Below are 54,832 nucleotides of genomic sequence, written 5' to 3'. Positions count from 1 at the left end.
GTTCGGCGAGGGCCTCTTCTCCGACGACGTCCGCCAGATCCTCCTCCAGCGGGGGGCTGGCGGCGGTCGCGTTGCCGAAGAAGTCGAAGCCGCCCGTCGCGCGGGACGCGGTGGGGCGGGACGGGGCGATGGCAGCGGCGGTGGCCGGCACCGGGCGGAGCGCGGGTCCGGCGGCGGTGGCCGTACGGGCGGGGCCGGCCTCGCCCGTGCGCGGTGCGGCTGCCGCCGGGGCCTTCCCCCGGCCCTGCTCACCGTCCTGGCCGCCCTGGGCGTCGCGGGCGGCGGGCGGTCCGGAGCGGGCGGCCCCGTCGGCCCCGGCGCCGCTCTTCGACAGCTGCGCGGCCTTCTGGGCGGCGCGCTGCCGGGCGGCGTTGCGCGCCAGCCGGCGCAGCGCCTGGTCGGCCTGCGCGAAGGTGGCGGGGGCCGGGCGGTCCGGGGTCGTGGCGGGCGCGCGCCGGGCCGGGACGGCGGCCGCCCCTGCGCGGGACGCTGCGTCCTGCGCGGGGCCGTCGCCCTTGTCCCGGTGCAGCGGGGAACTGGGGTGCGGGGTCGCGAGCTTGGGGGACGCATGGAGCGCCAGGGAGAGACCGGCGACGGCCGGCAGCGCCTTGGCGGGGGCGGCGGCCTCGATGGCGAGCAGCCGGCGGCCCTCCAGGGCGCTGGCCCGTTCGGTCTCGGCGGTGGCGTACCGGCGGAGCAGATCGGCGTGTTCGCTGCGCAGCCGGGCCAACTCGGCGCGCTTGGCGCGGAGTTTGGCCTCCAGGCCGGCCCTGAGCTCGCGGGATTCCTCGACGTCCGTTTCGAGCTCGGCTATCCGCTCCTCGGTACGCCACTCGTCGCGCACCCGGGCGCGGTGGAGTTCGGCGACCTGCCGGCCGGCCGTACGGTCCCAGGTCCGCAGAAGGACGGCGCCGGTCAGTGCGGCGGCGGCCGCGCCCGCGGCGAGCACCCGTTGCACCAGATCGTCGCCGACAAACCACGCGCCCGCGGCGCAGGCGATTGACGCACCGGCGACCGTCGCGGGAGGAAGCAGCCGGTGGAGGGGTGGTGATTGGCGGTGGCGTCCTCGTGGCATGGCCAGAAACTTACCGTGCGTGCGGGACCTATGGGGCCCCGCACACCGATCCGTTTCCCGCTGGTTACTTCTTGACCAGATTCCTGGACTCCACATAAGCCTGTGCGACATCCGCGGGCTTGAGTCGTTCGGCATCGACCTTGCGGTTCAGGTCGATCAGGTCTGCGGTCGTGAGCGCCCGGGTGAGCTTCCCGAGCGCGCCGGCTATCTCCTTGTCACCGGCGCTCTCGGCATTCACCACCGGCAGCACATTGTCGGCGTTCTGAAGCTTCTTGTCGTCCTTCAGCAGCACCAGACCGAAGGTGTCGAGCGTGGCGTCCGTGGTCGTGGTGAGCACCAGCTGGTCGGTGCCGTCCTTGACCGCCTGCTTGGCCTGCGGGGTCCCGACGCCCTTGGGATCCAGCGCCGTGATGTCGATGCCGTACGTCTTCTCCAGGCCGGGCTTGCAAAACACCCGGGTCTCGCACTCCTCCCCCGCGGCGAGCTTCACCTTCTGCTTCGATTTACCGAGGTCGGAGAGGGTCTTCAGGCTGTTCTCGGCGGCGAATTCCCGGCTCACCGCGAACGCGTTCTGGTCCGTCGCACCGCCCGCCGGCAGGACCTTCAGCCCGCGCGGTGCGGCGAGCTTCTCCAGGGCCTTCACCGTCTTGCCGATGTCACTGGAGGCGACGGGCTTCGCCTTGCTGCCGTTCGCCTTCGCGTTGAGGAATTCGGCGAGGGTGGAGGCATATTCCGGAACGACATCGATCTGGCCCTTCTCCAGGGCCGGTTCATAGAGCTCGCGATTGGCCAGGGTCTGCACCCGGGTGCGGTATCCGGCGTCGGTCAGGACCCTGGAATAGATCTCGGCGAGCACCTTCGACTCGGTGAAACCGGCCGAGCCGATGACGAGCTCGCCCTTGCCACCGCCCTTCCCGCCGCCGCCCTTCTCCTCCAGGCTCTGGCCCCCGCACGCGGCCAGGCCGGCCGCCAGGGTGATCACTGCGCCCGCGGCCACCGCGGTGCGCGCCACACGCGACGTGCTGCTCATGGATGCCACCATTCAGTCCGTTCGGATCAGGTCGGGTCGAGTCGTGCCGGATCGGGTCGGGTCGTCGCCCGGGGGTCGGTCGCCGGGGTCGGTGCACCGGGGGTCAGGGGGCCAGGGGCCGGTGCACCAGGCGTGGGTACGCCGGCACCCCGGGCACCCGGGGCCGCGCCCGTGCCCTTGGTGGGCCGCGACGCCGTACGCGCCGCGCGCCGCCGGCCCCGCATCGGGTCGAGGAGCCGCTCCGCCAGGACGAGGGCGCCTTCCACGGCCAGCGCGAGCACGGCCACCAGCACCGCGCCCGCGACCACTTGCGCGGTGTCGTAGTTGCCGAAGCCGGCGGTGATGATCCGGCCCAGCCCGCCGCCGCCGGCCAGCGCGGCCAGCGTCGCGGTCGCGATCACCTGGACCGTGGCCGACCGCAGACCGGTCATGATCAGCGGATAGGCGAGCGGTATCTCGACCCGCAGCAGCAGCTGCGGCCCCGACATGCCCATCCCGCGCGCCGCCTCGACCACATCGCGGTCCGCCTCCCGCATGCCCAGATAGGCGTTGGTCAGCAGCGGCGGCACCGCGAAGAGCACCAGCGCGATGACCGTGGGCCAGTCGCCCTGCTTGCCCAGCGGACTGAGCGTCAGCAGCACCAGGACCGCGAAGGTCGGTACCGCGCGCCCCACGTTGGACAGATTGACCGCCAGCGCCCCGCCCTTGCCGAGGTGCCCCAGCCAGAGGGCCACCGGCAGGGCGATCAGACAGGAGAGGACCAGGCACAGCCCGCTGAGCCAGAGATGCTCGGCGAGCCGGTGCCACACCCCCTTCTCCCCGGCCCAGTTGGCGGCCGTCGACAGCCACTGCCACGCGCCCGTGATCGCCCCCATCGCTCAGCCCCCCGCCTTCGCCGTACGGGCGCCGCGCCGCGCACCGGCCCTCGCCCGCCCGCGCACCCGCGTCCAGGGCGTCAGCAGCCGCTGGAGCCCCATCAGCAGCAGATCGGCGAGCAGCGCCAGCAGCACGCAGAGCACCGACGCGGTCAGCACCTCCGCCTTGAAGAAGCCCGCCATGCCGTCGGCTATCAGATTGCCCAGGCCCCCGTAGCCGACGACGGAGCCGATGGTCGTCATCGCCACCGTCGAGACCGTGGCGATCCGCAGTCCGGCCACCAACGCGGGCAGGGCCAGTGGGAGTTCGACCTCGTACAGCAGCCGCGCCGGGCCGTAGCCCATCCCCCGGGCGGCTTCCCGCACCTCGGCGGGCACGGCCTGAAGACCGGCGAGGATGTTGCGCACCAGGATCGTCAGCGAATACAGCACCAGGCCCGTCACGACCACGGCCGCCGAGACCCCGAAGACCGGGGTCAGCAGCGCGAACATCGCCAGCGAGGGGACGGTGTAGAGAACCGTCGTCAGCCCCAGGACCGGCCCCGCGGCGCCCCGCCACCGCCGGGCCACCAGCGCCAGCGGAAAAGCGACCAGCAGGCCGAGCACCACGGACACGGCCGTGATGCCGAGATGCTGGACCGTCGCGTCCACCAATTCCTGGCTACGGGTGCGCAGATACTCACCGCAGATCCAGTCGTTCGTCTCCAGGCAGCTCGGCCCGGCAGCACCACCACGCATGGCGCGTCACCTCCCCCGCCCCGGTCGCTCACCGATCCGGTGACTGTCTGCGACCCTAACCCCGACCACTGACAACCGGCCCGCTCCCGCTGCTCACCGGCCGCTTCGCCATGCACCCGCAACACCGCGTTCACGACCGCCCGGCCACAATGGCCGTACACCACTGGGGGGATGCATGATCCGCTTCGAGCACGTCACCAAGAGTTACCCCGACGGCACCACGGCCGTGGACGACCTCTCGTTCGAGGTCGCCGAGGGCGAACTCGTCACGCTCGTCGGGCCGTCGGGCTGCGGCAAGACCACGACGATGAAGATGGTCAACCGGCTGATCGAGCCCACCAGCGGCCGCATCCTCCTCGGCGGCGAGGACATATCCGCCCTGGACCCCGTGCAACTGCGGCGCCGTATCGGCTATGTCATCCAACAGGTCGGCCTGTTCCCCCACAAGACCGTCCTGGACAACACCGCCACCGTCCCGCACCTTCTGGGCCGGCCGCGCAGCGAGGCCCGGGCGCGCGCCGCCGAACTCCTCGACCTGGTCGGCCTGGACCCGTCCACCTACGGCGACCGCTACCCCGAGCAGCTCTCCGGTGGACAGCGCCAGCGCGTCGGAGTGGCCCGCGCGCTCGCCGCCGATCCGCCCGTCCTGCTGATGGACGAGCCGTTCGGCGCGGTCGACCCGGTCGTGCGGGAGCACCTCCAGAACGAGTTCCTGCGGCTTCAGTCCACGCTCCGCAAGACGGTCCTCTTCGTCACCCACGACCTTGAGGAGGCGGTCCGGCTCGGTGACCGGATCGCCGTCTACGGGGCGGGGCGCATCGAGCAGTTCGACACCCCGGCGACGGTGCTGGGCGCCCCCGCGACCCCGTACACCGCCGAGTTCGTCGGCGCCGACCGGAGCCTGAAGCGGCTCTCCGTCACGCCCGTCGAGCCCGGCGACCTGGAACGGCCCCCGGTCGTCCGCCTCGACGACCCCGCGGACCGCGCCGCCGGGCTGCTCGCCGCCGACGGTGCCTCCTGGGCGGTCGTCCTGGACGCCGACGGGGCGCTGCACGGCTGGGTCCCGGCCGCGGCGCTCACCGGCGCCGGTGCGGCACCGGCGGACGGGTCCGGTCCGGACTTCGAGAAGCGCGCCCCACGGGCCACCACCGTCCGCGAGCACGCCCGGCGGATGGATGCCCGGCTCCCGCTCGGCGCGCCGCTCAGGCAGGCGCTGAGCACGATGCTTCAGCACGACGCGGGCTGGGTCGCGGTCCAGGACGGCGACCGATTCCTGGGGGTCCTCACCCCCGCGCGGCTGCACACCGCGCTGCGCCGTGCCACCGCTGCGGACGCCGCGCGGGTCCCGCGCGGCAAGGTGTCACTCGATACGGTCCCGGGCCCCGGCGTCCCGGCCCCGGGATCCGCCGGCTGATCCGCGCGGCGGCCCGCCGCGGCACCCGGCCCGCCCCGGCGCCGCTCCCCGGGCCCGGACCACGCCTCCACTGCCCCGGACCACGCCTCCACGGGCCCCGACCGGCGTCACACCGAAGCGTCGACCCCGCCGTTCCCGTTTCCGTCGTCCTCGGGCAGCTTGCACACCCGCTCCAGGAAGATCGCCGCGGCGACCACCGCCGCTCCGGCGACCACCGACAGCGCGGCGTAGATCGCCTGGTCCCGGCGCGGTGCGACATCGAGCCCGGCGGTCAGCAGAAAGACGCCGACGCCGCCGTACAGCCCCGCGACCAGCGCCGCCACCAGCGCGCTGGCCTGCCCGAAGACCACCGCCCGGGCGGCCATCATCGGCTCGACGCCCTTGGCGCCCGGCCGGCGCTCGCGCTGAGCGCGCAGCCGCGAGCGGAGCGAGAACGCGGTGGCGGCGAGCACCGCGGCGATCAGCGCCAGCACGATCGGGGCGGCCACCGGAACGCTGGGGAGGGTGCCGAACGAGTCCCACAGCCGGGCGCCGCCCCAAGCCAGCACCCCGGCCGCCAGAAACAGCCCGACCAGCACCTTGATGTGTAGCTGCTTCACCGAGCGATCGCCCCTCGCGCCGTCATGACCTTTTCCGCCGTCACGGCCGTCCTTGTCGTCCTGGCCGCCTCGTCCGGTCCGTACGGATGCATCCCGCAGGGAGCCGACCCGCAACCTTAACGACTACTCCGGCAGCCGCAGTTCCAGGTCCGCCCGCGGTTCCACACCGTCGCGGCCCACCGCGGACAGCAGTTCGGCCACCGCGCCGCGCCCGGGGACCACGGCCTCCGGGTCGATGTCGTGCCACGGCACCAGCACGAACGCCCGCTCATGGGCGCGCGGGTGCGGCAGCGTCAGCCGCGGGTCGTCGGAGAGCACGTCCTGATACGCCAGGATGTCGACGTCGATGGTGCGCGGGCCCCAGCGCTCGTCGCGGACCCGCTCGAATGCCTCCTCGATCGCCTGCCCGCGCTCCAGGAGGGAGGACGGCGGCAGCGTCGTCTTGATCAGCACCACGGCGTTGAAGTACGACGGCTGGGAGCCGGGGTCCACGCCCCACGGCACGGTCTCGTAGACCGGGGAGACCGCCTTGACCCGCAGCCCCGGGGTGTCCTCCAGCGCGTCGACGGCACCCTGGAGGGTCTCCAGGCGGTTGCCGAGATTGCTGCCGAGGGAGATCACGGCGCGTTTGGGATTGGAGAGCGTCACATCGGCGGCGTCCACCTGCTCCACTACGGAGGCGGGCACCGGCTGCACGGTCGGATCACCCATACCGGGATGCCCGGCGGCGGCCCCGTGCGAAGTGGTGGTCGGGTGGCGGGTGGGCTTCATACTCGGCTCCGAGTGATGGTGATGGTCACGTCGTCGAAGGGGACGGTGATCGGCGCGTCCGGCTTGTGCACCACCACCTCCACCTCCTGCACGCCCTCGTGCTTGAGGCACTGCTCGGCGATGCGCTCAGCCAGGGTCTCGATGAGGTCGACGGGCTCGCCCTGGACGACGGCCACCACCTCCTCGGCCACGACGCCGTAGTGCACGGTCTTCGCGAGATCGTCGCTCGCCGCGGCCCGGCGGGTGTCCAGACCGAGCACCACGTCGACGATGAAGGTCTGGCCCTCCTCGCGCTCCCGGGGAAACACCCCGTGGTGGCCCCGGGCCTTCAGCCCACGCAGCGCGACACGATCCACGCGAATCACTCCCACTGGTCCACGGCACCTCTGGCGCCACTGTTCGTCGGATTCCGGGCAGCCGCCGGAGCGATCCGGCAACACTGCCCCGCCGTCGAATCTACCTTCGAGTACCGGCAGTCCTCGCCCACGGGGGCTATGGACAAGACCCCGTCCTGCTGCTAAGCGCTACCTGGCGGGGCAGCAGCCAGCGGGCCGGGAGATCGTCCGCGCGGCCCTCTTACCCCCCTGCCCACGCCCCACCCCTACCCGTGCCGCACTTGGCTCGAACGGGTGCGCCCTCCCCCGGATGGCTGACGTCCACCCCGGACAGTCGCGCAGGCCCGCGCCCCGGACGCAAGGGCCGGTGGCCATGGCAAGGCTCACACCGGCCCGCGCCGGGGGCCGCCGGCCGCGCTCTCCGGGAGCCGGCCCCGCTCCCGGCCCCGGCTCCCGGGAACGCGCTCAGAGGGCCTCCTCGCCGCCCTCGCCGGCTCCCCCGCCCTCCTCGTCCTCGTCCTCGTCCTCGCGGTCCGCCAGCACCGGCGAGCCGTGGTGCGACCACACCCGCCAGCCGTCCTCCGTGCGCCGGAAGACATTGGTCGCCACGACCAGCTGGCCGATCAGCGGCCCCACCGAGCCGTCGTCCTCGGCGGGCCCGCCGCTGAGGATGTTCTCGGTGCAGGTCACCAGCGCGGTGTCCCCGACGACGTCGATCTCCACGTCCGTGAGGAAGAACTGGATGTACTCGGTGTTCGCCATGATCAGGGCGTACGAGCGCAGCACCTCGCCGCGCCCCCGCAGCACCGGCCACCCCGGGTGGACCACACTCACCTGGCCGTCCAGCCACAGTTCGGACAGCCCCTCGTGATCACCGCGCTCAATGGTCTCGTACAGGGTGGTGTTCGCCTGCTCGACCAGTTCGATGTCCGTCTGCGGGCCCAAGCCGCTCACACCGTTCCCGTCGTGGTCGCCGTCGTCCCGCTCGCTTCACTGCCGCCGGCCGCTGCCGCGCCCTCCACGGCACGGGCCACCCGTACCGCATCCGCGCTCGCCCTGACCTCGTGCACCCGCACCGCCCAGGCCCCCTCTCGCGCCACGATCGCCGACACCGCCGCCGTCGCGGCATCCCGCTCCCGGGCCGGCGGTGGGGCGGCTCCCTCGCCACCTGCCAGCACCCTGCCCAGGAACCGTTTCCTCGATGCGGCCACCAGCAGCGGGCGGCCCAGCGCCCGCAGCCGCGCCAGCTGGGCGACCAGCGCGAGATCGTGCCCGGCCTCCTTGGCGAAGCCCAGGCCGGGGTCGATCACGATCCGGTCCGGGTCGATCCCGCCGGACACCGCGCGCTCCATGCTCTGGCCCAGCTCGTCGACGACCTCCGCGACCACGTCCCCGTAGACGGCGCGGTTGTTCATGTCGATGGACTGGCCGCGCCAGTGCATCACGACGAACGGGACCTGCTGCGCGGCCACCACCGGCACCATCGCCGGGTCGGCGGCGCCCCCGCTGACGTCGTTCACCAGCCGCGCCCCGGCCGCCACGGCCTGCTCGGCGACCGAGGCCCGCATGGTGTCCACGGAGACCGTGACACCGGCCGCGGCCAGCTCCCGGACGACCGGCACGACCCGGCGCAGCTCCTCGGCCTCGTCCACCCGCGCCGCGCCCGGCCGGGTCGACTCGCCGCCCACGTCCACCATGTCGGCGCCCTGCGCCACCAGGTCGAGACCGTGTTTGACGGCGAGTTCGGTATCGAACCAGTCGCCGCCGTCGGAGAACGAATCGGGCGTCACATTGACGACGCCCATCACCGCGCAGCGGTCCCAGTCCGGCAGTCCGGCCACCCGGCCACGCAAGGTACTCATGGCACCAGCGTAGGCCGTGTGCCGACCGGCCGGATTGCGGCCACCGCATGCGGGGACTTCAGGGGCGCCGGCCCCCGGAGGCCCTACCGGAGGGGCCTGCCGGGGGCCCTTTGGTCAGGCGACCCGCTCGACCGCGCCCGGCACGGCCGACGAGGTGGCCTGCCGCGGCACATGCGCGCACGGCCGCGGCTCCACGGTCTTCCGGCGCCGCAGCACGCGCGGCAGCCCCAGCTCCAGATAGCCCTCGGCCTGGAGCGCCGCCAGGCCGATCCGGGGGATGTCGCGGCTGTTGCGGAAGACCACGAAGCGGGGCTCCCAGCGCGGCCGGAACTTGTCGTTGAACTTGTACAGCGACTCGATCTGGTACCAGCGGGACAGGAAGATCAGCGTCCCGCGCCAGACCCGGATGACCGGCCCCGCGCCGAGCTTCTCGCCGCGCTCCAGAGAGGAGCGGAAGACCGCGAAGTTCAGCGAGACCTGCTTGATCTTCAGGTCCGGGGCGGCCTGGAGCGCGGCGACGATCAGCAGCTCGTTCATCCCGGGGTCGGCGCTGCGGTCGCGCCGCATCAGCTCCAGGGAGATACCGCTGTCGCCCCACGGCACGAAGTGCTGCATCGCCTTGAGGTCGCCGTACGGGCCGGGCTCCTCGCCCTCGGCCGCCGGCAGATGCGCGGTGGCGATCACCGCGTCCCCGTCGGCCACCGCGTCGATCCGGCCCAGCGCCATGGAGAAGCCGCGCTCGGTGTCGGTGTCCCGCCAGGCGTCCGCGGCCTTCTGGAGCTGCGCCAGCTCGTCCGGCGCCAGGTCGCGCACCCGCCGCACCCGAGTCTCGTAGCCGTTGCGCTCGATGCGCTTGACCATCTGCCGTACGTTGCGCATCGCGCGGCCGGTGAGGGTGAAGTCGGCGACGTCCACGATCGCCTCGTCGCCGAGCTCCAGCGCGTCCATGCCGGTCTCCCGGGTCCACACCTGGCCGCCGGTCTCGCTGCAACCGGTGACCGCCGGGGTCCAGGAGTGCGCCTTCGCCTCCTCCATGAAGCGCTCGATGGCACCCGGCCAGGCCTCGACATCGCCGATCGGGTCGCCGCTGGCGAGCATCACCCCGGAGATCACCCGGTAGCAGACCGCGGCCTTGCCGGTCGGGGAGAAGACCGCGCCCTTGTCGCGGCGCAGCGCGAAGTAGCCGAGCGAGTCCCGGGCGCCGTGCCGGTCGAGCAGGGCGCGCAGCTGCTGCTCGTCCTCGTCGGTCAGCCGGGCCGCCGGGTGTTCGGGGCGGAAGGCGAGGTAGGCGGTGGTGGCGACGGTCAGCAGGCCGAGCGCGCCGAGCGAGTAGCCGACGGTGTAGTCGACGTGGTGGGTGTAGGCGACCGGGCCCTCGAAGCCGAACAGGCCCCACAGGACGTGCTCGGCGCGCTCCCAGAGGGAGGGCGAACCGATGGTCTTGTGGGGGTGCGAGCTGACGATGACCAGGCCGATGCCGAAGCTGACCCCGCCGAGGACGACGAGGTTGGCCAACGCCTTCCAGCGGCTGCGCGGGTCGGGCAGGGCCGCGAACTCCCGCCGGTGCCACACCAGGAACACCAGGAGCGCCAGCGAGAGCACCGCCCCGAACACGGAGTGGCGGTAGACCAGCTGGGCGGCGATCCCCACCGGCAGCAGCGCCACGGCCGCTCCCCAGGCCCGCCGCTTACGCCGCTTGAGCCCGTGGGCCAGCAAGAGCAGCAGGATGCCGACGACGATGGAGGCGGCGGCCGCCAGCGGACTCACCGCGCCCGGCAGCACCTCCGCCACGGCGTGCATCCGGCTGTGCCGGAACCGCGGGAACACCCCTGCCGCCAGGTTCAGCAGGCCGACGACCACGCCGGCCGTACCGACGATCCCCGGCACCGCTTCGGGCCGCGGGCCACGGAGCCAGCGTGGTCCACGCCACGCAACCGTCTCCGACTTTTCGCCATCTAGCCTGTCAGACATCACTTTCCCGTCGCCCCGGTCGAGAGAACGTGCGAGCCTTGTCGCAGCATCTGGACTTTTTGCGCCCTGTATGACGGCGTTTCAGGGCTCGGGGTTCCACCAGCGGTACGGATGGCCCGGCCGCCCGGAAGAAAGCACCACATGGGTCTCACCAGTCAGAAAGTGCTGCTTCTTGCCGTCCTCGTAGCGGTGGCACTGTTCGTCCTCACCATTTGGCTCTGGCCGCGCCTGTCCAAGGGGGACTGGCGCGCCGTGCTCGGGCGTATCGGGCTCCTGGTGGCGACGCAGCTCTCCCTTTTCGCCGCCATCGGCCTGTACGCCAACAATTCCTTCGGTTTCTACGCGTCCTGGGCCGACCTCTTCGGCCAGGAGCAGGAGCCGGGCGTGGTGACCGACTACCAGACCGGGCCGGGCGGCACCAAGCTGCGGATGCTGGGCACCGAGCGGGTCAGCGTGCAGAACGGCTCCCGGCCGGCGACCGGCGGCCGGATCGACAAGGTGCTGGTCCGCGGCGAACACTCGCAAATCGCCAGCCCCGCGTACGTCTATCTGCCGCCGCAGTACTTCCAGAAGAAATACGCCGGAAAGAAATTCCCGGCGGCCCTGGTACTCACCGGCTACCCCGGCACTGCCGAGGCGCTCTACAAAAAGCTGCATTTCCCCCAGACCCAGCACGAACTGCTCAAGAACCAGAAAATGCGGCCGACCGTCCTGGTCATGATGCGCCCGACCGTCGCACCGCCGCGCGACACGGAGTGCATGGACATACCGAACGGCCCGCAGACCGAGACCTTCTTCACGAAGGACCTGCGCGCGGATATCTCCGACCACTACCGAATAGGCCGCGAGGCCAAGAGCTGGGGTGTCGTGGGTGACTCCACCGGCGGCTACTGCGCGCTGAAGATGACCATGCGCCACCCCGAGGCGTACTCCAGCGCCGTCGCCCTCTCCGGCGCCTACAAGGCCCCGCGGGACGCCACCACCGGCGACCTCTTCGGCGGCAGCCGGCAGCTGGAGCGCGAGAACAATCTGCTGTGGCGTCAGCGGCATCTGCCCGCGCCCCCGGTGAACCTGCTGGTCACCAGCAGCAAGCAGGGCGAGGGGAATTACCAGGAGACGCTGCGGTTCATCCAGCAGACGAAGTCGCCGAGCCGGGTCTCGTCGATCATCCTCGACAGCGGCGGCCACAACTTCAACACCTGGCGCCGGGAGATCCCCGCCGCTCTGGAGTGGCTGGGCAACCACCTCAAGGCCTGACGGGCCGGCGCACCGGCCCCCGGCGACGGCCGGGTCCCTCACAGGAGGGGCCCGGCCGTCCGGCTGTCTGGGAGGGGCCCGCGACGGGCCGGCCGTACGGGCCCGGGGCCCAGGGCCTCAGCGGGCCAGTATCAGGCTCATCGCCTCGGCGCGCGTGGCGGCGTCCCGCAGCTGGCCGCGCACGGCCGAGGTCGTCGTCTTGGCACCCGGCTTGCGCACCCCGCGCATGGTCATGCACATGTGCTCGCACTCGATGACGACGATCACGCCGCGCGGCTCCAGGATCTCCATCAGCGAGTCCGCGATCTGCGTGGTCAGCCGCTCCTGGACCTGCGGGCGACGGGCGAAGACATCGACCAGCCGGGCCAGCTTGGACAGCCCGGTGATCTTGCCGTCGGTGGACGGGATGTAGCCGACATGGGCCACACCGACGAACGGGACGAGGTGGTGCTCACAGCTGGAGACCAATTCGATGTCCTTGACCAGCACCATTTCGTCGTGGCCCAGGTCGAAGGTGGTCGTCAGCACGTCTTCCGGCTTCTGCCACAGCCCGGCGAAGATCTCGCGGTACGCCCGTGCCACCCGCGCCGGCGTCTCCAGCAGCCCCTCGCGGTCCGGGTCCTCGCCCACCGCGATGAGCAGCTCTCGCACGGCGTTCTCGGCGCGCTTCTCGTCGAACGTGCCGACCGTGCCGTCAACGCCCAGCGTCACAGGGTCCGTCATGTGGTGCCTCGTTCCTTCTGCGCCCGCTCGAATCGCGGTGGAAACACGGAATGCCGCGCCCCCCAAGGCTAAACCTGGGGGGCGCGGCATTTATTCCGGGGCCCCTGAGGGCCATGGGATCAGCTCTCGGGACGCTGCTCCTCGGGTGCTTCCGCCTTCTCCGTGGAAACGGTGGCGGTGGTGGTCACCGCACCATTGGCCGGGGCCAGCTCCTTCGGCGACAGCACCGGCGGACGGCTGGAGGGCGTACGGCGCGACGAGCCGGTCCACGCCGGGCGGGCCGGGCGCTTGACCACGTGCTTGAAGAGATCGGCGATCTCCTCCTTGTTGAGGGTCTCCTTCTCCAGGAGCGTCAGCACGAGGTTGTCGAGCACATCGCGGTTCTCGACCAGGATCTCCCACGCCTCGTTGTGCGCGGTCTCGATGAGCTTCTTGACTTCCTCATCGACCAGCGCGGCGACCTCTTCCGAGTAGTCGCGCTGGTGACCCATCTCACGGCCCAGGAAGGGCTCGGAGTTGTCGGTGCCGAACTTGATCGCGCCGAGCCGCTCGGTCATGCCGTACTGCGTGACCATCGCGCGGGCCGTGGCGGTGGCCTTCTCGATGTCGTTCGCGGCACCCGTGGTCGGGTCGTGGAAGACCAGCTCCTCCGCCGCGCGGCCGCCCAGCATGTACGCCAGCTGGTCGAGCATCTCGTTGCGGGTGGTGGAGTACTTGTCCTCGTCGGGCAGGACCATGGTGTAACCCAGGGCCCGGCCGCGGGACAGGATCGTGATCTTGTGCACCGGGTCGGAGTTCGGGGAAGCCGCCGCGACCAGGGCGTGTCCGCCCTCGTGGTACGCGGTGATCTTCTTCTCCTTCTCGGACATGATCCGGGTCCGCTTCTGCGGGCCGGCCACGACGCGGTCGATCGCCTCGTCCAGGAAGTGGTTGTTGATCAGCTTCTCGTCGCTCCGGGCCGTCAGCAGCGCGGCCTCGTTGAGGACGTTGGACAGATCGGCACCGGTGAAGCCGGGGGTGCGCTTGGCGACGGCCGAGAGGTCGACGTCCGGCGCGACCGGCTTGCCCTTCTGGTGAACCTTGAGGATCTCCAGACGGCCCTGGAGGTCCGGACGGTCGACGGCGATCTGCCGGTCGAAACGGCCGGGACGCAGCAGCGCCGGGTCGAGGATGTCCGGGCGGTTCGTGGCGGCGATCAGGATCACGCCGCCCTTGACGTCAAAGCCGTCCATCTCGACCAGGAGCTGGTTGAGGGTCTGCTCACGCTCGTCGTGGCCACCGCCCAGGCCCGCACCGCGGTGCCGGCCGACGGCGTCGATCTCGTCGACGAAGACGATCGCCGGGGCGTTCGCCTTGGCCTGCTCGAAGAGGTCACGGACCCGGGAGGCACCGACACCGACGAACATCTCGACGAAGTCGGAACCGGAGATCGAGTAGAACGGGACGCCCGCCTCGCCGGCGACGGCGCGCGCGAGCAGCGTCTTGCCCGTTCCGGGCGGGCCGTACAGCAGCACGCCCTTGGGGATCTTGGCGCCGACGGCCTGGAACTTCGCCGGCTCCTGGAGGAACTCCTTGATCTCGTGGAGCTCCTCGACGGCCTCGTCCGACCCCGCGACGTCCGTGAAGGTCGTCTTGGGGGTGTCCTTGGTGATCAGCTTCGCCTTGGACTTCCCGAAGTTCATCACCCGGGAGCCGCCGCCCTGCATCTGATTCATCAGGAACAGGAAGACAACCACGATGAGGACGAACGGGAGCAGCGAGAGCAGCACACCGACGAACGGGTTCTGCTTCGACGGCTCGACGGTGTACCCGTCCTTGATCTCGCCGGTCTGGTACTTGGCCTGCAGGTTCTTGGCCACGTCGACGCCCTGGTCGCCGATGTAGCTCGCCTGGAGCTTGTTGGAGCCGTCGATCTTGTTGGAGCCCGACAGCTCAATCTTGATCTTGTTCTCGTCACCGGTCGTCAGCTCGGCGGACTTCACCTTGTTGTCAGCGATCGCCTTGACGACCTGACCGGTGTCCACCGTCTTGTAGCCGCCGGACGAGCCGACGACCTGCATCAACACGACCACGGCGAGGACGGCCAGCACGATCCACATGACCGGCCCACGGAAGTATCGCTTCACGTCCATCCATACGGAGCCGCTGAGGCCCCGTCCCTCCTGCCACAGTGAGGCACAACGCCCTTGGGAGGGCTGGTCGTGCGTACGGTGTATTACTGGCCCGAAAAAGAACTGCCTTCGGACGGTACCCCAGCATTGTCACCCGGCGCCTGCGCCGAGGGTGAACATGCAGCTGAGGATTCCGCTCTCCCTGCTCCAACGGCGGGCGGCCCCGAAGGGTTCCCGCCGGGCCGCAGCGGACGGTCCGAGGCTCGCCCGGCCACCGCGGCCGGACGAGCGCGGAACGCCCTCAGCCGCCGTAGACGTGCGGCGCGAGAGTACCGACGAACGGCAGATTGCGGTACTTCTCCGCGAAATCGAGGCCGTATCCCACGACGAATTCGTTGGGGATGTCGAAGCCGATCCACTTCACGTCGATGGCGACCTTGGCCGCGTCCGGCTTGCGCAGCAGCGTGCAGACCTCCAGCGAGGCCGGCTCGCGCGAGCCGAGGTTCGACAGCAGCCACGACAGCGTCAGACCGGAGTCGATGATGTCCTCGACGATCAGGACGTGCTTGCCCTTGATGTCGGTGTCGAGGTCCTTGAGGATGCGGACCACGCCGGAGGACTGGGTGCCCGCGCCGTACGACGACACGGCCATCCAGTCCATCGTGACGGGGGTGGACAGCGCGCGCGCCAGGTCCGCCATCACCATCACGGCGCCCTTGAGGACGCCGACGATGAGCAGGTCCTTGCCCGCGTACTCCGCGTCGATCTTCGCGGCCAGCTCCGCCAGCTTCGCGTCGATCTCTTCCTTGCTGATGAGTACCGACTGAAGGTCGGAGCCCATGTCCTTGTCGTCCACCCGTGCCACTCTCGCTCTGTTCGGTGTTCGCGTCAGTCGTGAGACTTCGGTGCGGGGCAGCGTCTGCGGCTCAGCCCTGCCGAATGACCAGTCTGCCACCCTGCCGTCGCACACCTACGCGCCCGGGGAGGTTGATGGCCCCCTGCCCCCGCCAGGCGGTGATCAGCCGGTCCACTTCCTCGATGTGGCGGGCGAAGAGCGAACCGGCCGGTGAACCGGCGCCGATGACCGCCCGGCGCAGCACCCGGCGGCGCACCGCGGGGGGCAGCGCGAACAGGGCGGCGATGTCGAGGGAGCCGCTGTCGTCGAGGACCGAGCCCTCGGCGTCGGCGGCCCACGCGTCCAGGGCGTCGGCGTCGTCACGGGAGAGCTGGGCGGTACGGGCCAGCGCCTCGACGACGCCCTTGCCGAGCGCCTTCTCCAGGGCGGGCAGGCCCTCGTGGCGCAGCCGTGAGCGGGTGTAGGCGGGGTCGGCGTTGTGCGGGTCGTCCCAGACGGGCAGCGCCTGGATCAGACAGGCCTTGCGGGCGGTCTGGCGGTCCACGTCGAGGAAGGGCCGGCGATAGCGCCCGTTCCGGCCGCTGGTCGCGGCCATCCCGGAGAGCGAGCGGGTCCCGGAGCCGCGGGCGAGACCGAGCAGCACCGTCTCGGCCTGATCGTCGCGGGTGTGGCCCAGGAGGACCGCGGTGGCGCCATGGCGCTCGGCGGTGGCGTCCAGGGCGGCGTAGCGGGCATCACGGGCGGCGGCCTCCGGCCCGCCCGACTGCCGGCCGCCGCTCCCGCGGTACCCGGTGCCGTGCGCCACCCTGTTCGGTTCGTCCACGTCGACGGCGACGACCTCTACGGGGTCGAGTCCCAGGGCCCGCAGCCGCAGGGCGACCTCGGCGGCGCGGAGGTCCGAGCCCTCCTGAAGGCCGTGGTCGATGGTCACGCCCCCGGCGCGGACCCCGAGCTTGGGGGCCTCGAAGGCGAGGGCGGAGGCGAGCGCCATCGAATCGGCGCCGCCGGAGCACGCGACGAGCACGAGCGGGGGCTCGCGCCGGTCGTGCGCGGAGTGGTGGGTGAGCACGTCGTGGAGTACGCGGCGGACCGCCAGGCGTATCGCGGCGACCGCTGGATGGGGACCCATGTCCGTTTCCAATCGTTCAGCTGGGGAGCCTCGGGCCGTGGACGGCTTCGTCACACAGAGTGCCTAGATGGTGACAGAGGCGAGCGGTTCCCCGAGCATTGCACGCCTATCCCTCGGTAACGGTCCCTCAGACGGGTGATTGAAGGGGCGCTCTACTGCCACGTGGCGTGCCCAGCTCACATCATTCGCTTACGGTGCCCCGTCCGCCTTGCGGTGCACCCGCGCGATCCAGTCCGCCGGTTTGGCGATCTCTTGTTTGGTCGGGAGGGTGTTCGGCGACGTCCACACCCGGTTGAAGCCCTCCATGCCCACCTCCTCGACGACCGCGCTGACGAACCGTTCGCCGTCGCGGTACTGCCGCAGCTTGGCGTCCAGGCCGAGCAGCTTGCGCAGCGCCTGGTCCAGCCGGCCGGCGCCGCTGGCCCGGCGCTTCTGGAACTTCTCCCGGATCTCGGCGACCGACGGCACGACATCGGGCCCGACACCGTCCATCACATAATCCGCGTGCCCCTCCAGCAGGGACATCACCGCGGTCAGCCGGCCGAGGATCTCGCGCTGCGCGGGCGTCTGGACGAGATCGACGAGGGAGCGGCCCTCGTCCTCGCCCTCCTCGCCCTCGGGCTTGGCGCCGGCCAGCGACTGGGCGGCCTCGCGCAGCCGCTCCAGGAGGGCGCCCGGGTCGATGTCCGTCTCACCGAGGAACGACTGGATCTCGCCCTCGATGTGGTCCCGCAGCCACGGGACGGCGGTGAACTGGGTGCGGTGGGTCTCCTCGTGGAGGCACACCCACAGCCGGAAGTCGTGCGGGGCCACTTCGAGCTCGCGCTCCACGTGCACGATGTTCGGCGCGACGAGCAGCAGCCGGCCGCCCTGCGCCGCGGCCGGCAGATCCCGGGAGGCCGGGGCGAACGTCTCGTACTGGCCGAGGACCCGCGAGGCCAGGAACGACAGCAGCATGCCCAGCTCCACGCCGGTCACCTTGCCGCCGACCGCGCCGAGCACCGCGCCCCCGGGGACCGTCGAGCGGCGGTCCTCCATCTTGGCCAGCAGCGGCTTGAGCACGGCCCGGAACCCCGCGACATTCGCCTTGATCCAGCCGGGCCGGTCCACGACGAGGACCGGCGTGTCATGCGGCGCCTCGCCTGTCGCGTCGGGCTGTGCCATCCGCGTGAACGCCCGGACATGCGCCTCGGAGGACTTGGCGTGCTTGCGCAGCTCGGCGACGATCGCCCGCGCCTCGTCCCGGCTCACCTCTGGCCCCGGCCGCACGAACCGGGTCGCGGTCGCGACCGCAAGGTTCCAGTCGACCATCTCGGTCCCACCGATGCTCGTCATGGGTTCACCGTACGTGGGCATATCGCGTCCGGGTAGCCGGTTCGCTGCGCTTTGCCCTCGCCCCCACGTGGTCGGCTTCCCGCCGTGGGTGTTGCTCGCCGTTACGCCTGCGGCGGGCGTTGCCGCTGCGCGGGGCTGTCGGGTGCGGTGACGGGCCTCCGGGGCAGGGTGTCCTGACTGCTTCGCTTTACGTCCGGACACCCTGCCCCTCCGGCCCCTCCCCTCCCGTTGGTGGGGTGGGGATGAGGCCGGTGGGGGTGCGCGTAACGGAGCGAGTGCATCTCCGGCCTCAGCGGCAGCCGCAGTTGGCCACTGCCGAAGCCAGTTTGTCCAACGCGTTCTGGGCCCCTTGGGGGTCGCTGGTTCCGCTGGTCATGAACGAGAAAGCCAGCAGGCGGCCGTCGGCGTCGACGACGGTGCCGGCGAGGGTGTTCACGCCGGTGAGGGTGCCGGTCTTGGCGCGTACGGCGCCGGCGCCGGCGCTCTGGCCCCGGTAGCGGTTGCTGAGGGTGCCGGTGAAGGCGGCCACCGGGAGGCCGGTGACGACGGGGCGCAGGGCCGGGTGGTCGGGCGACGAGGCGTGCAGCAGGAGGCGGGAGAGCAGGCCGGCGGTGACCTTGTCGTCGCGGTCCAGGCCGCTGCCGTCCGCGAAGACGGCGCCGGACAGCGGGAGGTGCTCCCGCTGGAGGGCGTTGCGCACGGCCTTGCCGGCCCCGGCGAAGCTGGCCGGCTGCCGGGAGGCGAGGGCGGTCTGGCGGGCCAGCGCCTCGGCGATGTCGTTGTCGCTGTAGGTGAGCATCCGCTCGACGAGCGCGGACAGCGGCAGGGAGTGCACGGCGGCGATCCGGGCGGCCTTCTTGGGGGCCTTGGCGCCCTCGGGGTCGCCGTCGACGGTGATGCCGCGGTCGTGGAGCAGACCGGCGAAGGTGCCGGCCGCGGTGCGGGCGGGGTCGGTGTCGCGGGGGGCGGTGCCGTGCTCGGAGTCGTCGAGGCGGGCCTCGTCGGTCATCAGCGGGGTGACGGGGGCGATGTTCTCGTTCGCGCCGATGGGGTGCTGGACGGGGCCCGAGTAGGCGGCGGTGTCATAGCCCAGGCCGATCTTGGTGAGGTGGCGCTTCTTGAGGGCGCGGGCGGTGGCGTCGGCGAGGGTGCGCAGGTTCGCGGGCTGTTCCTCGGCGCCGTGCCGCGGGGCGCGGGCGGTGAGGGTGGGGTCGCCGCCGCCGACCAGGACGAGACGGTCCTTGCCGGTCAGGACGACCGTGGTGTCGATGCGGTGGTCGGGGCCGAGCGAGGAGAGCGCGGCGACGGCGGTGGCGAGCTTGACGGTGGAGGCCGGGGTGGCGGCCTTGCCCTGGCCCTCGCCGAAGACCTCCCGGCCCGCGGCCACGTCCAGGACGGAAGCCGTCCGCAGCGGGCCGAGCGCCGGGTCCTTCAGCAGCGGGGCGAGCGCGTCGGCCAGCCCCGCGTCAGTGGGGACGGGCGCCGCGCCACGGCCCGAGGCACCAGGCACCCGGCCGCCGAGCGCGGGCAGCACGGGCGGTGCGCTGGGCGCCGGCCGGGCCTCCGGAGCGTGATGCTCGCCACTGGCGCCGTCCATCTCGGCCGCCTCCGCCCGCTCGGCCGTACGCTGACCCGAGTCCCACGGCCCGGACGCCGCCACCGCGGCGATCGCGACCGCAAGGCCTGTGGCTGCGGAGACCGCCGTCAGCCGCCAGGTCTGCTGGGTCTGGCGGGGTGTGGCCTGCCAGGTCTGCCGCGTGGCATCGACCGCCGTCTGCGCCCACCGGACCGCCGCGCGCGTCGCCGCCCGCGCGGACCGTTCCGCCGACTGCCATCTGACCTGCCACTTTCCGGTCTCGGGCACCTCGGACCAGCCCCTTTCGCCACCACACACCTGCGTGGGGGACACTTAATCACCAGACGTATGTGTTGATCATGGAGGAGCCACCCGTGGAGTTCGACGTCACCATCGAGATCCCGAAGGGTTCGCGGAACAAGTACGAGGTGGACCACGAGACCGGTCGGATCCGCCTGGACCGTCGACTCTTCACCTCGACCAGCTACCCGGCCGACTACGGCTTTGTCGAGAACACCCTGGGCGAGGACGGTGACCCGCTGGACGCGCTGGTCATCCTGGACGAGCCGACCTTCCCCGGCTGCCTTATCAAGTGCCGCGCCATCGGCATGTTCCGGATGACGGACGAGGCCGGCGGCGACGACAAGCTGCTGTGCGTGCCCGCGTCCGACCCGCGGGTGGAGCACCTGCGGGACATCCACCACGTGTCGGAGTTCGACCGCCTGGAGATCCAGCACTTCTTCGAGGTCTACAAGGACCTGGAGCCCGGTAAGTCCGTCGAGGGCGCCGACTGGGTCGGCCGCACCGAGGCCGAGGCAGAGATCGAGGCTTCGTTCAAGCGCCTTGAGGCGCAGGGCGGCGCGCACTGACGCAGCGTCGTCGGCCCGGCGTCCGGCGGGGTTTCCCTGACCGCGGCGCCCGGGTCCGCGCGCGCTGATTTTCGTACGCGAACGGGCGGCACCCAGTCGGGTTGCCGCCCGTTCGTGCGTGCCGGGACCGGGTCGGCGGCCCCGGCACGTCCGCTCAGAAGCCGCGGGTGCGCTTGGCGGCCCGGCGGACGCCGGCCTCCTCGACCCCGGGAGCGCGCAGGAACAGCCGGGCCACTTCGGCACCGAGGTTGACGCCCACGGCGATGGCGAGCGCCAGCGAGGCGGCCTGCACCAGGGAGGTGAGGCCCTCCGGCAGGTGGCCCTGGGCGAAGTTGAGCAGCCCGAAGTACGTGGCACTACCGGGCAGCAGCGGGCCGATGGCCGCGGTGACGTACGGCAGCGCCGACGCATAGCGGTAACGGGAGAGCAACTGGCCGAAGAGACCGACCAGTCCGGCCGCGATCGCGGTGGCGGGCACCGGGTTTATCTCGGCGACGTAGCGGAGGGCGCCGTAGACGACCCAGGCGACGCCGCCGTTCAGGGTCGCAAACGCCACGGTGTGCCGCTCCTGCTGGAGCAGCACACAGAACGCCAGCGCCAGCAGCATGGACGCGGTGATCTGGACCACCGGCTCGTTGTACGCCCCCAGCGCCTCCTCGGGGTTGAGCCGCCGGAGGCCGGGGTTCAGCTGGAGTCCGATGTAGAGCACGCTGAGGACGCCGACGACGATGCCGACGATGAGGTAGCCGACCTCCAGCAGACGGGCGGCGGCGGTGATGTAGTAGCCGGTCAGCCCGTCGTGGACGCCGGCGACCAGCGCCCGCCCCGGGATCAGCGCGAACAGTCCACCGGTGATCACCGCGGACGCCTGCACATTGAGGTGGGCCAGACCGAAGGCGACACCCACCGCCGCGGGCGGCATCGCCGCGACCACGAACTGGTAGAACTCCGGCAGCCCGCGCCCGGATGCGAGCCAGGCCAGCCGGTCGCCGAGCATGGAGCCCACCGCGGCCGCGAAGAACACCAGCATCGTGCCGCCGACCAGCATGGAGGCGGCGCCGGACAGCAGCCCGGAGGCCACCGTCAGCGCCCAGCTCGGGTACGGGTGGCGGTTACGGCGGATCTCGGCGAGACCGCGGTAGGCCTCCTCGAGGGTGATGCCATCGGAGGTGATGTCGTCGACGAGCCGGAAGACGGCGGACAGCCGGTTGTAGTCGACGCCGCGGCGCCGGACCGTGCGGCTGGCCGTCACCGGGTCGTCGACCAGCGACGGCTGGTAGGAGATCGACAGCAGGGTGAAGGTGACGGTCGGCTCGACCCGCTCCAGTCCGTAGGCGTGCGCGACGCCGAACATCGCGGCCTCGACGTCCTCCGCGCCCTCACCGCCGGCGAGCAGGATCTCGCCGATACGCAGCGTCAGGTCGAGCACGCGGGGAACGGCCGGGCCGGTGTCCTCCTCGCCGCGCTCCAGGCGCTCGGGCACCGGGCGCTCGTGGACCGGCATCCGGAGCATGGTCCGCATCCGGTCCTGCCAAGGGGCTTCCTTGGTGAGGCTGACGGCGGGTATGCCGTGCGGCGGGGTGAAGGCGACGCTCATCGCCGTGGCGCCCACGGGGGCGGGCAGCGGGGTCTGGCCGGTGGTGCTGCTCGGCGGGGTGAAGGCCGAGCCCTCCTGCTCGGCCGGCGCCTCCGGGCGCAGCCCCGCGGGCAGCGCGAACTCGGAGGTGGGGTGCTCGTCCTCGGGAAGCGGCGGGTAGGGCACGCCCAGAGGCGGGGTGAAGGCGCTGTGGGCCTCGTCCGACTGGGGCTTGCGGTCCTCCGGGGAACCGCTCTGGTCCAACGCCACCGTTCCTCGCTCCTCGTTGGCCTCCTGATGGATGTCAAGGACACGATGCCTGATGGCTATGTGCTGCGCTTCCTCGGGGCTGGCGTTTCCGGCGGTGGCGCCGGGCCGTTTTCGGGAGCTCACCTCTCCCCGCCTGCCCGCACCGGAGGGACGCATTCCCCGGGGGCCTCACAGGAGCCCGGCGGTGGCCGGGCGCGCGGTCAGCGCTTGGCGTGCCGGCCGCGGCGCGCGGGCTCCGCGGGGGCGCCGTCCCGGTCCGTGCCCGGCGCGGGCGCCTCGGTCTTCTTCTTGCTGCGGGCACGGAGGTACTCGATGGCGATCGGTACGACCGAGATCAGCACGATCGCGACCAGGATCAGCTCGATGTGCTTGTGGACGAACTCGACCTTGCCCAGGGAGGCGCCGAGCAGCGTGACACCCGCGCCCCACAGGGCGCCGCCGATGAGGTTGAAGGTGATGAAGGAGCGGTAGTTCATCCGGCTCACACCGGCGATGATCGGCGTGAAGGTGCGCACGATCGGGACGAAGCGGGCCAGGATCAGCGACTTGGGGCCGTGCTTCTCGAAGAACTCATGCGCCTTCTCGACGTTCTCCTGCTTGAAGAGGCGGGAGTCGGGGCGCTTGAAGAGCGAGGGGCCGACCTTGCGGCCGAAGAGATAGCCGGCCTGGTCGCCGAGGACGGCGGCCAGGACGATCAGCGAGCACACCATCCACAGCGGCCGGTCGAGCTTGTTCGTCGTCACCAGCAGACCGGTGGTGAACAGCAGCGAGTCGCCCGGCAGGAAGAAGCCGATCAGCAGGCCGGACTCCGCGAAGACGATGACCAGGACGCCGATCAGGCCGAAGGTCGCGATGAGATAGTCCGGGTCCAGCCACTGGGGGCCGAGCGCGAGAGTATTCACGGGGTGAAGGCTCCTGGGTCGAGGGCGCCGGATCGTGCGGTGCGAGGGGGCGAAGCGACGGGATGAAGGCGCGGTGTGCGGCCAAAACTATCAACGCCGAGCGGCCCGCCTTGGTTCCAGGCGGGCCGCGGCCCCACCTGACGGCCCCCGACCGCTGGCCGCCCCCGGGGGGCCGGGCGATGCTGGCCGTAAGGAGGTGCGCGCCATGGGCATCGAGGAATACGGCGGTGGACAGCATGCGCAGTCCGACGTCCTGGTGGTGACGACCAACGACGTTCCGGGGTTTCACGTGGAACGGGTGATCGGCGAGGTCTTCGGCCTGACGGTGCGCTCACGGCACCTCGGCAGCCAGATCGGCGCGGGCCTGAAGTCGATGATCGGCGGCGAGCTGCGGGGCCTGACCAAGACCCTGGTGGAGACCCGGAACCAGGCGATGGAGCGGCTGGTGGACCAGGCCCGCTCGCGTGGTGCGAACGCGGTGCTGATGTTCCGCTTTGATGTCACGGAGGCCGCCGACGTGGGCACCGAGGTGTGTGCCTACGGAACGGCCGTGGTGCTCTCCCCGCAGAGCTGACCCCGTAGCGCGCTCCGTACGGGCCGGGGGCGCGCTCCCCGGCCCGTACGGCTCACTGGTGACGGGCCGCGTTGGCCAGGATCGCGTCCCGCAGGTATCCGGCGAGGCCGGCCCGGATCGCCTCGTAGGTGGTGGTGAAGCGCTCGTCGGCGACATATATCTCGCCGAGGCAGGTGTGCAGCTCGTGCGAGCAGTCGTAGTACGCACCGCAGATGAACTGCCGGTGCTCCTCGGCGACCTCCATGGCCGCCGCGGAGTCCGCCGGCACCCCCTCGGTGAGCAGGTCCGCCATCTTCCGGTGGAGGGCGTCTAGCTGCTCCGTCAGCCGCTTCCAGTCCTCCTTGGTGTACGCGGCCGTCCGGCGCTGCGACTCCTTGTAGGCCGCGGTGTGGCCCCAGCGCTCCTCGACCTCCGCCGCGTGCTCGTCCGGGTCGAAGTCCCCGAAGACCTCGAACTTCTCCTCCGGTGTGAGCCGTACGTTCATCCTGCGTGCCTCCATCGCGTGTTCGACGGCGGCGGCCATCTTCTGGAGCTTCTCGATCCGTTCGGTCAGCAGGTCGTGCTGGCGCCGCAGATGCTGCTGCGGGTCCGCGTCCGGATCGTCCACGAGGGCCGCGACCTCGTCGAGCGGAAAACCGAGCTCCCGGTAGAACAGGATCTGCTGCAACCGGTCCAGGTCGTCCTCGCCGTAGCGCCGGTGACCTGCGTGATTGCGCTCGCCGGGCTGGAGCAGCCCGATCTCGTCGTAGTGGTGCAGGGTGCGCACCGTCACACCGGCGAAGGCCGCGACCTGCCCGACCGAATAGCTCACTTCCGCTCCCTTGCTGAGTACGCGCTCCACGATGCGACCTCACGCCGCGTGAGGTACAAGTCCGCATCATGAATATCCGTGTGCCACCGGAGCGGCGGGTGAGATCCTGCGCCACATGCTGGGGATAACGGATCTGTCCACGTATCTGGTGGGGCTCGCACTGATCATTCTGCTGCCGGGCCCGAATTCGCTCTACGTCGTATCGGTGGCGGCCCGGCGCGGCCCGCGGGTGGCGTACCGGGCGGCGGCCGGGGTGCTGTGCGGTGACACGGTGCTGATGACGCTGTCGGCGGGCGGGGTGGCCTCGCTGCTCCAGACCACCCCGGTGCTCTTCTCCATGGTCAAGTTCGCCGGTGCGGGCTATCTGACGTGGCTGGCGGTCGGGATGCTGCGCGGCGCCTGGGCGCTGTGGCGGGGCCGGGAGGCCCGCCGGGCGGAGCGGAGTGCGGAGACGGCCGGGGCGCCGAAGGAGGCCGTGGAGCGGCCGTACCGCAGGGCGCTGGTGGTCAGCCTGCTCAACCCGAAGGCGATTTTGTTCTTCATCTCCTTCTTCGTGCAGTTCGTGGATCCGTCCTATGCCCATCCGGTGCTGTCGTTCCTGGCGCTGGGCGCCTGGGCCCAGCTCTTCAGCTTCACGTATCTGACGGTCCTGATCTTCAGCGGGACGTTTCTGGCGGCGACCTTCCGCCGCCGCAAGCGGCTGACCGCCGGGCTGTCCGCGGGCGCCGGTGCGGCGTTCCTCGGCTTCGCCGCGAAGCTGTCGCTGGCCGGCGCGAACTGAGCCGGCGCCCGGCGGCGGGCGCGCGCACACGGGCGGGTGGCGGTCCTCAGGGGCGGCCGCCCGCCCGTGGCGCTTCCACTGGGTGAACCCTGGAGGCCACGCACCCCCTATGCCCTTATTGTCGGGTTCGAGGAGGTGCGCCGATGCCCGTGCACGACGTCCATGTCGCCGTCATCTACTACTCGTCGACCGGTACCGTCGCCGAGCTCGCCCGGCTGATCGCGGACGCCGCCGAGCACGCCGGGGCGGATGTCCGGCTGCGCCGGGCCGCGGAACTCGCCCCGCAGACCGCCATCGACGCCAACCCGGCCTGGGCCGCCAACGCCGCGGCCACCGCCGACATCATGGAGGCCACCCACGAGGACGTGCTCTGGGCGGACGCGGTGATCTTCGGGACCCCCACCCGCTTCGGCAATGTGACCTCGCAGCTCAAGCAGTACCTCGACACCCTGGGCGGCCTCTGGCAGCAGGGCCGGCTGGCCGACAAGGTCTACAGCGGCTTCACCGCGAGCGCCACCAAGCACGGCGGCCAGGAGTCCACGCTGCTGGCGCTCTACCACACCGTCCACCACTTCGGCGGCATCCTCGTGACGCCGGGCTACACCGACCCGGCGAAGTTCACCGACGGCAACCCCTACGGCACCTCCCATGTCGGCGGCCCCGACACTCCGCTCGACGACGACGCACGGACCGCCGCCCGCATCCAGGCGGAGCGTGTGGTGAAGTTCACCAAAGCCATCAAACACGGTCTTTCACAGGCAAGTTGACGGGTAGGCATCGACAGATGACTCTGCACAAAGGCGCATCGCCATCCGACCGTAAACAGACCGGGCACCCGGTCAACCCCTTCTACGGGGAGGCCGACCCGGTCGCCGGGATGGAGACCTCGCCACCACGGCACACCCTGCCGGACGGCCCGATCGCCCCGCACAACGCCTATCAGTTCGTGCACGACGAGCTGATGCTGGACGGCAACTCCCGGCTGAACCTGGCGACGTTCGTCACCACCTGGATGGAGCCGCAGGCCGGTGTCCTGATGGGGGAGTGCCGGGACAAGAACATGATCGACAAGGACGAGTACCCGCGCACCGCCGAGCTGGAGAGGCGGTGTGTGGCGATGCTCGCCGACCTGTGGCACGCCCCCGACCCGGCGGCCGCCGTCGGCTGCTCCACCACCGGGTCGAGCGAGGCCTGCATGCTCGCCGGAATGGCCTTCAAACGGCGCTGGATGCAGCGCAATCAGGACCGGTATCCGGGCAGCGCCCGGCCCAACCTGGTCATGGGCGCCAATGTGCAGGTCTGCTGGGAGAAGTTCTGCAACTTCTGGGAAGTCGAAGCGCGCACGGTCCCGATGGAGGGCGACCGCTTCCATCTGGACGCGGCCACGGCCGTCGCGCAGTGCGACGAGAACACCATCGGCGTCGTGGCCATCCTCGGCTCCACCTTCGACGGGTCGTACGAGCCGGTGGCCGACATCTGCGCGGCGCTCGACGAGCTCCAGGAGAAGCGGGGCTGGGACATCCCGGTCCATGTGGACGGCGCCTCCGGCGCCATGATCGCGCCCTTCCTCGACCCGGAGCTGAAGTGGGACTTCCGGCTGCCCCGGGTCGCCTCCATCAACACCTCGGGGCACAAATACGGACTGGTCTACCCGGGCGTCGGCTGGGCGCTGTGGCGCGACACCGAGGCGCTGCCCGAGGAGCTGGTCTTCCGGGTCAACTACCTGGGCGGCGACATGCCGACCTTCGCCCTCAACTTCTCCCGGCCCGGCGCCCAGGTCGCCGCGCAGTACTACACCTTTCTGCGGCTCGGCCGGGAGGGCTACCGCGCCGTACAGCAGGCGACCCGTGACGTGGCCGGCTCGATGGCCGAACGGATCGGCGCACTGGGCGACTTCAGGATGCTCACCCAGGGCGACCAGCTGCCGGTCTTCGCCTTCACCACCGCGGACCACGTCACCGCGTTCGACGTCTTCGACGTGTCCCGGCGGATGCGGGAGCGCGGCTGGCTGCTGCCGGCCTACACCTTCCCCCCGAACCGCGAGGACCTGTCCGTCCTGCGGGTGGTCTGCCGCAACGGCTTCTCCATGGACCTCGCCGATCTGTTCCTCGCGGACCTGGAGCAGCTGCTGACCGAACTCCGGCAGCAGCCGGGCCCGATGCAGCGCCCGGAGAGCGTGGCCACGGCCTTCCACCACTGACGGACGGGCGGCCTAAACGGCCGCCGGGCGGAGCGGGGCGCGCGGGACGCGGTCAGCGAGCCTCCGTGGCGGCCCCGCCGTCGTCTGTGCCGTCTCCCGCCTCCGCCACGTCCGTCGTCGCGTACGGGTTCTCCTGCCCCTCCGCGAGCACGCCCACGAACGGCTCCCCCTCACCGGCGAAGACATACGCCCCGCCCTCGATGCGCTCGATCAGCCCCTGGGTCCAGGCGGCGCCGCTGTCCGCGGCGTGCACCCACATATGCATGATCTCGCCGATGTGCCCGAGCTGTTCGGTTCCGCCCTCGGGGGTGTAGTAGCCGGTGACCGTGCCACGCCACTCCCGCAGTCCCCGGACCCGCTCCTTGAGCAGCGCCACCGCCTCGGCCCGCGGCAGATCGACGACGAAGCCGATGCCCGCGCTGAGCATGTCGGTCTTCTGGTCGTGCTGGGAGAGCGCGGCACGCAGCAGCGCGAAATACTCCGCCTCGCCCGCCGGGGTCAGCTCGTACTCGGTACGCGGCGGGCCGCCGACGGTGCTGGGCGCGATGTCATGTGCGCGCAGCAGCCCTTGCTTGGCCATCTGCTTGAGCGCGTGGTAGATCGAGCCGGGTTTGGCGTTGGACCACTCATGGGCGCCCCAGTACTCCAGGTCGTTGCGCACCTGGTAGCCGTGCGCCCGGCCGTGCTGCCGCACGGCGCCCAGTACCAACAGCCGGATCGCCGACATCGTCTCCTCAATCCCTCGCGCGCCCCTTCCGCCAGCCTAAGGGCGCGCGAGGATGCCGCCCGCTACCCCTCCCGCGCGGCCCGCTCCTCGTCCACCAGCTCAAAGGCCGTCTTGCCGTCGAGGGACTCGCGGATGATGTCGGCGTGGCCGGCGTGCCGGGCCGTCTCCTCGATCAGATGCAGCAGCAGCCAGCGCATCGACTGCCGGGCCTCCGGCGGGAACCACGGCGCCTCGGGCAGCGGGAAGGTGTCGTTCAGGCTGGGCACCGAGCGGATGAACTCCTCCGTCCGCTTCGCCACCCGCTCCCAGAACGCCAGCACCTCGGCCAGCGTCTCGCCGTCGGCCAGCTGGAAGCTCAGATGCCAGGTGTCCTGGGTCCGCTCGATGGAGTGCGGCAGCTCCTGCGCGGTCTCGACCCAGCCCTGCTCGGTCTCCGCGACATGCTTGACCAGTCCGGCCAGCGACAGCTCACTGGCGCTCGGCCGCTGGTTCGCCCGGTCGTCGGTCAGCCCCAGGACCGCCCGGCGCAGCCCGCCGCGCTGGGCCTCCAGGAAGGCCAGCAGCGCGCCGGTCTCGTCGCCGTGGGCCTCGGCAAGAACGTGAGTGGGCATGGGGTCCACCTTTCGTGACGTCCCTCGGCGGCCGGCCCGTCGCCGTCCGCCTTCCGACAGCACTCAACGTAGGAGCCCTTGCGGTCAGCTTCTGTCCGCAACGCGCCACGGGTTGTCCCCGATGCCTCCGGACCGGGAAGCCCGCCTCAGAACGGGAACTGCGACCGCCCGTGCTGGATGGAGATCCACTTGGTCGTGGTGAAGGCTTCCACCATCGCGTCGCCGTTCAGCCGCCCCACCCCGGAGCTCTTCTCGCCGCCGAAGGGCACGATCGGCTCGTCATGCACCGTGGCGTCGTTGACGTGGAACATCCCGGTGTCGATGCACTTGGCGAACCGCACCCCGCGCTCGATGTCACCGGTGTGCACGGCGCCGCTGAGCCCGAACGAGGTCGCGTTGGTCAGCCGCACCGCCTCCTCGTCCCCGTCGAACGGCACCAGCAGCACGACCGGCCCGAAGATCTCCTGCCGCAGCAGCGGGGAGTCCTCCGGCAGCCCGCCCAACACGCTGGGGGCGACCAGCGTGCCCCGGGTCTCGCCATGCAGCAGCGCCGTGGCGCCGTCCTCGACCGCGCGGTCCACCAGCGCGGCGATCGCCTCGGCCTGGCCCTCGTTGATCAGCGGGCCGATATGGGTCTGCGGATCGGTGGGGTCCCCCACCTTGAGCGAGGCGACCTTGGCGACGAACTTCTCGGTGAACTCCCGCTCCACGGCGCGGTCCACCAGCACCCGGTTCGCGGCCATACAGACCTGGCCCTGGTGGACGAAGCGGCTGAAGACGGCGGCGTCCACCGCGTAGTCGATATCGGCGTCGTCGAGGACGACCAGGGCGCTGTTGCCGCCCAGTTCCAGCACCGTGTGCTTGAAGTTGGCGGCGGCGACCGTCGCGACATGCCGGCCGACCTTCTCGGAGCCGGTGAAGGAGATGGTCTTGGGCACCGGGTGCTCGATCAGCGCATCACCGATCTCGGCGATGTCCGTGACGACGACGTTCAGCAGCCCGGCCGGCAGCCCGGCCTCCTCGAAGATCCTGGCGACCAGACCGCCGCCGCAGACCGGGGTGTTCTGGTGCGGCTTGAGGACCACGGCGTTGCCGAGCGCGAGGGCCGGCGCCACGGACTTGATCGACAGCAGGAAGGGGAAGTTGAACGGGCTGATGACGCCGACGACACCGACCGGCAGCCGGTAGAGGCGGTTCTCCTTGCCGTCGATGGGCGAGGGCAGGATGCGGCCCTCGGCACGCAGCGCCAGCTGAATGGCCTCGCGCAGGAACTCCTTGGCCAGATGGAGCTCGAAGCCCACCTTGGCGAGCGTCCCGCCGACCTCCGCGGCGATCGCCTCGCCCAGCTCCTCGGCACGGTCGTCGATGATCCGCAGCGCGCGCTCGAAGACGAGCCGCCGGGTGTACGGATTGGTGGCGCCCCACTCCCGCTGCGCGCGTTCGGCGGCACGGTAGGCCTGGTCGATCTCCGCTACCGTGGCGACGGGTATGGAGGCCAGTTTCTCGCCGTTGTACGGATTGAAATCGACGATGTCCCACGAGCCGCTGCCGGAGCGCCACTCACCGTCGATGAACTGATACGCCAACTCGTCGAAGTAGGACATGCCATCCCGATCTGGAGAACAGGGCGCTCAGGGCGCCGCATTGGGGGGTGCTGACTCCTGATGGTGCGCCATCCTACCGACGCGTCACATGAGTTGGAGCAGCCCGCGCAAGAGGTCTCTGGTCTCCGCCGGATTCGGCCCCTCTTCCTGGAGCCGGTCCATCACCCGTGCGTACTGGGCGACTTCCTCGGGCTTGTCCACATACAGCTTCCTCGGGCTTGTCCACATACAGCGCGCTCGTCAGCTGCTCCAGATAGACGACGTCCGGCAGACCCGACTCCTGGAAGCCGAGCATGGTGAACGCACCGCTCTCCCCCGCGTGCCCGCCCAGACTGAAGGGCATCACCTGGAGCCGCACATTGGGCCGCTCGGACACCTCGATCAGATGCTTCACCTGTTCGCGCATCACCGCGCGTTCGCCGTACGGGCGCCGTAGCGCGGCCTCGTCCAGCACACAGTGGAACTGCGCCGAGCGCTCGGCCACCAGCAGCTTCTGCCGCTCCATGCGGAGCGCGACCCGTCTCTCGATCTCCGCGGCCCCGGCGTCCGGCATGCCCCGTCTGACGACGGCCTGCGCATAGCTCTCGGTCTGCAACAGCCCGTGCACGAACTGGACTTCATAGACCCGGAGCAGGGACGTGGCGCCTTCCAGCCCCACATACGTCTGGAACCACCCGGGCAGCACATCGCTGTAACTGTGCCACCAGCCCGCGACATTCGCCTCCCGTGCCAGGGAGAGCAGCGCCTCACGCTCCTGCGCGTCGCTGACCCCGTACAGGGTGAGCAGATCCTCCACATCCCGTGCCTTGAAGCTCACGCGGCCCAACTCCATGCGGCTGATCTTCGATTCGGATGCACGGATCGAGTAGCCGGCCGCCTCACGGGTTATCCCACGCGATTCACGCAGCCGGCGGAGCTGCGACCCGAGCAGGATCCGCCGCACCACCGACCCGCTCGACTCACTTGCGGACACCTCTCAGACCCTCCTGTGACCCCACCCCGTCCAACAGAGGGCCGCAAGTCTGCCACGTTCGGGCTTCGTTGAGTGCTCATCCGGTTACGGATACGTGAGGCCCCCGCAAGCCCTCCACACAAAGTGGTGGGAAGAATTCCGGGCAAATAGGTGCACGCCCCCGCAATCACGTCACGTGCACGTGCATCTGCCCTTGCATCTGTCTCGCGCATTGGGAACCATAGGCGTCGCACGCATGCACGCTCGTGAAAGATCCGCCAGACCCGGCTGACCGGCCAGGGTCATGACGTCCGCGAACGCCAGGAGTGCCTCGCATGGGGACCAAGGTTTTGACCATGCTCGAGCCGTTATGGCAGGGCTTTCCTCCCGTCGACCCCCTGGCCGTCTCCGGATCCGCATCCCGCACGCTCCCACCGCGTTATGAATCGGTGCGCAGTGCACGGGCGTTCACCCGCGAGACCCTTGAGGGCTGGGAGCTGGAGGAGCTCTTCGACTCGGTCGCCCTGGTCGTCTCCGAACTGGTCACCAACGCTCTGCGGCACGCGATTCTCGCCGCCCCGGAACACACCGACGCCGCCCCGCCCGCCCGGCTGCATCTGATGCGCTGGTCCTCCCGGCTGGTCTGCGCCGTACGGGACCCGAGCGATGACTCACCGGTCGCCGGCGAGGCGGACTCCGCCGCGGAATCGGGGCGCGGGCTGTATCTCGTGGACTCCTTCAGCGACAGCTGGGGCTGGCACCCGCTGGCCGGCGCCACGCACGGCAAGATCGTGTGGGCGCTCTTCCGGCTGCCGTAGCCGTTGTGTACGCCGGGCGCACCGCGAGGCGGGCGCCCGGTTGTTCCGTGTGCGAGTGCGGCGCGCACTCAGTCCGGGACGAGATGGTCGAACTCCCCGTCCTTGATGCCGAGCAGCATCGCCCGTACCTCGGCCGGCGTGTAGATGAGCGCCGGACCGTCCGGGAAACGGGAGTTGCGCACCGCGATGTCACCCCCGGGCAGCTTGGCGAACTCCACGCAGGAGCCCTGGGAGTTGCTGTGCCTGCTCTTCTGCCATGCCACATCACGGAGATCTGTGGCGGCCATGCCGTTGTATGCGTGGGGCACAGGGGTCTCCCGGTGATAAATGGTGTCAACTGTCCGGGATCATAGCTGCGTTCACATGCGGATGCATGCGCAGATGCACGTGCACGACACCCGGTACCGAGGCCGTCACAGCTCGTCGAACGCTGTCACCGACCCCTCACGGAGGGTCGCCCACCGGCCGCCGCCGCTGACGTGATGCGCCGTCACCTGGTACGGATCGGCGGGGCGAGACTCTCAGCCACAAGGACGAGACGTGTGCCACGCCCTCCAGGTTCCGCGACCGGGCGCCCTGTCCACCCGGCACGAGGGCTCCGCCCCTGCGCACACCCCCGCACAAACGAAGGAGCTCCCCTACGCACCGGACGTAGGGAAGCTCCTGCCCGTCACCGGACGGCGGCCGTCACCGCGACGCGTAGGGCAGCAGCGCCATCTCCCGTGCGTTCTTGATCGCACGGGCCAACTGGCGCTGCTGCTGCGCGCTGACCCGGGTGATCCGGCGGCTCCGTACCTTGCCGCGGTCCGAAAGGAACTTCCGCAGAAGATCGGTGTCCTTGTAGTCGATGTAGGTGACGCCCGCCGCGTCCAGCGGGTTACGGCGGGGTGCGGGTGTCCGGCGCGGGTCGTGCCGTCGGGGCATGGGGAGCTTCCTTGTGCGTGCGGAGGGGGCCGGTCCGGTGCGGACGGAACGCGGCCCGTTCTTACGAAACGGGGTCGAGGAGGGCGTCGAAGGCGGGCGACAGGCTCTTCCAGGCCGGCGGGCCGCCCGCGAACTCGGCGTCGGTGAGCAGACAGGAGTCCAGCAGGGACCGCAGTCCCTCGCGGTCCAGGCCCGGCGCGGTGAAGACCAGATGCTGGGTGCGGTCACCGTGCTCGGGGTGCCAGTCCAGCGCGGCGGCGGCCCGGCGGGCCGGCGGCACCATCTCCCAGGCGGCGTCCGGCAGCGCGGCCAGCCACGGCCCGGCGTTCTCCACACACAGCGCGCCGCCGGCCGCGTCCCAGGACAGCAGCGTGTCCGGGCGGTCGGCCAGCCAGAACCGGCCCCGGCTGCGCGCGGCCGCACAGGTCAGGTCCTCCAGCGCGGCATGGAGCCGCTCGGGGTGGAACGGCCGGGACCGCCGCCACACCAGCGTGCCGACCCCGTCCGCGTCGGCCTCCTGCGGCAGCAGCGCACAGGCCGGGTGCTGCCGGTCCGCGGCCGCGGCCACATCGAACCCGGCCAGCGCGGCGGCCGCCAACTCCGCTGATTCCACCGGGATCCGGTGTGCCGTCGGGTGCAACTGGTCGAGCAGCGCCAGGTCGGCGGGCTCCGCCGGCTCCTCCCCCGTCGCGATCGCCAGCACCGGCGCGTACTCCAGCTGCCGCGCCCAGGTGTCGGCGACCGTGCGCTGGTCGGCCGCCGCGGCGGCGAGGCCCACCTCCGCGAGGTCGTCCCCGCAGCCCAGATAGTCCGGCAGCAGCGCCGGGTCGACGGCGGTGACCACTCCGGTCAGTACCAGGTTCTCGCTGCCGCAGGCGGTGACCACTTCGGCCATCGCCTTGGGCTCGACCGAGTCCCACAGCTCGACGACCGCCAGCCGGCAGGTCCGGCCGGCGGCCAGCCGCTCCAGCTCGGGCACCAGGTCCTCGCGCAGCGCACAGCAGGCGCAGTCGTTGACCAGCGGGGCGTCCCCGGTGTCGAGCGTGCCGCCCCCGTCACGGATGGTGCGCCGCACGGTGCCTTCGGTGGCCGAGGCGAGGTCGTGGTGCAGGGCGACACTGCCGGGGACGGTCCGCAGCAGCCGCTCGACGGCGGCCCGCCGCGCGTCCGCGTGCAGGCCGCCCACCAGCACGACGCTGAGCCGCTCCATCAGCGGGCCCGCGTGCCGTAACGGCGCTCGAACCGCTCGACGCGGCCCGCCGTGTCCAGCACCCGGGCGGTGCCCGTGTAGAAGGGGTGGCTCGCCGAGGAGATCTCGACGTCGATGACGGGATAGGTGTTCCCGTCCTCCCACTCCACCGTCTTCTCACTGGTGACGGTCGAGCCGGTCAGGAAGGCGAAGCCGGCGGCCCGGTCGCGGAAGACGACCGGCCCGTAGGCGGGGTGGATTCCAGGCTTCACGGTGCTCAGCGCTCCTCTCGGAAAGCGACGTGCCGGCCGGCCACCGGGTCGTACTTGCGCAGTTCCAGGCGGTCGGGGTCGTTACGGCGGTTCTTGCGGGTCACGTAGGTGTAGCCGGTGCCGGCGGTGGACCGGAGCTTGACGACCGGGCGTAGTTCGTTGCGGGCCATGTGGGTAGTATACGGAAATGGTTTCCATTTTCAATAGGCCCTCACCTGGGCCGACGACCGAAGGGATCACCCTGTGTCCGCCCACTGCCAGCTGACCGGCCGCGCGCCGGGCTTCGGCAACGCCGTCTCCCACTCACACCGCCGCACCCCCCGCCGCTTCGACCCCAACATCCAGCGCAAGCGCTACTGGCTCCGGAGCGAGGGCCGGCACATCCGGCTCACGCTGAGCGCCAAGGGCATCAGGACCGTGGACACGATCGGGATCGAGGCGGCCGTCGCCCGTATCCGCGCACGAGGAGGAAAGGTCTGATGGCCAAGCAGAGCAAGATCGCCAAGAACGAGAAGCGCCGCGCGACGGTCGCCCGCTACGCGGCCCGGCGCGCCGTCCTCAAGGCCATCGTCCGCAGCCCGCACACACCGGAGGAGGAGCGCACCGCCGCCCGCCGCGAGCTGTCCCGCCAGCCGCGGGACGCCAGCGCCACCCGGGTACGCAACCGCGACAGCGTCGACGGCCGCCCGCGCGGCTACTTCCGCGCCTTCGGTCTGTCCCGCGTACGGCTGCGCGAACAGGCCCACGCGGGCTACCTGCCGGGCGTGCGCAAGTCCAGCTGGTAGCCACCGCACCGGCCGTCCGGCCCGGGGCGCCCCCTGGACCGGACGGCCGGACCCATCGGGCCATACCGGACAGAACGTCCGTCGCCCCCGACGAAAGCGAGGCGCCCCGTAGTACGGCCGAGTTCCCCGCCAGGAGGCCGGGACGCCCCGCCAGGAATCCGCCGCCCGGCACTGACCCGGAGGAGCGGTCCCCTCAGTGGTCGCCGCCCTCGTCGATCAGCCGCCGCACCTCGCGGTCGATCAGGCCCAGCCGGGCCTCGGCGACCAGCGGCACCGCACGGCGCTGCCGCCTCGCCTCGGCGAGATCGATCTCCACGGCGACCAGCGCGGGCTCCCACTTGGGCGCCTGTGCCACCACGGCACCCCGTGGGTCCACCACCCGCGAGCCGCCCCAGAACGCCGCCCCGTGCTCATTGCCCACCCGGTTCACGAAGACCACCCAGCACTGGAGCATCTTCGCCGTATAGGACAGCAGGGTGTCCCAGTACAGGCCGGTGTCCATCGCCTCCGGATCCAGGCTCGCCGCGCTGTTGGTCGGCACGAACAGCACCTCGGCGCCGTCCTGCACCGCCAGCCACGGCAGCGCCGGCTGCCAGGCGTCATTGCACACCAGCGTGGCCCCCCGGCCACCACTCCTGGCCCGCCTCAGCTCGTACGCCCGCAGCGACTGCCCCGGGCTGACGTGCTTACGCTCCTCCCAGGCCAGATAGTTGGGGAGATACAGCTTGCGGTGCGCGTGCACCAGCTCCCCGGCCGCGTAGTGGGCCGCGGTGTTGTACGCCCGCAGACTGGTGTGCTCGTGGAAGCCGACCAGCACATCGGGGCCGCGGGTGCTGAGCTCCAGCAGCCGCGGGTCGTTCGCCCCCAGGGACTCATCGCGGCCGAGCACGCCCAAGTGATAGCCGTGCAGGCTCAGTTCGGGGAAGACCACAAGATCCACGCCCTGCGCCGCCGCCTGCTCGATCTGCTCGCGGGCGATGCCGAGGTTCTCCTCCACCTCACCCAGCACACAGTCGGTCTGCGCCAGCGCAATGAGCACGGCCCCACCTCATCGCCTCAACACTTTTGCGGCCTTCACCCCCAATTTTGCCAGAGGCGGCAGAAGGCGGCACGATCCCACGGAACATCCCGTTCTGCCCCGCTTCAAACCCCCCGGAGCCCGGTCCCCCACCAATGAGCGAAAGAACGATCCTTCCCGTACCGGACACGGGCTTCAGCCGTTGATCCGCACGACGTCGTACCCCCGCAGGGCCGCTTCCAGCCGCAGCTCGCCCGGCGACACAGCGGTACGACGGTCCACGGTCGAGCCGTCCGGCGATGCCGACGGCCGGCTCGACCGGGCGGCCGGGGCCGAGCGGCCCGCCGGATCCGCTCGGCCGGCCGCCGACCCTGGGTAACCGCCCGGCGCCCGCCCGCTCACCTACGGCGCGTACGGGCCCGGCGCAACAGCAGCGCCCCGCCCACCAGAAACCCGCCGCCGGTCGCGGCCAGCGCGGCCAGTTCCTCGGCGCCGGTGGCCGCCAGCAGCGCGGAGCCCGCCGAGGCCCCGGCTCGCGCCACCGCGTCCACCCGCGGCCGCTGCGCCTCCTGCGCGGGCTGCGGGGCGGGCCGAGCGTGTCTGGGGGCCCGCCCGCGGGTGTGCTCCACCGGGGCCGGGCGCTCGGCCCGCTCCGGGACCGACCGCCGTACCGGCTCCGCGCGGTGCTCCGGCCGCGGGGCCGTCCAGTGCACCCCCGGCGCCTGCTCCGCTCCCGGTGGCCGCTGGGCCACCGGCGGGTGCGGTCCGGGCTGCTGCCGCAGCGCCGGCGCGGGCGGCGCACCGTTCGCGCACGCATTGCCCATGGCCGGGTTGAGCGCCGCACCCGCGTCGACCGAATTGCCGCACGCGTTGACCGGCGTGTCCACGGTCACCTGGATGCTGTTCCCGGACAGCACCCCGGGAGAGTTTCTCGCTCCTCCCGCGGCTCCGGCATCCGCGTACGCCGCGCTGCCGCTCGCACCGAGCACACCCGACGCGGCCGCCACGAACACACACGCCTTCAGGCTCTGTCGCATCTCTCATCCCTCCTCTGCGGTCATGGCATACGGGCCACCGCCCGCACCCCTCCCCCGTGCCGCTCACACGACCGGGCGGCCGGCAGCGCATACGCGGCGCCGACCGCCCGGGGGCACAAGCGGTGGAACGGCCCGAGGCCGGTGGACGTCAGTGGTTGCCGACACCGTTCCCGGACAGGATCGGAATGCCGTTGACGATGTGCGACAGCGGATCGTCGCCCTTTGCCTGCACCGAGTTGTCGGTGCACTGCTGGTTCTGTGCACTGGACAGCACGTTGATGTCCTGCGCCGCGATCGGGACCGCACCAGCGAGGACCTGGGCGTCCAGCTTGCCCAGGGCGAGGCAGGGCTTGTTCAGCGAGCCCTGGATGAGCCCGAGCTGGGTGCTCAGCTTTCCGTGCGTGGCGGAGTTGCCGAACACACTCCTGGTTCCATTGCCGTTGACCGTGCTGGTGCCCTCTTGGTCACCGATCGCCATCGCCTGCGGAGCGGCCGCAGCGGAAATCCCGACCAGCGACGCCGCCACAGCCGCGCCCGCGATCATCTTGTTCATCACGAAACCCTTCAGGAGAAGGAACTCCCGGCACGGGAGCCCTATTTGAACAACCCGCCATACCGGCTTGAGTTCCGCACCGTCACCCGAATAGCTGGCAGCGGGAATGCAACGAATGAGGCCGGCTCTCCCATTGACGGCGTCACAGCCCTCGAAATTCGCGTACCGACAATGCGATTTGTCCTGCCGGGGGCTCAGTTACCTGCCTTGATCCCCCGGCACGGCGCAGGGCCCGCGATTCCGGTCAACGGATTCGCAGGCCCTGCTTCGATACGGACGGCGCGCCAACGCCCTGGCAGCCCCATCAAACTTGCCAGGGCATTGGCACGCTTCCCTCCACACATCATTCCCAACGATCCGGTGCGCCGAAATTCCGTCACGAGCGAATAACATTTCCGCTCCGGTGGCGGCCGGACAGCGGAAACCCGGGCCGCCCGCAAGGAGGAGGACGGGGCGGCCCGGGTCGCGCTCAGCCGATCAGTGGTTGCCGGCGCCGTTGCCCGAGAGGATCGGGATGTTGTCCAGGACGTGCGACAGCGGATCGTCGCCCTTGGCCTGGGTGGAGTTCTCGGTGCACTGCTGGTTCTGCGACGACGACAGGACGTTGATGTCCTGGAGCGCGATCGGAGCCGCCCCGGCGAGGAGCTGGAGCGGAACCTTGCCGACGGCGAGGCAGGGCTTGTTCAGCGAGCCCTGGATCAGGCCGATCTGCGGACTCATGTAGCCGTACGTGGTCGAATTGCCGAAGTACTGCGAGGCGCCGTTACCGTTGACGGTGGACGTTCCGTGCTGGTTACCGATCGCCATCGCCTCGGGGGCGGCAGCGGCGGCCACGCCGACGATGGACGCAGCCGCGGCGGCGGTCGCCAGAGCCTTCTTGATCATTTTGTTCCTTCGTGTTCTTCGGGATTCCATTGGGCCGGGCAGTCTGCCCAACTCACAAGGATGTTTTTGGTTTTTCTCATTCACTCAAACAGCTGCATGCCCTGAACCGCGTTTTTCCGACCGGCTTCCGATCGCACCCGGCATTCGGAATGAGAAATGATCGAGGTGTACTGCCGCGCCACGTCCGCGGCCTTTCGCGACTACTTGAGCGGAAGCCCGCCGAGCAGCGAAGTCTTCTTCGTCGCCCCGGTGACACCACGGAGCAGCTTCTTCGGGTTCGTCGACCTGACCTTGCTCCCCGTGGCCCTGACCGTTTTGACCAGCGGTGTGATCTGGTGGCCGTCCAGCTGCTTGTTGCTCAGCACGTCGGCCAGCCCGCCGTTGAGGCTCATGGACGGAGCGTCGGGTCGTGCGGCGAAAGCGGGGGTGGCGGCGGCCAGCGCCATGACGGAACCGGCGACAACCGCAGCAGACTTTGCGTACTTCACTTCAACTGTCCCTTCTCGGGCGGTGCTTCAACGGTCCGGCGACATCAGCGCCGTGCGAGCAATCGATTCGCTGCTCTGCTACCGCTTTCAGCGTGACTAAGGAGTGCCTCCGCTCGGAGAAACCCTGAAGTGGTGTTCTTCTCGGTCAATCCGCCCGAAAATCCGGCCTGTTGTGTGTGCCCACCGGAGGCGAAGGGCGACCGGCCCCGGTTCGCAGTGGTCCGCGCACCGGGGCCGGGTCACATGGACACAGCTCGAATTCCTTCGAGTCAGTGGTTCAGGCAGGTGTTGCCGAACGCCGGGTTCAGCAGAGCAACGATGTTGATGGTGTTGCCGCAGAGGTTGATCGGGATGTGGATCGGCACCTGGATGGCGTTGCCGGAAAGCACACCCGGGGAGTTCTTGGCGCCACCCGCGGCACCCGCGTCGGCGAACGCCGGTGCAGCCGAGCCCACCGCCATGAGCGTTCCGGCAGTGACTGCTGCGACCTTTGCGTACTTCACTTTCAGCCCTTCCTTGCAGCGGGTCCGTAGCGAACACGACCGTCGTGTCGCTCGGGCGCTGAGCTGCTCGCCCGTAACGCCGCTGACGATATTGGTAACGAGTTGCCCTCAGGGACGAAACTCTCGCCCGGAGGTTTTCGGAGGAATCGCCCGATGGGTGCAAGACCGCTTCGAGAGATTGCCACCATGCATACGACGAGGAAAAAACACCGGAGTTCGAACGGACGAGGCACCCGCCGAATACGAATTCCTACCGGTAGGGGGATCGAGAAATTCCGTCCCTACGGTTCCTGACGGGGTGCCGCAGGCGCCGAACCGCTCCGGAAGCGAGGGCCGGCGGTCCGGGCCTGCGGCCAATGGCCGGCTCAGTGGTTGCCGACGCCGTTCCCCGACAGGATCGGGATGTCGCTGAGGATGTGCGACAGCGGATCGTCGCCCTTTGCCTGAGTCGAATTTTCGGTGCACTGCTGGTTCTGCGAGCTGGACAGCAGGTTGATGTCCTGAAGCGCGATCGGCACCCCACCGAGGAAGGCTTGGAGATCCAGCTTGCCCAGAGCGAGGCAGGGCTTGTTGAGCGAGCCCTGGATGAGCTCCAGCTGAGGGCTCATGCTGCCGCGGGTCGTGGAGTTGCCGAACGCGCTCTTGGCTCCGTTGCCGTTGACGGTCGACGTACCGTGGTGGTCCCCGATCGCCATCGCCTGGGGAGCGGCCGTCGCCGAGATTCCGACGACGGACGCGGCTACGGCCGTCGTGGCCAGGACCTTCTTGATCACGATTTACCCTTCTCGAAGCGGAGTGCCCGTATCCGGAGCGCACTGGTCAACTCGCTTCTGAGGGCGCGGTTTCGCCGTTTCACCCGAATGCCACGAAACCATAGATACATATCACTGCGGACGGCCAACATTGCGGCGCACAGCGGGTTTTGCGCGGCAAAGGCCGGTACGAATTCTTCGTACCGGCCTTTGCCGTGGAGCGCGCCGACCGGAAGCGGCCGCGCCTCAAGAGCTATACGTTCATCAGACGTTGAGGCAGATGTTGCCGAACGCCGGGTTCAGCAGGGCGATGAAGTTGAGGGTGTTGCCGCAGACGTTGACCGGCACATCGACCGGCACCTGGATGAGGTTGCCGGAGAGCACACCAGGGGAGTTCTGGGCAACTCCCGCCGCGCCGGCGCCGCCGTGCGCACTGGCCACACCGGCTCCGCCCACAACGGCGACGCCCGCGACGGCGGACAGGACGGCGGCCTTGGAAACAAACTTCACGGTGAACCTCTTCACTTGGCAGCAAGCAGAAATCTGTACGCGCCGCTTAGAGCGACAAGCTGCTCAACTCATCAACCATGGCGAAGGTAGCGGTTCAATCGGGTGAATGCGCGGGCGCAAGTCCGGGAGAAGTGGGCGGTATTGGCGAGGGGGATATTCCCATGTCCGGATGCATCCCAACAGGGCGCCGGACAAAGCAGATTGTCGGTCGGATCGCGGGTGAGGGCGGCATAGCGGGCGCCTGTGGGCCGGTGAATGGAGCGGCGATTGCGGATGGGGTGGGAGCAGGGGTGTCCAGATCGCCGCGATCATCTCGTTTCTCGTTCCGCGGTGTGGGGGCGCGGGCGGTGAGGGCCGGGAGGTGGTCGGGGACCGTGGGGCGGACTCGGCGGTGGCGGCGGCCGTGGCGTCGGCGGGAGCCACCGTGGGGGCGTTTGTGCTGGTCAGGGCGATTGTCAGTGGGTGGTGGAAGACTCCAGGGCATGAGATGGGCGGTGGTGGAGACGGGTGACGGGGGTGCTCGTCTCTGCCCGCTCGGGGCGGACGGACGGGCCGCGGGGCCGGTGGTGCGGGAGGGTTCGCTCGCGGCGGCGGTGCGCTCGCGGCCCGAGGTCGAGCGGTGGGTGTGGCGGTCCACCGCGGAGATCTACCGGCGGCTGCTGGCGGCGGGGGTGCGGGTCGAGCGCTGCTATGACGTGGAGGCCGCGGAGGCGCTGCTGATCGGCCACGAGGAGGGCCAGTCGGGCCAGCCGCGTTCGCTGGCCGCCGCCTGGGCGCGGCTGCACGGTCTGCCCGTCCCCGAGGACGCGCCGGTGCGTACGGCCGAGACCCAGCCGTCGCTGTTCGAGCCGGGCCCGGTGCCGCTGCCGCCCGGGACGGACGAGCTGGCGGCGCTGTTGGAGGTCTACGCGGGGCAGGTGGCGCGTACGGAGAAGGCCCAACATCCGGACCGGATGCGGCTGCTGCTGGCCTCGGAGTCGGCGGGCATGCTGGTCGCCACGGAGATGGGGCGGGCCGGGGTGCCCTGGCGGGCGGATGTGCACCGTGCGCTGCTCGACGGGCTGCTGGGCGAGCGCTATCCGGGCGGGCTGGAGCCGCGCCGGATGGCGGAGCTGGCGGATGAGGTGTCCCGGGCGTTCGGGGCGGGTGCGCGGGTGCGCCCGGATCTGCCGAACGAGATCATCAAGGCCTTTGCCCGGGTGGGGATTTCCCTCACCTCGACCCGCAAGTGGGAGCTCCAGCAGATCGATCATCCGGCGGTGGCTCCGCTGCTGGAGTACAAGAAGCTCTACCGTCTGCACACCGCCCATGGGTGGTCCTGGCTCCAGCAGTGGGTGCACGACGGCCGGTTCCGGCCCGAGTATCTGCCCGGTGGCACGGTCTCCGGGCGCTGGACCGCCAACGGGGGCGGCGCGCTCCAGATCCCCAAGGTGATCCGGCAGGCGGTGCGCGCCGATCCGGGGTGGCGTCTGGTGGTGGCCGACGCCGACCAGATGGAGCCGCGTGTGCTGGCGGCCGTCTCGCGTGACCGGGGGCTGATGGAGGTGGCCGGCAGCGGCGAGGATCTGTACGCGGATCTGGCGGCCCGGGCGTTCGGCGGGGACCGTGCCCGGGCCAAGCTCGGGCTGCTGGGCGCCATTTACGGGCAGACGTCCGGCGACGCTCTCAAGCACATGGCCGATCTGCGCCGCCGCTATCCGGCCGCCGTGGCGTATGTGGACGAGGCGGCGCGCGCGGGCGAGGAGGGCCGGCTGGTGCGCACCTGGATGGGACGCACCTGCCCGCCGCTGTCCGTGGTGCCGCCCGACGAGGCGGGTCTGCCCCAGGAGGAGCCCACGGGGTACGCCGGCAGTTCGGCGGCCACCCGGGCCCGTGGCCGGTTCACCCGCAACTTCGTCGTACAGGGCAGCGCCGCCGACTGGGCGTTGCTGATGCTGGCCGCGCTGCGGCACTCGCTGCGGGAGGGCGGGCTCCGCGCCGAGCTGGTCTTCTTCCAGCACGACGAGGTGATCGTGCACTGCCCGGCGGACGAGGCGGCGGCGGTTTCCGGGGCGATCTCGGCGGCGGCAGATACGGCGGGGCGGATCGCGTTCGGGGAGACACCGGTCCGCTTCCCGTTCACCACGGCGGTGGTGGAGTGCTATGCGGAGGCGAAGTGAGGTGGTGCGGGTGGTGCGTGGCGTGCTGGGAAGGCACCGGTGGGGAGGCAGGCAGGCGGTGCGTGCGCAGTGAAGATCGCGAGCAGGCCGTTGGCCGCCCGTCCGTCCCGTCCTTCCCGTACGTCCCGTACGAGGAGTGCCGTATGAGGAGTGCCGTATGAGCGTCCAGCCCGAGATGCCGCCCCGGACCGCGATGCAGCAGCCGGCCGCGATGCAGGTGCATCCCGAACTCCGCCCGGCCTTTGAGGCGTTGCCGCAGTTCTCCGATCCGTACGAGGACATCGAGGGCACGCGTGAGGGGTTCCACGCGATGCTGGCCGCCGTTCCGGCCGACCGTACGGGCGTGGACAGCGAGCGGTTCGGGATCTCGCGGGCGGACGGCAGTGTGCTGACGGTCGAGGTCTACCGTCCGGAGGGCGGGGCGGGCAGCGGCGGGGGCGAGGGCGGGGACGGCGCACCGGGACAGGGCGTGCGGACGGCCGCCGACGGTGCCGGACGTGCCCTGCCCGCCGTACTGCACTTCCACGGTGGCGGGTTCGCCCTCGGCCGGTCGCTGCCGGGGCAGGACCGCGCGGCGATCGCGCTCTGCCGTGAGCTGCCCGCCGTCGTCATCACCGTCGAATACCGCCTCGCCCCGGAGCACCGCTATCCGGCCGGGGTGGAGGACTGCTATCTCGCCCTGGAGTGGGCGGCAGAGCGAGCCGGTGAACTGGGCATCGATCCCGCGCGGATCGCTCTCGCCGGCAAGTCCGCGGGCGGCGGGCTCAGCGCCGCGGTCGCCCTGATGGCCCGGGACCGTGGCGGCCCGGCGATCGTCCACCAGTCGCTGTGCGTCCCGGATCTGGACGACCGGGTCGGGGCGGAGGAGGCGGCGGATGCTGAGGGGGCGGATGGCGAGGGGGCGGATGGCGAGGGGGCGGATGGCGAGGGGGCGGATGCTGAAGGGGCGTTGAGGGCGCGGGTGACCACCGGGCGGAGCGTCCAGAGATCGTGGAAGCACTATCTGCCGGAGGGGACGGCCGCGGCGGAGGCATATGCGGCGGCGGCCCGCGCCACCGATCTGACGGGGCTGCCGCCGGCCTATGTGCTGGTCTGTGACCTCGATCCGATGCGCGATGCGGGGCTGGCGTATGCCCGGCGGCTGATGGACGCCGGGGTTCCGGTCACCGTCCGCAATGTGCCCGGCGCCTGGCACGGCTTCGAGCTGTACGCGCCGGAGACGCGGGTGGCGAAGGAGATGACGGCGCACTGGACGGGGCAGTTGAGGGCGGCGCTCTATCCGGTGGCGGACGGAACGCCGTATCCGGTGGTGGGCTGAACGCCAGCCGTATTCGGTGGGGGCTGAGCGCCAGCCGTAGTCGGTGGTCTGCCGAATCGGGTGCCGGGCCCCGTCCCGCGCGGAGCGCCGGGGCTCAGTCCGCGGTGCCCGACGACTGGGTGCTCGGAGACTGGGCGCTCGGAGACTGGGCGCTCGGAGACTCGGGGCTCGGCGACTCGGGGCTCGGGTGCTCGACGGTGGAGATCAGGCCACGGGTGATCCGGGTCATCGACGCGACCAGCAGCTCGCGTGGCTGCTCGGGGCGCTCCAGCCACCACAGGGCGAGCCCGTAGAGCGCGCTGCGGATCGCCTCGCCGAGGGGCTCCAGTTCGGCCTCGGGCAGGCCGGGCACGAACTCGCGGAGCAGCGCCATGTCCGTCTCGCGCTGCCGGCGCTGGAGCTCACGGTGGAAGGCCGCCACCTCGGCGTCCCCGGTGGTGTCGCGGAACATCATCCGCCAGGTGTACGGGTGGCTCTCCACATACCCGAACCAGGCGTCGTACATCGCCGTCATCCGCGTGTCCAGGTCTCCCGCGCCGTGCAGGAGTTCACGGACCGGGGCGGCGGCCAGCTCGTCGCGGTGCCGCTCCAGCAGGGCGAGGTGCAGCTCCTGCTTGGAGTCGAAGTGGCGGTAGAGCATCGGCTTGCTCAAGCCCGCCTCGGCGGCGATCTCCCCGATGGTCGTGCCCGTGTAGCCACGCTCGGCGAACAGCCGGGCCGCGGTGTCCTCGATACGGGTCCGGGCCTCGGCGCGCGCGGCGCGGTTCCGGTCGATCTCGCTCATGGGGTCCCCTCCCTGCGATCTGGCTCATTTTCGATGGTGCATTCGGCTCGCCATGGCCGTTGCAATGAAGGATACTGGGTCGTGTACCACTTGGTATACGCAGCAGTAAGTTCGCGATGCGGGGGCTCGTCATGATCGTTTCCGTACACTTCGCCGACGTCGGCGTCCGCGCCGTGCGCAGCGTGCTCCGTGACCGCCCACGGCCGGGCGAGACCCCCGGTCTGCGGTATGCCGAGACGACGCTGACCGGTGCCATCGCGGCCGGTCCACCCAAGGTGCGCCCCGGCCGCGCCGCGCTGCTCGCCGCGTGGGACGACGATGCCGCGCTCGACCGCTTTCTCGCCGAGGCACCGCTGGCGCGGCAGCTGGCCGGGGGGTGGCATGTGCGGTTGCGGCCGCTGCGGTTCTCCGGCTCCTGGGGCCCGATGCCGGTCGAGGTGGAGTCCGGCATCGCGTGCGAGGAAGAGGACGGGCCGATCGCCGTACTCACCCTCGGGCAGCTGCGGCTGCGCCGCGCACTGCCGTTCCTGCGCGCCAATTCCCGGGCCGCCGGCCGGGCCGCCGCCGATCCCACGATGACCGCCTCGGTCGCCCTGGCCCGACCGCCCCGCTTCGTCGGCACGTTCTCCCTGTGGCAGAGCACCTCGGCGATGCAGCGGTACGCCTACGGCTCCGCGCAGCCCGAGCACAAGAACGCAATCACGGACCACCAGACGAAGCCGTTCCACCATGAGGCCGGGTTCCTGCGGTGCCGCCCCTACGGCGCCCAGGGCACGCTGGACGGTCGGGAGCCGGTGTCGGTGGCGGGCATGGGGCCGCTCATACCTTGAGCCGCGCTCAGGGGGACGGGTCCCACGGGGGTGGGCCCGTGGGCCTGGGCACAGTGCTCGGGGTGGGCGCGGGCGCGGGCCGCACTCATGGGGGTGGACGGGCCCTACGGGGTGGGCGTGGGCTCGATGCGCGGGGTGGGCGCGGGCGGAGTGGGGCGTCCCGGTCTGGGCCGGTTGGGCGGGGGTGGCCTCGGCAGTGCCACGCGCCGGGCCGGGCCGTGCTGGGCCTTCTGTGGTCGTCCGGCACGGCCATGTCGTCGCCCACTCCGATCTGCCGGGCAAACCCTAAACTCGCCGGGAGGCGCCGCGGCCGGTCCGCGGTCGGCGCACGGCGGTCGGTGCACGGCGGTCGGCGGTCGGCGGTCGGCGGTCGGCGGTCGGCGGTCGGCGAGGCGATCTTTGCGCCGGGAAGGGTCGCGAGGGGCCGTGCTCGTGTGGGTGCTTGTCCTCTCGGAGCAGGGCTTCCCCGGGAGGAGCGGAACGCGCTTCAATCCCTTGAAGGGCGGAAAGAGTTGGCGGCGGAGGGAGTCGGCCGGATGAGTGCCGGGACCGGAACGAGCGCTGGATCGGAGCGGCCTGCCGAGCATGGCGCGGGAGCAGGCGCGGGTGCGGACGCGGACGTAGCTGCGGACGCGGATGCAGGCGCGGACACCAGAAGGGCCGCGAACGCGGATGCAGGCACGGGCGCGGAGGCACGCATGGACGGGGACGTCAGCGCGGACGTCGGCTCAGGTACCGGTGCCGGCGCAGGGGCGGGCGCCGACGGAAGGCCGGATGGGTGCGGGCGTGGGCTGGAGCGGGTCAACCCGGCCCATCTGGCGCCGCCGACCGGGTTCAGTCATGGGGTGAGGGCCTCGGCGGGCACGATGGTTTTCCTGGCTGGGCAGACCGCTCTGGATGGGGCGGGGCGGATCGTTGGCGATGGCATTGTGGAGCAGTTCGAGCGGGCGCTGGGGAATCTTCTGGATGTCGCTGCGGCGTCCGGGGCCGGGCCGGGCGACCTTGCCAAGCTCACCGTCTTCGCCGTCGATGTCGCGGACTACCGGCGGCATGCCCGGGAGATCGGCCGGGTGTGGAAGCGATTGGTCGGGGGCGAGTATCCGGCGATGGCCGTGATCGGTGCGACCCGGCTGTGGGACGAGACCGCGCTGGTCGAGATCGAAGGCATCGCGGTCGTCCGCTGAGGGCTGGATCCCGTCCCGCTATCCCTGTAGCTCCGGGCCGGGCAGGGCTACTCCGCCCCGGGCCAAGCACCCCCGCCCCGACCAAGCGCCCCTCCCCCCCCACACACCAAAGGCGCCCACCCCGCCGGTCCTCCGGCGGGAATGGGCGCCCCTGGGGCTGTTCATGGGCGTACGCCCGTCCTGACGCGGTGACGCTTCGGCCCGTGTGGTGTGGGGCGTGGGTGGTCAGTTGCGGGTGCGGGCCATTCCTACGGGGTCCTTTTTGAAGGCCCAGGTCATTTTGGGTTCCATGGCCCAGCGGAAGGCTCGTTGGACGGGGGGTGTGCACAGGGCCGTGACGACGGTGCCGGCGATCAGGGTCAGCACGATCGCGCCCCATGGCGTGTGCATCCACGGGTTGTCGTACCAGTCCCAGAAGCGCGAGCCCTTGGCGAGGAAGCCGTGCAGGAGGTAGCCGTAGAGGGTGCCTGCGCCGAGCGCCGTGCACCACATCGTGCGGCCGGGAATCCAGGCGAAGAAGCAGGCCACCAGGACGAGGGAACAGCCGAACATCGCCAGGGTCATCACCGCGCCGCTCCACCACGGAGCGGCGAGTTCCTGTGCGGCGTCGCGGTGGTAGAACCACGCGGCGTTCATCCGCGGGGCCGCCCAGTACGCGAAGACCAGCGCGGCCGCGAAGACCGGTACGGCCAGGATGCGTGCCTTCTTGCGGCGTACGAGCTTGAAGTGCTCCGGCCGCAGGCACAGCCCGATCACGAAGAACGGCAGGAACTGAAGCACCCGTTGGAGGTCCATGTCGTCGCCGATGTCCGGGGACACCGACGCGAGCACGGCGATGGTCAGTGCCAGCGGGACCGGCCAGCGCACGATCTTCCACAGCGGGGTGGTCAGCCGCCAGACGAACAGTGCCAGCAGGAACCAGGTCAGATACCAGGGGTCCGTCAGGCTTATCGGGTAACCCGGATCGTCGTCCGCCCACTTCTTGAAGAGCGTGTAGGCGACTTCGAAGAGGATGTACGGCACGGCGACGCCGGTAATGAGCCGCTGTAGCCGGTCCTTGCGCATATCGAAACTGCGCGAGAAATAGCCGGAGATGATGATGAACGCCGGCATGTGGAAGGCATAGACGGTGATGTAGAGCGCCGCCGCGGAGCGGCTGCCGTCGCGCAGCGGCTCCCAGGAGTGCCCCATCGCCACCAGCACGATGGCCAGATACTTCGCATTGTCGAAGAAGGCATCGCGGGGCTTCGCCTTGGCATCGGCCTTCGCGTCGGTTCTCGCGTCGGTCGTCGCGCGGTCCCTGCCCCGGTCCCTGGCATGGGCTCCGGGCTTGGCGTGCGCGCTGCCGCCCGCAGTCGGCCGGCCGGCCGGTGCCGTACCGGAGGCGGTCCGTTCCGGTGCCATGGTCGCCGTGGCGGTGGCTCCGCCGGTCTCCGCCGGCGCCGGTGTGCCCGTCCGGTTCAGGGTGTCGTGCGACATCTGCCGCGGCGGGGGAAGCGGCACCCGCCGTTCACCGTACGCCGGAAATTCGTTGTTCAAGGAGCCTCCCGAAAGGATCCCAGGGGAGGAGTTGGACGCTGGCCCGCGCCGGGCCGCAAATCGGAACCCAAAAGCCAAATCCTGCGTCTTAGTTCTTTTACGGGGAGTGTGGCGGCGTCGAACATCTCAGGCACCTTAGCCCCGCGGCGGGAATCACGTAAATCCCCGCCTGTCGCTGCCACACACGGCGCATCCGCCCTCCACAGCTCCTTCACGCACCGCGGGCGGCGGGGCCGGCCGCGGCACGGCCCGGCACCCGCGGAGATCTGGACAATGCCGCCTCAATCTCCGGCCGTTGCCCGCTATTCAATAACACCTTCGACCCCTCTGGCCCGCACGGACCGGGCGGTCGTGTTCTTCGCCACGTCCCACGCATAGACCTCCAACGTCCGGCCGTGCGGCCCGCGGAGCCGGTGCACGGCCGCCAGCCAGCGTGAACTGAGCGCGGAAACCCGGGGGTTGATCTGGTCGGCGAACTGCGCATAGCCCGCCAGTTTCCGCACATCGGGCGCGCCGAGAATACCCGTCCGCACCTGTGGCGCCAGCTCATGGACGGTTTTTACGCACATCACACAGAAGCTCTGGACGACCAGCCGGCTCCGGACATGGGCGTGATCCAGCCACCCCCGTGCCCGTAGTTCCCGAAGGACCTGGGCCTCGATTCCGGGATACTTCTCGGGGGCCTTGATCTCCAGCAAAAGGCGCTGCCCGTTATGGTCCAAACGGCGCAAGTAGTCGGCGAGCGTGGGCACCCGCTCCCCCTTGAACCGCGCGCCGAACCAGCTTCCCGCGTCCAGCCGGGCGATCTCGGCGGCGGTGAAATCCCCCACCCGCCACGGCGCCCGCCCGGGAAACAGCCGGGCGGCGTCCGTCGTCCGCCGCAGGGTGGTGTCGTGCAGCACCACCAGCCGGCCGTCCTTGCTCCGCTGTACATCGTTCTCGACCCAGATGAACCCGCGGCGGTGGGCGGCGTCGACGGCGGCGAGGGTGTTCTCGGGGGCGTAGCGGGAGGCGCCGCGGTGGGCGATGACCCGGGTCGCGGCGGTGCCGGGGCCGGCCCGGGTGTCGCTGCTCGCGAATAAATCGGCGAACTCGTCCGGCCCGAACGCCATCGCGGAGGACGACACCGCGGCCGTCAGCAGGTAGGCGACGCCGGCGGCGGGGATCCGCAGTGATCTCCGAAGCATGCGGCAGCCTCCTGGTCCGCTCGCCCGACGGCGCCCGCCGCGTCAGGCATGCCCCCGCAAGGCCCTTCCTCCCGTTCAGGAATGCCGCTGTCTCCTCCTCAACATGCCCGCATCCCGTGCCACCCGCCACGCGAGCGACCGCCGGGCCGGGCCCGCACACCAGCCGTCGCAGTCGACTTTTCGCAGGTCAGGATGGGTGGGGTGGGAGGTGGAGCGGGTGGGTGGCGGCTCCCCGGCGGCCCGCCATCCGTGCGGTCGGCGGCTTCCGGGGCGGCCTCCCTGCCGCCTCTCGGGCGGTGTTCTTCGTACGGTCGGCGACTCCCGGGGTGCCCCTCCGTACGGCAGAATCCCTGCCCGTGACGATTCGCTTATTGATCGCCGACGACCAGGAGATGGTCCGCCGGGGGATACGCCGCATCGTGGAGAGCCAGCCCGATATGGAAGTGGTCGGCGAGGCGGCGAACGGGCTGGACGCCGTGGCGATGGGGCGGGCGCTGACGCCGGATGTGGCGCTGGTGGACATCCGGATGCCGCGGATGAACGGCCTGGAGGTGACCCGCCGGCTGACCGACCCCGCGCTGGCCGATCCGGTCCGGGTCGTCGTCGTGACCACCTTCGATCTCGATGAATACGTCTATCCCGCGCTGCGCTTCGGCGCCTCGGGGTTTCTGCTCAAGCGCTCGGGGCCGGCGCTGCTGATCGAGGCGGTGCGGGCGGCGATGGCCGGCGACAGTCTGATCAGCCCGTCGATCACCGTCCGGCTGCTGGAGCATGTCACCGGTCCCGCGGCCGGCCGCCGCCCCCGCCGTCGCGATGCGGTGCTGACCGGGCGGGAGGCGGAGATCGCCGGAAAGGTCGCCGAGGGTATGACCAATGCGGATATCGCCCGGGAGTTGTTCATCTCCGCGGGCACCGTGAAGACCCATGTGGCGAGCATCCAGCGCAAGCTCCAGGTCCGTAACCGGGTCGGAGTGGCCGTGCGGGCCTGGGAGTTGGGCTATGCGACGGGGCGGACGCCGGGGTGAGGGGCGGGGTGAGGGGCGGGCCGGGGCGGCAGGCGGCCGGGCCCGGGGTGCCGCCGGGCGCCGTGGGTGGTCCCGCCGCCGTGACGGACGGGGTTCCGGCGCGGCGTGGTCGGCGCACGGGGTGGTGCGGTGCGGCCGCGGTGGCGATGCTGCTGCCCGCCCTCGTGTCGCCGCCCGGCGCCTGGCTCCCGGCGGTCATGGCGGCGCTGGCGCTGGGCGTGGCGATATCGGTGTGGCCGGTGGGCCGGATCTCGCTCGCGCGGGCGGCCGCCGGGCTCGCGGTGCTCTCCCTCGCGGCGGACACCGTCTCGTTCGGGAAGGCCGGGACGGCCCTGCTCTGGCTTCCGTTCGAGAGCGTCGCCCTGCTGTTCCTCCTGGAGCGGGCGGTGCGCCATGTGCCGGGCCCCCGGGTGGGCCTCGTCGGCGGGCTGACCGGCGCCGCCGTGGTGCTGCTGCCGCTGCGCTTCACCCTGCACGCGCCGCAGACCGGGCTCAAGGAGTCGGTCTTCCTGGCCTCGCTGGCCTTCGTCCCGGCCGCCGGGGCGGCGGGCGTCGGGCTGTATCTGCGCTCGCTGGACCGGCGGCGGGCCGATGCCGTGGCGCTGGCCCGGCGCGAGCAGCGGCTCGAAGTCGCCCGCGATCTGCATGACTTCGTGGCCCATGAGGTGACCGGGATCGTGCTGGAGGCCCAGGCGGCCCAGCTGGGCGAGGACGACGGCCCCGTGGCGCACCGCGCGCTGCTGGACCGCATCGAGCAGGCCGGGCTGCGGGCGCTGGACTCCATGGACCGGACGGTGGCGACGCTCCGCGCGGCGGACGGCCGTCCGGAGGAGCCGCCGCCCACCCGGCCGCACGGGCTGGCCGATCTGCCCGAACTCCTGGACCGCTTCGGCGCGATGGCGGCGGCCGAGGTGACGCTCTCCCTGGAGGACGGAGTCGCCGGCGCGCTCTCACGGGAGGCGGAGGACACCGCGTACCGGGTGGTGCTGGAGGCGCTGACCAACGTACGGCGGCATGCGCCGCGGGCCGGGCGGGTCGAGGTGCGGGCCGCCCGGAGCGCCGACGGGGCGGTGGAGGTCTCGGTCACGGACGGCGCGCCCGGCGGCCCTCTCCCCCGGGCTCCGCGGGAGTCGGGCGGGCGTCCGGGCGGCGGCACCGGTCTGGCGGCCCTGGCCGAGCGGGCCGGTGCCGTCGGGGGCGCCCTGGAGGCGGGCCCGTACGGGCAGGGGTGGCGGGTCAGCTGCCGGCTGCCGGTGGCCGTTGTGCGCTGACCCGATATCGCCGTCTCTGACGCCCAGTTCACGGTGGAGGTGCCAGGGGGCCGCGGCGTGAACCGGGACGGCACGGCGAACGAACCGCCGGTTGCCGCAGGGCCAACGCCCTGACCTGGCCTTTCCCTTGAGCCGACGGCTCAACTGGGGCCGCTCTCCCGTGTGTAGATCAGGTAACAGCGGTCGATGGGCGGCTGTTACACAGCTGACAGGCCACCGAGAAACGTCGCTCCTAGCTTCATTCGTGCCCCAATGATCAACACGATGGAGCGAGAGCTATGAAGCGCACGAGCACCCCCCGGACGGCCTTCGCCGCGGCACTGGCCTGTGTCGCCGTCCTCGGTACGGTCGCCACCGCCACCGGTGCGCAGGCCGCCGCGCCTCAGCACACCGCGAAGGCCGAAACCCCCTACGTCATCAACCACTACGGCGAGGAGAACGCCGACAAGGGCAAGGCCGAGCGCAGCCCCGCGAACCTGGTGCTCTCCGAGTTCACCTCGGCCCAGAAGCTGCACTGGAAGCAGTGGGACGCCAAGAAGGCCGTCGCCACCGGCAAGGTCACCGGCGCCTGGTGCCTGGAGACCTGCCTGGACAAGCCGCTGAAGGCGACCATCACGCTCTCCGACCCCAAGTCCGTGCACGGCAAGAAGGTGTACTCCGCCTTCACCATCAAGCTGGCCGGCGGCAACGGTGCGTACGATTCCGAGGACCTCAAGGGCAAGCACCCGCTCGCCACCAGCTGACGCAGAAGGCTCCCGATGAACAAGCCCACGGCCCTGGCCACCGTCTGCGTACTGGTGCTGGCGGCCGTGGGCCTCTCGGGGTGCGGCGATCCGGGAGAGCCCCGGGTGGAGGGTCCCGCGCCGAGCCCCGCACGGGCCCGGGGCCCGGTCTATGTGTCCGACACCATGGGCCATCCGCTGACCCGCCCCACGGGGTTCGGCCTCACCGAGTTCTCCTCGGTCTCCCGGTTGAGCTGGCGTTCCTGGGGGGCGCCGAAGGCCGTGGCCACCGGCAGGCTGCGCGGTATGTGGTGCCTGCCGCACTGCCCCCGCAACGGCTATCCGGCCACCATCGAACTCAGCCGCCTCCAGCGTCGTGAGAACGTCTCGTACTACACCTTCGCCACCGTGCGGTCCGCCCACCTCCCGCCTCGAGACACGGACGACCTCAGTGCGGTGCGACTGCCCCTCCCCGAGTCCTAGGACGCCCCGATGACCGACGTGCTGCTCGTGGAGGACGACCCGCTGTTGCGGGAGGCCACCCAACTGTCCCTGGAGCGCTACGGATACGAGGTGCGGGCGGTCTCCGACGGGCAGGCCGGGCTGGCGGAGTTCCGTGCGCGAGTGCCCGATGTCGCCGTGCTGGACGTCATGCTGCCGCGCCTCGACGGGGTCGCCCTGGTGCGCCTCATCCGGGCGGAGAGCCGGCTGCCGGTGCTGATGGTGTCGGCGCGCACCGACCCGGTGGATGTCGTCGTCGGTCTGGAGGCGGGTGCCGACGACTACCTCACCAAGCCGTACGACATCCCGGTGCTGGTCGCCCGGATACGCTCGGCGCTGCGGCGCGCCACGGACACCGCCCGCAGCGAGCCGCCCGCGGACGATCCGGTGCTGCGGTTCGGCGACCTGAGTGTGGACACCGCCTCCATGGATGTCCGCCGGGAGGGCCGGCTGCTCGGCCTCACGCCCACCGAGCGCAGGCTGCTGCTGGAGTTCGCGGCCGAGCCCGGTGTCGTGCTGTCGCGGATGACCCTGCTGGAGCGGGTGTGGGACTACGCGTGCGGGGGTGACACCCGGGTCGTGGACGTCCATGTGAAGCGTCTCCGCGTCAAGATCGGCCGCGAACGCATCGTGACCGTCCGCGGGTTCGGCTACAAGCTGGCGCCCTGACCGCCATGGGACTCCGTACCAAGACCGCCCTGGTCATCGCCGGCACCGCCGCGCTGGTCGCCACGCTCATCGGGCTGCTGGTGCATCAGCTCACCGCCGAGGACCAGCGGAAGAACGCCGCCCATGCGCTGGACGCCCGGCTCGTCGAGGCGGTGAGCGCCTACGCCTCCGGGGTGGACAACGGTGCCCTGGTGAATCCGCGGGAGCTGCCCGCCGCGCTCCGCAGGACCGTCACCGAGCGGCCCGTGCGGGCCACCTGCCTCCAGCACGCCGACGGGGCGCGGCCGGTGCTGTGGGCCGCCACCCGCAGTGGCCGTGACCTCGTCGCGGTCCGGCGCTCCTACGTGCCCCAGGCCCGTGCCCTCGCCGAACTCG

General features: G+C 71.0%; 58 protein-coding genes and 1 pseudogene (2 of these 59 only partly in view). 20 read left to right on the top strand and 39 right to left on the bottom strand.

Going from position 1 to position 54,832, the window contains the following annotated elements:
• From AC3EUV_RS08775 to AC3EUV_RS08760, 4 genes are all read right to left on the bottom strand, one after another.
• Positions 1-1,075, bottom strand: partial view of a hypothetical protein gene (locus AC3EUV_RS08775; RefSeq protein ID WP_435602577.1) — the 5' portion only. The gene continues 152 nt to the left of window position 1, outside the view; the window shows 1,075 of its 1,227 coding nt (coding positions 1-1,075); the start codon lies at positions 1,073-1,075; its stop codon lies beyond the left edge, outside the window.
• 64 nt (positions 1,076-1,139) lie between these two features.
• On the bottom strand, positions 1,140-2,105 hold the full coding sequence (locus AC3EUV_RS08770; RefSeq protein WP_435602575.1) for an ABC transporter substrate-binding protein: 966 nt from the start codon (positions 2,103-2,105) through the stop codon (positions 1,140-1,142).
• Between the two features lie 26 nt (positions 2,106-2,131).
• The gene (locus tag AC3EUV_RS08765; protein WP_435602574.1) at positions 2,132-2,980 is read right to left on the bottom strand and encodes an ABC transporter permease; all 849 of its coding nucleotides are present in this window, start codon (positions 2,978-2,980) and stop codon (positions 2,132-2,134) included.
• A 3-nt stretch (positions 2,981-2,983) separates the two neighbouring features.
• A complete protein-coding gene (locus tag AC3EUV_RS08760; protein WP_432146448.1) occupies positions 2,984-3,718 on the bottom strand; it encodes an ABC transporter permease in 735 nt (244 codons plus the stop codon).
• Positions 3,719-3,893: 175 nt separating this feature from the next.
• Between AC3EUV_RS08760 and AC3EUV_RS08755 the strand changes: the two genes are divergently transcribed.
• Positions 3,894-5,132 carry an ABC transporter ATP-binding protein gene (locus tag AC3EUV_RS08755; RefSeq protein ID WP_435602573.1) on the top strand — a complete coding sequence of 413 codons (1,239 nt, stop codon included), beginning with the start codon at positions 3,894-3,896 and terminating at the stop codon, positions 5,130-5,132.
• A gap of 107 nt (positions 5,133-5,239) precedes the next feature.
• On the opposite strand, the gene AC3EUV_RS08750 is transcribed toward AC3EUV_RS08755, so the two are convergent.
• From AC3EUV_RS08750 to AC3EUV_RS08725, 6 genes are all read right to left on the bottom strand, one after another.
• Positions 5,240-5,731, bottom strand: a complete 492-nt coding sequence (locus AC3EUV_RS08750) for a DUF3180 domain-containing protein (RefSeq protein WP_387247548.1) — start codon at positions 5,729-5,731, stop codon at positions 5,240-5,242.
• A gap of 123 nt (positions 5,732-5,854) precedes the next feature.
• Positions 5,855-6,502: a 2-amino-4-hydroxy-6-hydroxymethyldihydropteridine diphosphokinase gene (folK, locus tag AC3EUV_RS08745; protein WP_432146446.1), complete on the bottom strand. Its 648-nt coding sequence runs from the start codon at positions 6,500-6,502 to the stop codon at positions 5,855-5,857.
• The gene (folB, locus tag AC3EUV_RS08740; protein WP_387247550.1) at positions 6,499-6,858 is read right to left on the bottom strand and encodes a dihydroneopterin aldolase; all 360 of its coding nucleotides are present in this window, start codon (positions 6,856-6,858) and stop codon (positions 6,499-6,501) included. The genes folK and folB overlap by 4 nt, the downstream gene beginning before the upstream one ends.
• A gap of 444 nt (positions 6,859-7,302) precedes the next feature.
• The gene (locus tag AC3EUV_RS08735; protein ID WP_432146445.1) at positions 7,303-7,782 is read right to left on the bottom strand and encodes a nuclear transport factor 2 family protein; all 480 of its coding nucleotides are present in this window, start codon (positions 7,780-7,782) and stop codon (positions 7,303-7,305) included.
• Between the two features lie 5 nt (positions 7,783-7,787).
• Positions 7,788-8,699, bottom strand: coding sequence for a dihydropteroate synthase (gene folP / locus AC3EUV_RS08730; RefSeq protein WP_432146444.1), 912 nt, complete (start codon positions 8,697-8,699; stop codon positions 7,788-7,790).
• Between the two features lie 114 nt (positions 8,700-8,813).
• The gene (locus AC3EUV_RS08725) at positions 8,814-10,670 is read right to left on the bottom strand and encodes a phosphatidylglycerol lysyltransferase domain-containing protein (RefSeq protein ID WP_432146443.1); all 1,857 of its coding nucleotides are present in this window, start codon (positions 10,668-10,670) and stop codon (positions 8,814-8,816) included.
• A 141-nt stretch (positions 10,671-10,811) separates the two neighbouring features.
• Here AC3EUV_RS08725 and AC3EUV_RS08720 point away from each other — a divergent pair, with 141 nt between their 5' ends.
• Positions 10,812-11,927 (top strand): alpha/beta hydrolase, encoded by a 1,116-nt coding sequence (locus tag AC3EUV_RS08720; protein ID WP_432146442.1) that lies wholly within the window; start codon positions 10,812-10,814, stop codon positions 11,925-11,927.
• A 117-nt stretch (positions 11,928-12,044) separates the two neighbouring features.
• Here the strand turns inward: AC3EUV_RS08720 and folE are convergent, their stop codons facing one another.
• The 6 genes from folE to dacB form a co-directional block, all read right to left on the bottom strand.
• On the bottom strand, positions 12,045-12,650 hold the full coding sequence (gene folE, locus AC3EUV_RS08715) for a GTP cyclohydrolase I FolE (RefSeq protein ID WP_432146441.1): 606 nt from the start codon (positions 12,648-12,650) through the stop codon (positions 12,045-12,047).
• 119 nt (positions 12,651-12,769) lie between these two features.
• Entirely contained in the window at positions 12,770-14,782 is a 2,013-nt protein-coding gene (gene ftsH / locus AC3EUV_RS08710; RefSeq protein ID WP_432146440.1) for an ATP-dependent zinc metalloprotease FtsH, read from the bottom strand.
• Positions 14,783-15,062: 280 nt separating this feature from the next.
• On the bottom strand, positions 15,063-15,602 hold the full coding sequence (gene hpt, locus AC3EUV_RS08705) for a hypoxanthine phosphoribosyltransferase (protein WP_030077134.1): 540 nt from the start codon (positions 15,600-15,602) through the stop codon (positions 15,063-15,065).
• Between the two features lie 85 nt (positions 15,603-15,687).
• Positions 15,688-16,746 carry a tRNA lysidine(34) synthetase TilS gene (gene tilS, locus AC3EUV_RS08700; RefSeq protein WP_432146439.1) on the bottom strand — a complete coding sequence of 353 codons (1,059 nt, stop codon included), beginning with the start codon at positions 16,744-16,746 and terminating at the stop codon, positions 15,688-15,690.
• Between the two features lie 189 nt (positions 16,747-16,935).
• Positions 16,936-18,081 carry a zinc-dependent metalloprotease gene (locus AC3EUV_RS08695; RefSeq protein WP_432146438.1) on the bottom strand — a complete coding sequence of 382 codons (1,146 nt, stop codon included), beginning with the start codon at positions 18,079-18,081 and terminating at the stop codon, positions 16,936-16,938.
• A gap of 289 nt (positions 18,082-18,370) precedes the next feature.
• Positions 18,371-19,945, bottom strand: coding sequence for a D-alanyl-D-alanine carboxypeptidase/D-alanyl-D-alanine endopeptidase (gene dacB, locus AC3EUV_RS08690; protein ID WP_432140205.1), 1,575 nt, complete (start codon positions 19,943-19,945; stop codon positions 18,371-18,373).
• Between the two features lie 86 nt (positions 19,946-20,031).
• On the opposite strand from dacB, the gene AC3EUV_RS08685 reads away from it, so the two are divergent.
• Positions 20,032-20,526: an inorganic diphosphatase gene (locus AC3EUV_RS08685; RefSeq protein WP_085923328.1), complete on the top strand. Its 495-nt coding sequence runs from the start codon at positions 20,032-20,034 to the stop codon at positions 20,524-20,526.
• Positions 20,527-20,680: 154 nt separating this feature from the next.
• Here AC3EUV_RS08685 and AC3EUV_RS08680 read toward each other — a convergent pair whose 3' ends face one another.
• Positions 20,681-22,372, bottom strand: a complete 1,692-nt coding sequence (locus AC3EUV_RS08680) for a threonine/serine exporter family protein (protein ID WP_432140458.1) — start codon at positions 22,370-22,372, stop codon at positions 20,681-20,683.
• A 200-nt stretch (positions 22,373-22,572) separates the two neighbouring features.
• Positions 22,573-23,274, bottom strand: coding sequence for a DedA family protein (locus AC3EUV_RS08675; protein ID WP_435602572.1), 702 nt, complete (start codon positions 23,272-23,274; stop codon positions 22,573-22,575).
• Between the two features lie 205 nt (positions 23,275-23,479).
• On the opposite strand from AC3EUV_RS08675, the gene AC3EUV_RS08670 reads away from it, so the two are divergent.
• Positions 23,480-23,848 carry a YbjQ family protein gene (locus tag AC3EUV_RS08670; protein WP_042150344.1) on the top strand — a complete coding sequence of 123 codons (369 nt, stop codon included), beginning with the start codon at positions 23,480-23,482 and terminating at the stop codon, positions 23,846-23,848.
• Between the two features lie 52 nt (positions 23,849-23,900).
• Here the strand turns inward: AC3EUV_RS08670 and AC3EUV_RS08665 are convergent, their stop codons facing one another.
• Entirely contained in the window at positions 23,901-24,659 is a 759-nt protein-coding gene (locus tag AC3EUV_RS08665) for a MerR family transcriptional regulator (RefSeq protein ID WP_435602571.1), read from the bottom strand.
• Positions 24,660-24,774: 115 nt separating this feature from the next.
• On the opposite strand from AC3EUV_RS08665, the gene leuE reads away from it, so the two are divergent.
• The 3 genes from leuE to gad all read left to right on the top strand — a co-directional run bounded on the left by leuE (position 24,775) and on the right by gad (position 27,640).
• Positions 24,775-25,440, top strand: coding sequence for a leucine efflux protein LeuE (gene leuE / locus AC3EUV_RS08660; protein WP_435602570.1), 666 nt, complete (start codon positions 24,775-24,777; stop codon positions 25,438-25,440).
• 143 nt (positions 25,441-25,583) lie between these two features.
• Positions 25,584-26,207, top strand: coding sequence for an NAD(P)H:quinone oxidoreductase (gene wrbA / locus AC3EUV_RS08655; RefSeq protein WP_432140209.1), 624 nt, complete (start codon positions 25,584-25,586; stop codon positions 26,205-26,207).
• Between the two features lie 17 nt (positions 26,208-26,224).
• Positions 26,225-27,640: a glutamate decarboxylase gene (gene gad / locus AC3EUV_RS08650; RefSeq protein WP_435602569.1), complete on the top strand. Its 1,416-nt coding sequence runs from the start codon at positions 26,225-26,227 to the stop codon at positions 27,638-27,640.
• Between the two features lie 52 nt (positions 27,641-27,692).
• On the opposite strand, the gene AC3EUV_RS08645 is transcribed toward gad, so the two are convergent.
• The 4 genes and pseudogenes from AC3EUV_RS08645 to AC3EUV_RS08630 form a co-directional block, all read right to left on the bottom strand.
• On the bottom strand, positions 27,693-28,367 hold the full coding sequence (locus AC3EUV_RS08645) for a PadR family transcriptional regulator (protein ID WP_435602568.1): 675 nt from the start codon (positions 28,365-28,367) through the stop codon (positions 27,693-27,695).
• A 62-nt stretch (positions 28,368-28,429) separates the two neighbouring features.
• Positions 28,430-28,978 (bottom strand): DinB family protein, encoded by a 549-nt coding sequence (locus tag AC3EUV_RS08640; RefSeq protein ID WP_432140212.1) that lies wholly within the window; start codon positions 28,976-28,978, stop codon positions 28,430-28,432.
• Positions 28,979-29,124: 146 nt separating this feature from the next.
• Positions 29,125-30,582: an aldehyde dehydrogenase family protein gene (locus AC3EUV_RS08635; protein WP_432140213.1), complete on the bottom strand. Its 1,458-nt coding sequence runs from the start codon at positions 30,580-30,582 to the stop codon at positions 29,125-29,127.
• A gap of 84 nt (positions 30,583-30,666) precedes the next feature.
• Positions 30,667-31,555, bottom strand: a pseudogene (locus tag AC3EUV_RS08630) (helix-turn-helix domain-containing protein).
• A 314-nt stretch (positions 31,556-31,869) separates the two neighbouring features.
• Here AC3EUV_RS08630 and AC3EUV_RS08625 point away from each other — a divergent pair.
• On the top strand, positions 31,870-32,352 hold the full coding sequence (locus AC3EUV_RS08625; RefSeq protein WP_432140215.1) for an ATP-binding protein: 483 nt from the start codon (positions 31,870-31,872) through the stop codon (positions 32,350-32,352).
• 68 nt (positions 32,353-32,420) lie between these two features.
• Here the strand turns inward: AC3EUV_RS08625 and AC3EUV_RS08620 are convergent, their stop codons facing one another.
• The 5 genes from AC3EUV_RS08620 to rpmG all read right to left on the bottom strand — a co-directional run bounded on the left by AC3EUV_RS08620 (position 32,421) and on the right by rpmG (position 34,907).
• On the bottom strand, positions 32,421-32,660 hold the full coding sequence (locus tag AC3EUV_RS08620; protein ID WP_432140216.1) for a DUF397 domain-containing protein: 240 nt from the start codon (positions 32,658-32,660) through the stop codon (positions 32,421-32,423).
• Between the two features lie 379 nt (positions 32,661-33,039).
• Positions 33,040-33,276, bottom strand: a complete 237-nt coding sequence (gene rpsR, locus AC3EUV_RS08615) for a 30S ribosomal protein S18 (RefSeq protein WP_432140217.1) — start codon at positions 33,274-33,276, stop codon at positions 33,040-33,042.
• A gap of 61 nt (positions 33,277-33,337) precedes the next feature.
• Entirely contained in the window at positions 33,338-34,486 is a 1,149-nt protein-coding gene (locus AC3EUV_RS08610; RefSeq protein WP_435602567.1) for a CobW family GTP-binding protein, read from the bottom strand.
• Positions 34,486-34,737: a type B 50S ribosomal protein L31 gene (locus tag AC3EUV_RS08605; protein ID WP_432140219.1), complete on the bottom strand. Its 252-nt coding sequence runs from the start codon at positions 34,735-34,737 to the stop codon at positions 34,486-34,488. The genes AC3EUV_RS08610 and AC3EUV_RS08605 overlap by 1 nt, the downstream gene beginning before the upstream one ends.
• A 5-nt stretch (positions 34,738-34,742) precedes the next feature.
• Complete coding sequence (rpmG, locus tag AC3EUV_RS08600) at positions 34,743-34,907, bottom strand: 50S ribosomal protein L33 (RefSeq protein ID WP_006604069.1); 165 nt, start codon at positions 34,905-34,907, stop codon at positions 34,743-34,745.
• A gap of 73 nt (positions 34,908-34,980) precedes the next feature.
• Here rpmG and rpmB point away from each other — a divergent pair, with 73 nt between their 5' ends.
• Together rpmB and rpsN are read left to right on the top strand one after the other, a co-directional pair.
• A complete protein-coding gene (rpmB, locus tag AC3EUV_RS08595) occupies positions 34,981-35,217 on the top strand; it encodes a 50S ribosomal protein L28 (RefSeq protein ID WP_423661329.1) in 237 nt (78 codons plus the stop codon).
• Positions 35,217-35,522 (top strand): 30S ribosomal protein S14, encoded by a 306-nt coding sequence (gene rpsN / locus AC3EUV_RS08590; RefSeq protein WP_435602566.1) that lies wholly within the window; start codon positions 35,217-35,219, stop codon positions 35,520-35,522. Before rpmB ends, rpsN begins: the two co-directional genes overlap by 1 nt.
• 193 nt (positions 35,523-35,715) lie before the next feature.
• Here the strand turns inward: rpsN and AC3EUV_RS08585 are convergent, their stop codons facing one another.
• The 8 genes from AC3EUV_RS08585 to AC3EUV_RS08550 form a co-directional block, all read right to left on the bottom strand.
• On the bottom strand, positions 35,716-36,561 hold the full coding sequence (locus tag AC3EUV_RS08585) for a nitrilase-related carbon-nitrogen hydrolase (protein WP_432140221.1): 846 nt from the start codon (positions 36,559-36,561) through the stop codon (positions 35,716-35,718).
• 377 nt (positions 36,562-36,938) lie between these two features.
• Positions 36,939-37,577, bottom strand: coding sequence for a chaplin (locus AC3EUV_RS08580; RefSeq protein ID WP_435602565.1), 639 nt, complete (start codon positions 37,575-37,577; stop codon positions 36,939-36,941).
• Positions 37,578-37,725: 148 nt separating this feature from the next.
• On the bottom strand, positions 37,726-38,130 hold the full coding sequence (locus tag AC3EUV_RS08575; RefSeq protein WP_432140223.1) for a rodlin: 405 nt from the start codon (positions 38,128-38,130) through the stop codon (positions 37,726-37,728).
• A gap of 477 nt (positions 38,131-38,607) precedes the next feature.
• Positions 38,608-39,015: a rodlin gene (locus AC3EUV_RS08570; protein WP_432140224.1), complete on the bottom strand. Its 408-nt coding sequence runs from the start codon at positions 39,013-39,015 to the stop codon at positions 38,608-38,610.
• Positions 39,016-39,215: 200 nt separating this feature from the next.
• A complete protein-coding gene (locus AC3EUV_RS08565; RefSeq protein ID WP_432140225.1) occupies positions 39,216-39,503 on the bottom strand; it encodes a hypothetical protein in 288 nt (95 codons plus the stop codon).
• Positions 39,504-39,772: 269 nt separating this feature from the next.
• Positions 39,773-40,006: a chaplin gene (locus AC3EUV_RS08560; protein ID WP_026169719.1), complete on the bottom strand. Its 234-nt coding sequence runs from the start codon at positions 40,004-40,006 to the stop codon at positions 39,773-39,775.
• A 365-nt stretch (positions 40,007-40,371) separates the two neighbouring features.
• Entirely contained in the window at positions 40,372-40,779 is a 408-nt protein-coding gene (locus tag AC3EUV_RS08555; RefSeq protein WP_432140226.1) for a rodlin, read from the bottom strand.
• 243 nt (positions 40,780-41,022) lie between these two features.
• Positions 41,023-41,268 (bottom strand): chaplin, encoded by a 246-nt coding sequence (locus tag AC3EUV_RS08550; RefSeq protein ID WP_432140227.1) that lies wholly within the window; start codon positions 41,266-41,268, stop codon positions 41,023-41,025.
• A 482-nt stretch (positions 41,269-41,750) separates the two neighbouring features.
• Here AC3EUV_RS08550 and AC3EUV_RS08545 point away from each other — a divergent pair, with 482 nt between their 5' ends.
• Complete coding sequence (locus AC3EUV_RS08545; protein ID WP_432140228.1) at positions 41,751-43,427, top strand: bifunctional 3'-5' exonuclease/DNA polymerase; 1,677 nt, start codon at positions 41,751-41,753, stop codon at positions 43,425-43,427.
• Between the two features lie 157 nt (positions 43,428-43,584).
• Positions 43,585-44,745 (top strand): alpha/beta hydrolase, encoded by a 1,161-nt coding sequence (locus tag AC3EUV_RS08540; RefSeq protein WP_435602564.1) that lies wholly within the window; start codon positions 43,585-43,587, stop codon positions 44,743-44,745.
• A gap of 94 nt (positions 44,746-44,839) precedes the next feature.
• Here AC3EUV_RS08540 and AC3EUV_RS08535 read toward each other — a convergent pair whose 3' ends face one another.
• Positions 44,840-45,529 carry a TetR/AcrR family transcriptional regulator gene (locus tag AC3EUV_RS08535; RefSeq protein ID WP_435602563.1) on the bottom strand — a complete coding sequence of 230 codons (690 nt, stop codon included), beginning with the start codon at positions 45,527-45,529 and terminating at the stop codon, positions 44,840-44,842.
• Positions 45,530-45,660: 131 nt separating this feature from the next.
• Between AC3EUV_RS08535 and AC3EUV_RS08530 the strand changes: the two genes are divergently transcribed.
• Together AC3EUV_RS08530 and AC3EUV_RS08525 are read left to right on the top strand one after the other, a co-directional pair.
• The gene (locus AC3EUV_RS08530) at positions 45,661-46,359 is read left to right on the top strand and encodes a spheroidene monooxygenase (RefSeq protein ID WP_432140231.1); all 699 of its coding nucleotides are present in this window, start codon (positions 45,661-45,663) and stop codon (positions 46,357-46,359) included.
• Between the two features lie 698 nt (positions 46,360-47,057).
• A complete protein-coding gene (locus tag AC3EUV_RS08525) occupies positions 47,058-47,543 on the top strand; it encodes a RidA family protein (RefSeq protein WP_432140232.1) in 486 nt (161 codons plus the stop codon).
• A gap of 225 nt (positions 47,544-47,768) precedes the next feature.
• On the opposite strand, the gene AC3EUV_RS08520 is transcribed toward AC3EUV_RS08525, so the two are convergent.
• A complete protein-coding gene (locus AC3EUV_RS08520) occupies positions 47,769-49,022 on the bottom strand; it encodes an acyltransferase family protein (protein ID WP_432140459.1) in 1,254 nt (417 codons plus the stop codon).
• A 362-nt stretch (positions 49,023-49,384) separates the two neighbouring features.
• Positions 49,385-50,269, bottom strand: coding sequence for a glycerophosphodiester phosphodiesterase (locus tag AC3EUV_RS08515; RefSeq protein ID WP_432140233.1), 885 nt, complete (start codon positions 50,267-50,269; stop codon positions 49,385-49,387).
• Positions 50,270-50,625: 356 nt separating this feature from the next.
• On the opposite strand from AC3EUV_RS08515, the gene AC3EUV_RS08510 reads away from it, so the two are divergent.
• The 6 genes from AC3EUV_RS08510 to AC3EUV_RS08485 all read left to right on the top strand — a co-directional run.
• Positions 50,626-51,294, top strand: a complete 669-nt coding sequence (locus AC3EUV_RS08510; RefSeq protein ID WP_432140234.1) for a response regulator — start codon at positions 50,626-50,628, stop codon at positions 51,292-51,294.
• A gap of 80 nt (positions 51,295-51,374) precedes the next feature.
• On the top strand, positions 51,375-52,565 hold the full coding sequence (locus AC3EUV_RS08505) for a sensor histidine kinase (RefSeq protein WP_432140235.1): 1,191 nt from the start codon (positions 51,375-51,377) through the stop codon (positions 52,563-52,565).
• Between the two features lie 278 nt (positions 52,566-52,843).
• Positions 52,844-53,308 (top strand): hypothetical protein, encoded by a 465-nt coding sequence (locus AC3EUV_RS08500; RefSeq protein WP_435602562.1) that lies wholly within the window; start codon positions 52,844-52,846, stop codon positions 53,306-53,308.
• A 15-nt stretch (positions 53,309-53,323) separates the two neighbouring features.
• Positions 53,324-53,770, top strand: coding sequence for a hypothetical protein (locus AC3EUV_RS08495; protein ID WP_435602560.1), 447 nt, complete (start codon positions 53,324-53,326; stop codon positions 53,768-53,770).
• Between the two features lie 9 nt (positions 53,771-53,779).
• Positions 53,780-54,457, top strand: coding sequence for a two-component system response regulator CseB (gene cseB / locus AC3EUV_RS08490; protein WP_432140238.1), 678 nt, complete (start codon positions 53,780-53,782; stop codon positions 54,455-54,457).
• A 5-nt stretch (positions 54,458-54,462) separates the two neighbouring features.
• Positions 54,463-54,832 carry the 5' portion of an ATP-binding protein gene (locus AC3EUV_RS08485; protein WP_432140239.1) on the top strand. 833 nt of this gene lie beyond the right edge of the window, so 370 of the gene's 1,203 nt are visible here — the first part of the coding sequence; it begins with the start codon at positions 54,463-54,465; its stop codon lies beyond the right edge, outside the window.

The organism is Streptomyces sp. bgisy130 (assembly GCF_057708345.1).
Note: the sequence above shows the minus strand (reverse complement) of the source record. Positions and strands in the feature narration are given on the sequence as shown.

Excerpts from the sequence above, each read along its gene's own strand:
- AC3EUV_RS08770 (WP_435602575.1), bottom strand. The coding sequence starts at position 2,105 with ATGAGCAGCACGTCGCGTGTGGCGCGCACCGCGGTGGCCGCGGGCGCA.
- AC3EUV_RS08765 (WP_435602574.1), bottom strand. The coding sequence starts at position 2,980 with ATGGGGGCGATCACGGGCGCGTGGCAGTGGCTGTCGACGGCCGCCAAC.
- AC3EUV_RS08760 (WP_432146448.1), bottom strand. The coding sequence starts at position 3,718 with ATGCGTGGTGGTGCTGCCGGGCCGAGCTGCCTGGAGACGAACGACTGG.
- AC3EUV_RS08755 (WP_435602573.1), top strand. The coding sequence starts at position 3,894 with ATGATCCGCTTCGAGCACGTCACCAAGAGTTACCCCGACGGCACCACG.
- folK (WP_432146446.1), bottom strand. The coding sequence starts at position 6,502 with ATGAAGCCCACCCGCCACCCGACCACCACTTCGCACGGGGCCGCCGCC.
- folP (WP_432146444.1), bottom strand. The coding sequence starts at position 8,699 with ATGAGTACCTTGCGTGGCCGGGTGGCCGGACTGCCGGACTGGGACCGC.
- AC3EUV_RS08725 (WP_432146443.1), bottom strand. The coding sequence starts at position 10,670 with ATGTCTGACAGGCTAGATGGCGAAAAGTCGGAGACGGTTGCGTGGCGT.
- AC3EUV_RS08720 (WP_432146442.1), top strand. The coding sequence starts at position 10,812 with ATGGGTCTCACCAGTCAGAAAGTGCTGCTTCTTGCCGTCCTCGTAGCG.
- folE (WP_432146441.1), bottom strand. The coding sequence starts at position 12,650 with ATGACGGACCCTGTGACGCTGGGCGTTGACGGCACGGTCGGCACGTTC.
- ftsH (WP_432146440.1), bottom strand. The coding sequence starts at position 14,782 with ATGGACGTGAAGCGATACTTCCGTGGGCCGGTCATGTGGATCGTGCTG.
- hpt (WP_030077134.1), bottom strand. The coding sequence starts at position 15,602 with ATGGGCTCCGACCTTCAGTCGGTACTCATCAGCAAGGAAGAGATCGAC.
- tilS (WP_432146439.1), bottom strand. The coding sequence starts at position 16,746 with ATGGGTCCCCATCCAGCGGTCGCCGCGATACGCCTGGCGGTCCGCCGC.
- AC3EUV_RS08695 (WP_432146438.1), bottom strand. The coding sequence starts at position 18,081 with ATGACGAGCATCGGTGGGACCGAGATGGTCGACTGGAACCTTGCGGTC.
- AC3EUV_RS08670 (WP_042150344.1), top strand. The coding sequence starts at position 23,480 with ATGGGCATCGAGGAATACGGCGGTGGACAGCATGCGCAGTCCGACGTC.
- leuE (WP_435602570.1), top strand. The coding sequence starts at position 24,775 with ATGCTGGGGATAACGGATCTGTCCACGTATCTGGTGGGGCTCGCACTG.
- wrbA (WP_432140209.1), top strand. The coding sequence starts at position 25,584 with ATGCCCGTGCACGACGTCCATGTCGCCGTCATCTACTACTCGTCGACC.
- gad (WP_435602569.1), top strand. The coding sequence starts at position 26,225 with ATGACTCTGCACAAAGGCGCATCGCCATCCGACCGTAAACAGACCGGG.
- AC3EUV_RS08645 (WP_435602568.1), bottom strand. The coding sequence starts at position 28,367 with ATGTCGGCGATCCGGCTGTTGGTACTGGGCGCCGTGCGGCAGCACGGC.
- AC3EUV_RS08640 (WP_432140212.1), bottom strand. The coding sequence starts at position 28,978 with ATGCCCACTCACGTTCTTGCCGAGGCCCACGGCGACGAGACCGGCGCG.
- AC3EUV_RS08635 (WP_432140213.1), bottom strand. The coding sequence starts at position 30,582 with ATGTCCTACTTCGACGAGTTGGCGTATCAGTTCATCGACGGTGAGTGG.
- AC3EUV_RS08625 (WP_432140215.1), top strand. The coding sequence starts at position 31,870 with ATGGGGACCAAGGTTTTGACCATGCTCGAGCCGTTATGGCAGGGCTTT.
- rpsR (WP_432140217.1), bottom strand. The coding sequence starts at position 33,276 with ATGCCCCGACGGCACGACCCGCGCCGGACACCCGCACCCCGCCGTAAC.
- AC3EUV_RS08610 (WP_435602567.1), bottom strand. The coding sequence starts at position 34,486 with ATGGAGCGGCTCAGCGTCGTGCTGGTGGGCGGCCTGCACGCGGACGCG.
- rpmG (WP_006604069.1), bottom strand. The coding sequence starts at position 34,907 with ATGGCCCGCAACGAACTACGCCCGGTCGTCAAGCTCCGGTCCACCGCC.
- rpsN (WP_435602566.1), top strand. The coding sequence starts at position 35,217 with ATGGCCAAGCAGAGCAAGATCGCCAAGAACGAGAAGCGCCGCGCGACG.
- AC3EUV_RS08580 (WP_435602565.1), bottom strand. The coding sequence starts at position 37,577 with ATGCGACAGAGCCTGAAGGCGTGTGTGTTCGTGGCGGCCGCGTCGGGT.
- AC3EUV_RS08575 (WP_432140223.1), bottom strand. The coding sequence starts at position 38,130 with ATGAACAAGATGATCGCGGGCGCGGCTGTGGCGGCGTCGCTGGTCGGG.
- AC3EUV_RS08570 (WP_432140224.1), bottom strand. The coding sequence starts at position 39,015 with ATGATCAAGAAGGCTCTGGCGACCGCCGCCGCGGCTGCGTCCATCGTC.
- AC3EUV_RS08545 (WP_432140228.1), top strand. The coding sequence starts at position 41,751 with ATGAGATGGGCGGTGGTGGAGACGGGTGACGGGGGTGCTCGTCTCTGC.
- AC3EUV_RS08540 (WP_435602564.1), top strand. The coding sequence starts at position 43,585 with ATGAGCGTCCAGCCCGAGATGCCGCCCCGGACCGCGATGCAGCAGCCG.
- AC3EUV_RS08535 (WP_435602563.1), bottom strand. The coding sequence starts at position 45,529 with ATGAGCGAGATCGACCGGAACCGCGCCGCGCGCGCCGAGGCCCGGACC.
- AC3EUV_RS08530 (WP_432140231.1), top strand. The coding sequence starts at position 45,661 with ATGATCGTTTCCGTACACTTCGCCGACGTCGGCGTCCGCGCCGTGCGC.
- AC3EUV_RS08525 (WP_432140232.1), top strand. The coding sequence starts at position 47,058 with ATGGACGGGGACGTCAGCGCGGACGTCGGCTCAGGTACCGGTGCCGGC.
- AC3EUV_RS08520 (WP_432140459.1), bottom strand. The coding sequence starts at position 49,022 with ATGTCGCACGACACCCTGAACCGGACGGGCACACCGGCGCCGGCGGAG.
- AC3EUV_RS08515 (WP_432140233.1), bottom strand. The coding sequence starts at position 50,269 with ATGCTTCGGAGATCACTGCGGATCCCCGCCGCCGGCGTCGCCTACCTG.
- AC3EUV_RS08500 (WP_435602562.1), top strand. The coding sequence starts at position 52,844 with ATGAAGCGCACGAGCACCCCCCGGACGGCCTTCGCCGCGGCACTGGCC.
- AC3EUV_RS08495 (WP_435602560.1), top strand. The coding sequence starts at position 53,324 with ATGAACAAGCCCACGGCCCTGGCCACCGTCTGCGTACTGGTGCTGGCG.
- cseB (WP_432140238.1), top strand. The coding sequence starts at position 53,780 with ATGACCGACGTGCTGCTCGTGGAGGACGACCCGCTGTTGCGGGAGGCC.